The sequence below is a fragment of the Mycobacterium sp. genome (assembly GCF_032159565.1).
Lineage (GTDB): Bacteria > Actinomycetota > Actinomycetes > Mycobacteriales > Mycobacteriaceae > Mycobacterium.
In genome coordinates this window covers 1-44237 of the sequence record NZ_JAVHWR010000125.1, presented here as the reverse complement: position 1 = coordinate 44237, position 44237 = coordinate 1, and the positions used below count along the sequence as shown (strand labels likewise).

Annotated in this window: 50 protein-coding genes and 1 tRNA gene; 19 read left to right on the top strand and 32 right to left on the bottom strand. The window is 65.8% G+C overall.

What is annotated here, in order from left to right; all coding sequences use genetic code 11:
* The 3 genes from QOC76_RS15775 to QOC76_RS15765 all read right to left on the bottom strand — a co-directional run.
* Positions 1-343, bottom strand: a 343-nt coding sequence (locus tag QOC76_RS15775; protein WP_526357920.1) for an EamA family transporter, incomplete at its 3' end; no start/stop codon positions are given.
* Positions 340-1314, bottom strand: a complete 975-nt coding sequence (locus tag QOC76_RS15770) for a tripartite tricarboxylate transporter substrate binding protein (RefSeq protein WP_526357918.1) — start codon at positions 1312-1314, stop codon at positions 340-342. The genes QOC76_RS15775 and QOC76_RS15770, both read right to left, overlap by 4 nt.
* 94 nt (positions 1315-1408) lie before the next feature.
* A complete protein-coding gene (locus QOC76_RS15765; RefSeq protein ID WP_526357916.1) occupies positions 1409-2314 on the bottom strand; it encodes an SDR family oxidoreductase in 906 nt (301 codons plus the stop codon).
* A 324-nt stretch (positions 2315-2638) separates the two neighbouring features.
* Between QOC76_RS15765 and QOC76_RS15760 the strand changes: the two genes are divergently transcribed.
* Positions 2639-3367: a type 1 glutamine amidotransferase domain-containing protein gene (locus tag QOC76_RS15760; RefSeq protein ID WP_526357914.1), complete on the top strand. Its 729-nt coding sequence runs from the start codon at positions 2639-2641 to the stop codon at positions 3365-3367.
* A 50-nt stretch (positions 3368-3417) separates the two neighbouring features.
* On the opposite strand, the gene QOC76_RS15755 is transcribed toward QOC76_RS15760, so the two are convergent.
* The 4 genes from QOC76_RS15755 to QOC76_RS15740 form a co-directional block, all read right to left on the bottom strand.
* Positions 3418-5319: a helix-turn-helix transcriptional regulator gene (locus QOC76_RS15755; RefSeq protein ID WP_526357912.1), complete on the bottom strand. Its 1902-nt coding sequence runs from the start codon at positions 5317-5319 to the stop codon at positions 3418-3420.
* Positions 5320-5514: 195 nt separating this feature from the next.
* Positions 5515-6420, bottom strand: coding sequence for a hypothetical protein (locus QOC76_RS15750; protein ID WP_526357910.1), 906 nt, complete (start codon positions 6418-6420; stop codon positions 5515-5517).
* Between the two features lie 937 nt (positions 6421-7357).
* Complete coding sequence (locus tag QOC76_RS15745; protein WP_526357908.1) at positions 7358-7681, bottom strand: carbonic anhydrase; 324 nt, start codon at positions 7679-7681, stop codon at positions 7358-7360.
* Positions 7682-7741: 60 nt separating this feature from the next.
* Positions 7742-8005, bottom strand: coding sequence for a hypothetical protein (locus tag QOC76_RS15740; RefSeq protein WP_526357906.1), 264 nt, complete (start codon positions 8003-8005; stop codon positions 7742-7744).
* Positions 8006-8274: 269 nt separating this feature from the next.
* Between QOC76_RS15740 and QOC76_RS15735 the strand changes: the two genes are divergently transcribed.
* The gene (locus QOC76_RS15735) at positions 8275-9462 is read left to right on the top strand and encodes a fatty acid desaturase family protein (RefSeq protein ID WP_526357904.1); all 1188 of its coding nucleotides are present in this window, start codon (positions 8275-8277) and stop codon (positions 9460-9462) included.
* 174 nt (positions 9463-9636) lie between these two features.
* Here QOC76_RS15735 and QOC76_RS15730 read toward each other — a convergent pair whose 3' ends face one another.
* A complete protein-coding gene (locus QOC76_RS15730; RefSeq protein WP_526357902.1) occupies positions 9637-10443 on the bottom strand; it encodes an adenylate/guanylate cyclase domain-containing protein in 807 nt (268 codons plus the stop codon).
* Positions 10444-10936: 493 nt separating this feature from the next.
* Here QOC76_RS15730 and QOC76_RS15725 point away from each other — a divergent pair, with 493 nt between their 5' ends.
* Complete coding sequence (locus QOC76_RS15725; RefSeq protein WP_526357900.1) at positions 10937-12289, top strand: lipase family protein; 1353 nt, start codon at positions 10937-10939, stop codon at positions 12287-12289.
* A 367-nt stretch (positions 12290-12656) separates the two neighbouring features.
* On the opposite strand, the gene QOC76_RS15720 is transcribed toward QOC76_RS15725, so the two are convergent.
* The 3 genes from QOC76_RS15720 to QOC76_RS15710 all read right to left on the bottom strand — a co-directional run bounded on the left by QOC76_RS15720 (position 12657) and on the right by QOC76_RS15710 (position 13670).
* The gene (locus tag QOC76_RS15720; RefSeq protein ID WP_526357898.1) at positions 12657-12842 is read right to left on the bottom strand and encodes a hypothetical protein; all 186 of its coding nucleotides are present in this window, start codon (positions 12840-12842) and stop codon (positions 12657-12659) included.
* Positions 12843-13119: 277 nt separating this feature from the next.
* Positions 13120-13263: an Rv1893 family protein gene (locus tag QOC76_RS15715; RefSeq protein WP_526357926.1), complete on the bottom strand. Its 144-nt coding sequence runs from the start codon at positions 13261-13263 to the stop codon at positions 13120-13122.
* A gap of 324 nt (positions 13264-13587) precedes the next feature.
* Positions 13588-13670, bottom strand: a tRNA-Tyr gene (locus tag QOC76_RS15710).
* A gap of 174 nt (positions 13671-13844) precedes the next feature.
* Between QOC76_RS15710 and QOC76_RS15705 the strand changes: the two genes are divergently transcribed.
* Complete coding sequence (locus tag QOC76_RS15705) at positions 13845-14336, top strand: YajQ family cyclic di-GMP-binding protein (RefSeq protein ID WP_526357896.1); 492 nt, start codon at positions 13845-13847, stop codon at positions 14334-14336.
* Here the strand turns inward: QOC76_RS15705 and QOC76_RS15700 are convergent.
* The 3 genes from QOC76_RS15700 to QOC76_RS15690 are packed head-to-tail and all read right to left on the bottom strand — an operon-like array spanning position 14333 to position 17013.
* Positions 14333-14809: a lipoprotein LppJ family protein gene (locus QOC76_RS15700; RefSeq protein ID WP_526357894.1), complete on the bottom strand. Its 477-nt coding sequence runs from the start codon at positions 14807-14809 to the stop codon at positions 14333-14335. The two genes, QOC76_RS15705 and QOC76_RS15700, sit on opposite strands and share 4 nt — an antisense overlap.
* 58 nt (positions 14810-14867) lie before the next feature.
* Positions 14868-16694: an alpha/beta hydrolase gene (locus QOC76_RS15695; RefSeq protein ID WP_526357892.1), complete on the bottom strand. Its 1827-nt coding sequence runs from the start codon at positions 16692-16694 to the stop codon at positions 14868-14870.
* A gap of 7 nt (positions 16695-16701) precedes the next feature.
* Positions 16702-17013 (bottom strand): WXG100 family type VII secretion target, encoded by a 312-nt coding sequence (locus QOC76_RS15690; RefSeq protein WP_526357890.1) that lies wholly within the window; start codon positions 17011-17013, stop codon positions 16702-16704.
* A gap of 153 nt (positions 17014-17166) precedes the next feature.
* Between QOC76_RS15690 and QOC76_RS15685 the strand changes: the two genes are divergently transcribed.
* Positions 17167-18192, top strand: a complete 1026-nt coding sequence (locus QOC76_RS15685; protein WP_526357888.1) for an NAD(P)H-dependent glycerol-3-phosphate dehydrogenase — start codon at positions 17167-17169, stop codon at positions 18190-18192.
* Between the two features lies 1 nt (position 18193).
* Here the strand turns inward: QOC76_RS15685 and QOC76_RS15680 are convergent, their stop codons facing one another.
* The 4 genes from QOC76_RS15680 to grcC1 form a co-directional block, all read right to left on the bottom strand.
* Positions 18194-18727 (bottom strand): hypothetical protein, encoded by a 534-nt coding sequence (locus QOC76_RS15680; RefSeq protein ID WP_526357886.1) that lies wholly within the window; start codon positions 18725-18727, stop codon positions 18194-18196.
* Positions 18728-18767: 40 nt separating this feature from the next.
* Positions 18768-19241, bottom strand: a complete 474-nt coding sequence (locus tag QOC76_RS15675) for a hypothetical protein (protein WP_526357884.1) — start codon at positions 19239-19241, stop codon at positions 18768-18770.
* A 57-nt stretch (positions 19242-19298) separates the two neighbouring features.
* Positions 19299-20177 carry a zinc metalloprotease HtpX gene (htpX, locus tag QOC76_RS15670; RefSeq protein WP_526357882.1) on the bottom strand — a complete coding sequence of 293 codons (879 nt, stop codon included), beginning with the start codon at positions 20175-20177 and terminating at the stop codon, positions 19299-19301.
* An 83-nt stretch (positions 20178-20260) separates the two neighbouring features.
* Positions 20261-21268 (bottom strand): nonaprenyl/(2E,6E)-farnesyl/geranylgeranyl diphosphat synthase, encoded by a 1008-nt coding sequence (gene grcC1 / locus QOC76_RS15665; RefSeq protein WP_526357880.1) that lies wholly within the window; start codon positions 21266-21268, stop codon positions 20261-20263.
* 21 nt (positions 21269-21289) lie between these two features.
* On the opposite strand from grcC1, the gene menJ reads away from it, so the two are divergent.
* Together menJ and QOC76_RS15655 are read left to right on the top strand one after the other, a co-directional pair.
* Complete coding sequence (gene menJ, locus QOC76_RS15660) at positions 21290-22510, top strand: menaquinone reductase MenJ (RefSeq protein ID WP_526357878.1); 1221 nt, start codon at positions 21290-21292, stop codon at positions 22508-22510.
* A 130-nt stretch (positions 22511-22640) separates the two neighbouring features.
* Positions 22641-23054 carry a GAF domain-containing protein gene (locus QOC76_RS15655; RefSeq protein WP_526357924.1) on the top strand — a complete coding sequence of 138 codons (414 nt, stop codon included), beginning with the start codon at positions 22641-22643 and terminating at the stop codon, positions 23052-23054.
* A gap of 132 nt (positions 23055-23186) precedes the next feature.
* On the opposite strand, the gene QOC76_RS15650 is transcribed toward QOC76_RS15655, so the two are convergent.
* Both QOC76_RS15650 and QOC76_RS15645 read right to left on the bottom strand, forming a co-directional pair.
* Entirely contained in the window at positions 23187-24242 is a 1056-nt protein-coding gene (locus QOC76_RS15650; RefSeq protein ID WP_526357876.1) for an alpha/beta hydrolase, read from the bottom strand.
* A 9-nt stretch (positions 24243-24251) separates the two neighbouring features.
* Positions 24252-24944 (bottom strand): demethylmenaquinone methyltransferase, encoded by a 693-nt coding sequence (locus tag QOC76_RS15645; protein ID WP_526357874.1) that lies wholly within the window; start codon positions 24942-24944, stop codon positions 24252-24254.
* A gap of 70 nt (positions 24945-25014) precedes the next feature.
* Between QOC76_RS15645 and QOC76_RS15640 the strand changes: the two genes are divergently transcribed.
* Positions 25015-25839 (top strand): SDR family oxidoreductase, encoded by an 825-nt coding sequence (locus tag QOC76_RS15640; RefSeq protein WP_526357872.1) that lies wholly within the window; start codon positions 25015-25017, stop codon positions 25837-25839.
* Positions 25840-26052: 213 nt separating this feature from the next.
* On the top strand, positions 26053-26994 hold the full coding sequence (locus QOC76_RS15635; RefSeq protein ID WP_526357870.1) for an alpha/beta hydrolase: 942 nt from the start codon (positions 26053-26055) through the stop codon (positions 26992-26994).
* A gap of 4 nt (positions 26995-26998) precedes the next feature.
* Here QOC76_RS15635 and QOC76_RS15630 read toward each other — a convergent pair whose 3' ends face one another.
* Positions 26999-28126, bottom strand: coding sequence for a glycosyltransferase family 4 protein (locus QOC76_RS15630; RefSeq protein ID WP_526357868.1), 1128 nt, complete (start codon positions 28124-28126; stop codon positions 26999-27001).
* Between the two features lie 133 nt (positions 28127-28259).
* Between QOC76_RS15630 and QOC76_RS15625 the strand changes: the two genes are divergently transcribed.
* The gene (locus tag QOC76_RS15625) at positions 28260-28967 is read left to right on the top strand and encodes a DsbA family protein (RefSeq protein ID WP_526357866.1); all 708 of its coding nucleotides are present in this window, start codon (positions 28260-28262) and stop codon (positions 28965-28967) included.
* Here QOC76_RS15625 and QOC76_RS15620 read toward each other — a convergent pair.
* Genes QOC76_RS15620 through QOC76_RS15600 form a run of 5 tightly spaced genes read right to left on the bottom strand, consistent with a single transcriptional unit; the run spans position 28925 to position 33621 of the window.
* Positions 28925-29467 (bottom strand): DUF3592 domain-containing protein, encoded by a 543-nt coding sequence (locus QOC76_RS15620; RefSeq protein WP_526357864.1) that lies wholly within the window; start codon positions 29465-29467, stop codon positions 28925-28927. The two genes, QOC76_RS15625 and QOC76_RS15620, sit on opposite strands and share 43 nt — an antisense overlap.
* Positions 29464-31116, bottom strand: coding sequence for a 2-succinyl-5-enolpyruvyl-6-hydroxy-3-cyclohexene-1-carboxylic-acid synthase (gene menD, locus QOC76_RS15615; RefSeq protein WP_526357862.1), 1653 nt, complete (start codon positions 31114-31116; stop codon positions 29464-29466). The genes QOC76_RS15620 and menD overlap by 4 nt, the downstream gene beginning before the upstream one ends.
* A 9-nt stretch (positions 31117-31125) precedes the next feature.
* Complete coding sequence (locus tag QOC76_RS15610; RefSeq protein ID WP_526357860.1) at positions 31126-31902, bottom strand: alpha/beta fold hydrolase; 777 nt, start codon at positions 31900-31902, stop codon at positions 31126-31128.
* A complete protein-coding gene (locus QOC76_RS15605) occupies positions 31899-32642 on the bottom strand; it encodes a DJ-1/PfpI family protein (RefSeq protein WP_526357858.1) in 744 nt (247 codons plus the stop codon). The genes QOC76_RS15610 and QOC76_RS15605 overlap by 4 nt, the downstream gene beginning before the upstream one ends.
* A 10-nt stretch (positions 32643-32652) precedes the next feature.
* Positions 32653-33621 (bottom strand): GlxA family transcriptional regulator, encoded by a 969-nt coding sequence (locus QOC76_RS15600; RefSeq protein ID WP_526357856.1) that lies wholly within the window; start codon positions 33619-33621, stop codon positions 32653-32655.
* A gap of 120 nt (positions 33622-33741) precedes the next feature.
* Between QOC76_RS15600 and QOC76_RS15595 the strand changes: the two genes are divergently transcribed.
* The 3 genes from QOC76_RS15595 to QOC76_RS15585 are packed head-to-tail and all read left to right on the top strand — an operon-like array spanning position 33742 to position 35074.
* On the top strand, positions 33742-33966 hold the full coding sequence (locus QOC76_RS15595) for a hypothetical protein (RefSeq protein WP_526357854.1): 225 nt from the start codon (positions 33742-33744) through the stop codon (positions 33964-33966).
* Positions 33963-34823, top strand: coding sequence for an oxygenase MpaB family protein (locus tag QOC76_RS15590; protein ID WP_526357852.1), 861 nt, complete (start codon positions 33963-33965; stop codon positions 34821-34823). The genes QOC76_RS15595 and QOC76_RS15590 overlap by 4 nt, the downstream gene beginning before the upstream one ends.
* 35 nt (positions 34824-34858) lie before the next feature.
* On the top strand, positions 34859-35074 hold the full coding sequence (locus QOC76_RS15585; protein ID WP_526357850.1) for a hypothetical protein: 216 nt from the start codon (positions 34859-34861) through the stop codon (positions 35072-35074).
* Here QOC76_RS15585 and QOC76_RS15580 read toward each other — a convergent pair.
* Entirely contained in the window at positions 35045-36019 is a 975-nt protein-coding gene (locus tag QOC76_RS15580; RefSeq protein WP_526357848.1) for an o-succinylbenzoate synthase, read from the bottom strand. The two genes, QOC76_RS15585 and QOC76_RS15580, sit on opposite strands and share 30 nt — an antisense overlap.
* 222 nt (positions 36020-36241) lie before the next feature.
* Here QOC76_RS15580 and QOC76_RS15575 point away from each other — a divergent pair, with 222 nt between their 5' ends.
* A complete protein-coding gene (locus QOC76_RS15575) occupies positions 36242-36724 on the top strand; it encodes a TspO/MBR family protein (RefSeq protein ID WP_526357846.1) in 483 nt (160 codons plus the stop codon).
* Entirely contained in the window at positions 36724-37347 is a 624-nt protein-coding gene (locus tag QOC76_RS15570) for a heme-binding protein (protein WP_526357844.1), read from the top strand. The genes QOC76_RS15575 and QOC76_RS15570 overlap by 1 nt, the downstream gene beginning before the upstream one ends.
* 3 nt (positions 37348-37350) lie before the next feature.
* Here the strand turns inward: QOC76_RS15570 and QOC76_RS15565 are convergent, their stop codons facing one another.
* Both QOC76_RS15565 and QOC76_RS15560 read right to left on the bottom strand, forming a co-directional pair.
* Complete coding sequence (locus QOC76_RS15565) at positions 37351-37743, bottom strand: hypothetical protein (protein ID WP_526357842.1); 393 nt, start codon at positions 37741-37743, stop codon at positions 37351-37353.
* Between the two features lie 38 nt (positions 37744-37781).
* The gene (locus tag QOC76_RS15560) at positions 37782-38168 is read right to left on the bottom strand and encodes a hypothetical protein (RefSeq protein WP_526357840.1); all 387 of its coding nucleotides are present in this window, start codon (positions 38166-38168) and stop codon (positions 37782-37784) included.
* Positions 38169-38229: 61 nt separating this feature from the next.
* Between QOC76_RS15560 and QOC76_RS15555 the strand changes: the two genes are divergently transcribed.
* Complete coding sequence (locus QOC76_RS15555; RefSeq protein ID WP_526357838.1) at positions 38230-38853, top strand: PadR family transcriptional regulator; 624 nt, start codon at positions 38230-38232, stop codon at positions 38851-38853.
* Here QOC76_RS15555 and QOC76_RS15550 read toward each other — a convergent pair.
* Both QOC76_RS15550 and QOC76_RS15545 read right to left on the bottom strand, forming a co-directional pair.
* On the bottom strand, positions 38838-40268 hold the full coding sequence (locus QOC76_RS15550) for an amidohydrolase (protein ID WP_526357836.1): 1431 nt from the start codon (positions 40266-40268) through the stop codon (positions 38838-38840). The two genes, QOC76_RS15555 and QOC76_RS15550, sit on opposite strands and share 16 nt — an antisense overlap.
* A 282-nt stretch (positions 40269-40550) precedes the next feature.
* A complete protein-coding gene (locus QOC76_RS15545) occupies positions 40551-41327 on the bottom strand; it encodes a hypothetical protein (protein WP_526357834.1) in 777 nt (258 codons plus the stop codon).
* A 202-nt stretch (positions 41328-41529) separates the two neighbouring features.
* On the opposite strand from QOC76_RS15545, the gene QOC76_RS15540 reads away from it, so the two are divergent.
* The gene (locus QOC76_RS15540; RefSeq protein WP_526357832.1) at positions 41530-41997 is read left to right on the top strand and encodes a YciI family protein; all 468 of its coding nucleotides are present in this window, start codon (positions 41530-41532) and stop codon (positions 41995-41997) included.
* A gap of 7 nt (positions 41998-42004) precedes the next feature.
* On the opposite strand, the gene QOC76_RS15535 is transcribed toward QOC76_RS15540, so the two are convergent.
* The gene (locus tag QOC76_RS15535) at positions 42005-42250 is read right to left on the bottom strand and encodes a DUF3253 domain-containing protein (protein ID WP_526357830.1); all 246 of its coding nucleotides are present in this window, start codon (positions 42248-42250) and stop codon (positions 42005-42007) included.
* Between the two features lie 68 nt (positions 42251-42318).
* Here QOC76_RS15535 and fadD8 point away from each other — a divergent pair, with 68 nt between their 5' ends.
* Together fadD8 and QOC76_RS15525 are read left to right on the top strand one after the other, a co-directional pair.
* Positions 42319-43953 (top strand): fatty-acid--CoA ligase FadD8, encoded by a 1635-nt coding sequence (gene fadD8 / locus QOC76_RS15530; RefSeq protein WP_526357828.1) that lies wholly within the window; start codon positions 42319-42321, stop codon positions 43951-43953.
* A gap of 75 nt (positions 43954-44028) precedes the next feature.
* Positions 44029-44237: sigma factor (locus QOC76_RS15525; protein WP_526357922.1), on the top strand; the 209-nt coding region annotated here is incomplete at its 3' end.

The following is a 44237-nucleotide window of genomic DNA, read 5'->3' as shown; positions in this document are numbered from 1 at the left end:
TGTAGGTCAGAAGTGTCGCGTTGGCGAGTGGTATCTGTGTGATCGCGAAGAACAACGCATACCAGCACGCGGTACCCGTTGCCGCCCGCAGGATGTGAAGCCCCAGCTTGGTGGTCCGTTGTGACGACCAGCCGCCCCGCAACGCCACCGGGATCACGAAGATCAGGCAGATCAGGTTCTGGAAGAGCAGCAGGACTCCGGTCGAGGTGTACTGACCGGACACCTTGGCGAGTGTGCCCACCAGCGCGACGCAGAAGAACGCCGCGGTGGTTAGGGCTGCTCCCAGGACGAGGTTCTCGGGTCTGCGGCCCACGCCGATCCCGGACGTCTCCCCGTCACTCACTGGCCGGCTTCCTCGAGGGCGGCTTTGACGTCCGCCTGGGTCTTCGCCAAGAAGGTCTGAAACTCGTCACCGATCATGAAGGTGGTGGTGAACTGACTCCGCTCCGCGATCTGGTTCCACGTGGGTGACTTCACCATCTCGCCGAGCACCTTCTGCCAGTACGCAACAGCGAACTTCGGCATGTCCGGGGCACCGTAGAGACCTCGCCAGTTCGAGAGGGTGACATCGAGGCCCTGCTCGCGGGCGGTCGGAGCGTCAACACCGGGCAACCGTTTCTCGGCCAGCACACCAAGCGCCGCAAGGCCTCCCGACTTCACCAGGTTGATGAACTCGCTGACTCCGCCAATGGCCACGCCGATGTCGCCCTTGAGAAGCGCAGCGCTTTGGTCACCGCCTCCTTCATGCGTGACGTACCTGACAGATGACGGGTCTCCGCCTGCCGCAGACACCAGCAGGTCGAAGGGGGCCTCGTCGTCGTGGGCGGCGCCGACCGCGACGCGCGCGGGATCCGACTTGATTGCCGTCATGACGTCACTGAGGTTCTTGAACGGGGAACCGGGGCCGGTGACGACGACGAAATACTCCGTCATCAGACGGGCGATCATGGTGACGTCGTCGTACCCGTACTTTGACTTACCGCGAAGCTGGTTCATCATCATCGACAGGGACGTGACCGAAACCTGATCGTCAACGCCCTTGTACCGCTCAACCATGGTGGCCAGAAAGTCGGCGCCGCTGGCACCCGGCCGATTCTGCACCGGCAGCGGCACGTCGACGATCTTCTCCTTCTGCAAGGCTTCGACGACCGAGCGGATCGTGAGATCGAATCCACTCCCCGGATTGGCTCCGGCCGTCATCGTTACAGGGCCCGACGGATAGCCGTCTCCGTGGGAGGTTCGCCCGGAGTCCGCACAACCCGTCAGGATGAGCGAAGCAGCCAGCATGGCGCCGATCGCGGATTTGATCATCATGGGCTGTGCGCTCCTGGCTCGTATAGGTCGGCGACGTTCCCGGGCCTGCGATCCACGGCGATCGGGCGCGTCTGCACGTCACTCATGACATGCGTCAGGGAAGGGCAACCGGCATGGTCGCTTCCACCGACGGGTTGGTGACTTCGGGCTGGTGGAACTTGGCATTCATTCGGTTGGTCTCGCGCTCCAAGACGTTGTTGAGCATTCGGGGCGCGACGACATCCAGCGCTCGAAGCGCAAGTGCCTTGCGGGGTGCGATGCGGATCGGTCTGGTCTTGGCGGCGGTCACCATCCAGTCGGCGGCCTCCTCGGCGGTGAGCGCAGGCAAGCCATCGTAAGCGCGGGTGGGGGCGATCATCGGCGTCGCCACCAACGGGTAGTAGATGGTGGTGGAATGCACCCCGAGATGGCCCCACTCGGTTTCGATGACTCGGCCCACCGCGCTCAGTGCGGCCTTGGAGGCGTTGTAAGCGGCGAACATCGGCGACGACTCCGGCAGCACGCGCCAGGTGGCGATGTTGATGATGTGTCCGTCGCCGCGTTCGATCATTCCGGGGGCCAGGCCCCTGATGAGTCGCAGTGGTGCGTAGTAGTTCAGCTGCATGACGCGCTCGATGTCGTGCCAGCGTTCCAGCGACTCGGCCAGCGGCCTGCGGATGGATCTGGCGGCGTTGTTGATCAGAATGTCTACCGGGCCAACAAGATCGACCAACTCGTCGATCTGATCGAGGTCGGACAGGTCCACCGGTATGGCGGTTGCACTGCCGCCGCAGGCGACGATCCGCTCGACAACCTCCGTCAGAAGGGTCTCGCGACGTGCCACCGCGATGACCGTCGCGCCTTCGGCGGCGAGTTTCTGCGCGGCAACCGCCCCGATTCCCGAGGACGCACCGGTCAGCAAGATCCGCTTACCCCGCAGATTCATCGCCGTGCGGGCCGGCCATCGCGGTATTGGCCGCATTCCAGCCAGTCGTGCAGCCTTTTTGATGCTCGCGATCACAAACTGCGCTCCTGCTCCGGTCGGCACACGTAGGCGTCCGCTAATAATCTATGGTGCTTCCCCCACGCCCGGAGCAAATTTGCGTATTCGTCAGAAAGATTGTGATGAACAGCTCATGAGGTTGGTGTCGAGTTCGTCCGGAAGGCATCCGCGCGTTGACACCCGACGGCGGCTCCCTCGTGGTGTCACTCCTCGCGAAAAACCTACTGGGGGTCCCGAACACCGGTTCGGATCCAGGTGTGGCCGGGTCGGTTGAGGGTATGGCCGTAGTGGGGGAGCAGCCAGCCAGCCCGCTTGAGGCGCTACCTAGCAACGGAGGAACCCATGCCCAACATGCGACGGCTACACGGCCGAAGAATCGCCGTCCTGGCGGCCGACGGCTTCGAGAAGGTCGAGTTGACGATACCGATGCGTGCGTTGCAAATGACAGGCGCGCATGTGGATGTCATTTCCCTGCGGCACGGCCGGATACGGGGAGTGAACCTGCACATGCCTGCCACGCGGGTCGGTGTGGACAAGACGATCGGGGAGGCCGATCCGGCTGACTACGACGGTCTGCTGTTGCCGGGCGGATTCATCAACCCCGACCTGCTGCGGCAGTCCGCGGAGGCACGGCAGTTCGTGCGCGAATTCGCCAACAGTGACAAGCCCATTGCTACGCTGTGCCACGGTCCGTGGGTGCTGGCGTCGGCGGGGCTGCTCGACGGGCGGACTCTCACGTCATGGCCCGGCATCCGCGACGATCTGGTGAACTCCGGCGCCACCTGGCTCGACCGAGAGGTCGTCAAGGACGGAAACCTTGTCACCAGCCGCGGGCCCCAGGACATGACATCCTTCGTCCCCGCCATGATCGACCACTTCGCGGACACCGCGCCGGAGCCACGGGCCGCAGTACCGGGCCAGGTGTCGGATCCGCAGATGAGCTCGCCTGTCAGTTGGGCCGTCGCCGCCCTGCGATGGTCCCCCAAGCCGTCCATACCGGGCGCACTTGCGGGTCTGATGGCAGGTGCGCGGCTGTCACCGAAATCACCGCTGCGAAAAGTCTTGTCCTGAATCAGCCGGTGTCTGTGAAGTAGCGCCTCGGCAGACAGCGCGCCCAGCGTTCAATACTGCCGCCCGCGCGGCTGCTGGAACGCGTAGGTTGCCGCTTGGGTGCGGTTGTGGACGCCCAGCTTGCCCAGGATGGCGTGGACGTGGTTGTTGACGGTTCGTTGGCTGATGAACAGCGTGTTGGCGATGCCAGCATCGCTATGACCAAGGGCGAGCAGTTCGAGGATTTCGCGTTCACGTTGGGTCAAGCCGTAGGGATGGCAGCGGGTGTCTGCGCGGTGCGGCCGCACGCTCGCACCCCGCAGTCTCGCAAGGCGTTGGCGTGCTCGGTCTACGGCGGCGCGCGCACCCAATTGCCGGAAGGTACGCAGGGCGGACTCCACGGCGGGAATGTCACCGCCAAGTTGCGCGATCGCCGCGTCGTATGGACAGCCGCGACGGATCCAGCTGTCGCTGGCCGCCTTCCAATCGCCGGTGATTTCCAGGTCATACGGAGCGGCAGCGCCTGGGGCCGTCGCCGTCGCGGGTGAGCCGGCGAGGTGCGCCCAGCGGAGCAGGTGTCCGAGCCACGGGTCATGGTGTGCGCGAGACACCTCTAGACCTTTTTCAGCTTCGGCTCGGGCGGTCTGGTCGTCGCCCGCAAGCCAGGCGACTTCGGCACGCGCGGCCCACACCGCCCCGATACGGAAGAGATCATCTGCCTCTCCAGCGGCCAGAGCCTCATCCAGCAATGACATGACGGGCTGCTGATTACGGCGTGCCCGGACGAGTGCCAGCGAGATCAGTGGCCAAATCCGGTGCAGTGGGCTGAGATTCGGCCGGGTGAGGATGTCCTCGGCGGTCGCAATTGCGCGAGCCCACTCCCCGCGATACACGTCGACGCGCGCTCCAGCGCCTGCGACGAGCACCTCGAAGATGTCGAGACGCTTCTCTCGACAAAACCCGATCGACTCGCCAATGTAGCGCTCAGCGCGGTCAACATCGGCATGCACGGCCGCGGTCCAGCAGATGATCGCGCTACTCAGGCCACCGAGTTCTGCCATCCCCCTGCTACTCATCGCCTCGCGCCACTCCGTCTCAAGCTGATCCCAACCTCTGTCCGTACCACGCACGGTTCTGACGGCGGCATGCATGCGAGCCGGAAGTCTGATGCTTGTCTCGCCCAGGTGATCGGCCACGTCGCCCGCTCGCGCCGCGTACTCCGTGGCCGTCGGATCGCCGTAGCGGTATGCCGCCAGTTGGGCGAGGTTTACCAATGACCAAGCCAACTGCGTTGTGGCTCCTAGAGGTTCGAGGAGCCGAAGCGACATATGCGCGGCCTCAGCGGCCGCAGTGGTATCGCCCAACGTAGACAGCATGTTCGACAGCCAGCGCAGATCGTCACCTTCGGCGAGGTGATCACCGAGATGGCGGCGCAACGTGATTGCCTCACGCCAGGAAGCCGCTGCCGCACTCACGTTTCCAGACAAGTAGCACGAGAAAGCGTGCCGTTCGAGCCAGGGGACCTTGTACCGATCGGGTGTGGATCCGGCGTGGCGCAGCGAAAGCGCATAGAGTTCGGCGGCATCTGAGTGTGCACCCATTGCCGCGGCCCGCTTGGCCGCGGCTGGGCCGTAACGCACAACCGCGATGTCGTCACCGGCCTGTTCAGCGTGTAAGACCAGAGAAGCCAACGCATCCGGGTCAATCGGTGGTTCGGCAAGTGCGTCCAGCGCCAGCCGATGCGTGACCCTGCGATCGTAGTCAGGGATTTGTTCAAGCGTCGCCTGCCGGGCCAGCTCGTGTCGGAAACGCACACATTCACCGTCGGCGACCAGCACGCCGGCACGCACGCATTCGCCCAAACCAGCCGCTATGCCCGGGCGCAGCTTCTCCAAAAACTGCGGGTCGGCGAGCGGACCGCAAACCGCCGTCGCTTCCGCGGCTTCCCGGCCAGGCACTGATAGTCGCGCCAAGCGGCCCCTTACAGCTTCGGCCACGCCGCGGGGCAAGGTGCCTACCTTCGACGCATCCGTGCTGCACGCGAGGACTTCGGTTAGCAAGAAGGGGTTACCCCCGGTGATCCGGTGCAGCTGCTCGGCGTTGACACCGCTACCGGCGGCGAAGTACTACGACCACACGCCGCCGACTGCGACGCGGCAGTCATCGCGTCAGCGTCGTGGAGCTCCGGGCAGCGGAAGCGGGTTGGAGAAAGCGGCGCAGGGCCCTAACAAGTCGGGCTGGAACAGTTTCGCCGCGACGCAACCTCCGTCCACGCCGGGGTTCTGTGCGGTAACCGTGCTGGCGACGAGGTCGCGTATCTGCCCGTAGAGGTTGGTGGTCGCCGTGGTGGCCAAGCCGGCTGCGACGTCATACATCGTCATACCTGTTCCTGGTGCTGGCTGACTGCCGCGCGCCGTGTCGGGCCCGTCCTTGTTCAACGCCGAGTGGCACTCTGGAAAACCGGCCGGCGGCCCCGCCGGGGGACAACCGTCGAGCGGGAATTGCTTGGAGAACAGCATATTGAAGTATCCGGTGTGGAGATCGGCGGGGAAGTTACCGGGATTACACGTCGGGAAGATCGAGGGAGCCAGCCGGTCCGGCTGCCCCGCGGCGATGTTGTCCTCGACCCAATTGGAATGTGCGTAGAAATCTTGCTGCGCGTGCGCGAGGGCGCCGAAAGCGGCGCGGGCGGCCGGTCCGTTCGCCAATACGGTGGCGCCTGGGCCGACGGGCCGCGACCCATTCAGGATGACCGGCGAAAGAATGCTCCACGCCTGCTGCGCACGGGCACATATGTCGGCGGGATTCTTAGCGTTGTCGATATGACGCCACTGGTCGGTTGCGAACGAGTCACTTCCCATCGCGCCACTCCCCGGCGGGGGTCCGTTGAGTATCTGAAGGACCGCAACCTCGTTGACCTGATCGGGCGGCAGCGCACTGCGGGTGATGCTTGCGTGATTCTGGATGTAGAAGGCCTGCGCGCTCGGTGCGGCCCAGCAGCAGAAGGCGCCAATGAGGCAGGACACTGCGACTATGGCCCACGAGGCCGTTGTCGGTCGCCATGAAAAAGTCATCGGAACTCCTAGCCGGTGCCGACAGCTCGGCACGCTGTACAACTGCTACGGGTCCCCAACCGCCGGATTTATTCCCCCGAACGGATCAAGATAAACGCCTCGACGCACATTGTTATTGACCCGTGGCATGCCAGCGGTCGGCGCTCGCTCTGCTGCGGCGGGACTCTTGATCTGGGAGTGATCGACCCTGCGCGGCAGGTCGACGCCTGGGCTGTCACTCTCCTCGTTGTCGGGTTTTGCCCTGCCTGCGAACCGTCTTCGAAAGCATTGAATTCCCGGACGGCGGCAGCATCAAGTACCGCGAGTTGAAGGCGACCCAGGAGCGCCGTGCACCTCCTGCGCGCCGAGTGCGCCCCCCTGCACCGTTGGGCGCGACCCCGTCGTCCAGCCACCGCGCCACCACCGCAGAGTCGGCTCCGCCCCCGGACCGCTGGGCATCCGAGTCCGACCATCGCGCACTGCGTGAGAATCCCCGGCCAACATTCATACCGGGCCCGGGTTTTCGTGCTCGTAGTAGTATTCGCCCAGGCCGCCGTTGCGCACTGCAGAGCCGCGGTCATGCGCTCAGCAGTGGTGGCGGTGTCGATGTAGTAGTTGATCGACCACCGCTTGAGCTTAGAGATTGTCAACAACGGCCCAATCACTGACAACCGATGGATGCGCGCACGTGCTGCGCCACAACTCTTCCCGCGCCCTTGTGCAAAGGTGCCGTGCAGACATATGGATTGAGCGGATAGCTGGAAGACGGTTGAGAATGTCAGCGATGACTGTGGTTCCGGATGGTAGAGGCACGCGTGTGGGGGACTGCGAGAGGCGAGAATCGTAAGAAGACTAGGTAATTAATGAGTTAAGAACGTAGAGATGCTGCGCCGGAGCTAGCCCGTGTTGCACAGCAGCCCCCGAGGGTTGGGTGAGGGGTGCACGCGATTTCAGCCGGCTATTCGGTGCGTAGTGCTGTGGGCTCTAACACGATCTCTATGCGTCCTGTGTCGACGTCGTAAACCAGTCCGGAGGCTAGGAAGTCGCTGCCATGCAGCGACTCCATGATCACCTCGACGTCGGCGCGCATGGAGGCAATAGGGTCAGTGACCGCCTTCGACGGGAGCTGCTGGGTGGGGATTTCGAAGTACTCGGCGAGCAGGTCGGGATAGGGCGCCAAGTCGGTCATACCGCAATCGGTGTGATGCAGAATGACGAGGTTCCATGTGCCAGGGACGTGGGTTTCTGCGTTGGCTTGTCCGACCTTGCTCAGCATTGCCATCGTGCGCAGAGTTGCTGAGGTGATCCGGCCGCGGAGTTTGCCGCTTCGGGCCTCCGCGCCTCACATCTCGGCGCGGGAGCGCACCTCGCGCCTCAGATCGATGACCTGCTTCTCCAGGTCGATCACCCCCTTGACGCACATCGCGCTTAGAGCGATGAGCTTGACGATCGCGGACCAACTCTTGTTTTTGCCGGAGAAGGATTCGTCAAGCTGCTCGAACTTTTCGACGAGCTCCTTACCGACCACCGATTCGGGATCAAGAGCTATCCGTCTGATTCTGCTGAACGGCGAGAAATCCGGGATTTCTTCGAACTCGGGCTCCATGTTGCGAGCGTAGCCCGGTCGCTGGTACACCCGGAGTCGATCTCCCCACGACCTGGGCGAGCAGCAACTGGTTTTCGAAGCTCAGCGATGACGGGGCGGATATAACCGCCCTCCTCCGTACAGGTGCGGTTTTTGGCCGCTAATGTGGGTAGAGAGAATCAATCCGTAACTTTGCTCCTTCAGAACTTGGGAGTTGTTCTCGTCTTGTGCTGCTCGAGACAGCCGGCAAGTCGGGAACGCAAATCGCGGCTGAAAAGGTTTGACGGACGATGGCCATTACCGATGTCGCTGAATACGCTCATCTCAGCGTCGCAGACCTGGATGCACTCGCCGCCGACCTGGAGGCGATCCGCCGTGATGTTGAGGATTCGCTTGGCGCTAAAGACCGGGCCTATATCCGTCGCAGCATCGCTTTTCAGCGCGGCCTCGAGATTGCCTCGCGGCTCGTGATCGGCCTGAGCAAGGGCAAGGTCGGATGGGTGCTGGGAACCACAGCGCTGGCCGCTGCGAAGAGCATCGAGAACATGGAACTCGCTCATAACATCGGCCACGGCCAGTGGGACTGGATGAACGACCCGGAAATCCACTCGAGTACCTGGGAGTGGGACATGGTCGGCCCGTCGTCGCAGTGGCGCTACTCCCACAACTACCGCCACCACGTCTTCACCAATGTTGTCGGCATGGACGAGGATCTCGGGTACGGAGTCATGCGAGTCACACGCGACCAGACGTGGAAGCCAAGTCATCTGACACAGCCGCTGCGAAACCTGCTGATGGCGCTCACCTTCGAATGGGGCATCGGCCTGCACGACCTGTACTCCGAGAAGCTGCGCGCAACAACCGACGCGGACAAATCAACGCACACCAAAGCGTTCGCCCGCAAGATCGCCCGCCAGGCCGGCAAGGACTATGCGCTCTATCCGTTGCTCAGTGGGCGGCGGTGGCGGCGCACCGTCAAGGCCAATGTGACCGCCAACTTGCTGCGCAATGTTTGGGCCTACGTGGTGATCTGCTGCGGGCACTTCGCGGACGGCGCCGAGAAATTCACTCAGGCCGCGCTGAAGGACGAGGCGAAGCCAGAATGGTACTTGCGCCAAATGCTGGGTACGGCGAACTTCAACGCGGGGCCGGTAATGGCGTTCCTGAGCGGAAACCTCTGCTACCAGATCGAACATCACCTCTTCCCTGATCTTCCCAGTAACCATTACGCAGACATCGCTCGGCAGGTAAAAGCTGTGTGCGTCACCTACGATCTGCCCTACACCACTGGCCCGCTGGCCCGCCAATACCTGCTCACGCTGCGGACGATCATGAAGCTGGCTCTTCCGGATCGTTTTCTCACTGCCAATTCCGACGACGCACCTGAAACAGCGTCCGAGCACAAGTTCCGGCAGATCGAAAACGCGCGGCCCCCAAAGGGCGGCGTTGCGCCGAGCGTGCTGGAATCCCGGCTCTGATGCATGCGGCGATTTCACTGCGGATGGTGTCCGTCATCGTCGTGGCGCAGGCTGTGCTTATCGGAATGGTGTACTGGGGTCGCGCCGAGACGGGTGGCCGCCCAGCGTAAATCGGTGCGGTTAATGCCCTGACGCCATGGCCGGCTCTCGGTGATGCTACTGCCGGAGTCGCGGTCAGATGGGCAGCTTGACAGGGTATACCTTATGGCTGCCAACGAGGCCTTTGAGATCGACCTCGCGTGGGTTGCAGAGTTGGATGTCGAGCACCCCCTCAATTGCATCCCGAACCGAATCGCTGACGAGGATCTCGCCACCATTGGCGTGTCCCGCCACTCGCGCCGCCAGCGCAACGTTGCGGCCGAACAGATCGTCTCCGCGCCTGAGCAAGGTGCCCATGTGGATGCCGATTCGGACCCGGATGGCCCCCCAGTTGTCAGGCTTTTCGCGCAGAGCCCGTTGCACCTCGATACTGCAGAGGACGGCTTGACCAGGATCGCCAAAGGCGATCATGAATCCGTCGCCCTGATTTTTCACCACATGGCCGCCGTGGTCGTCGACGAGCTTGCATACGAGTTTGTTGTGCCGCTCAAGCACTTTGACCCATCCTCGATCACCCAGCGCCTCGTTCTGCTCGGTGGAACCCTCGATGTCGGAGAAGACGATCACGACGTGGCCGTCGGCGGTCAGTCTGGCGAGATCGGGACGCTCGACCTGGGCCCAGCCGGCAAGGTCCTCGATCGAGTTTCGGACGGTGGCGCCGATGCCCTTTTTCATCACCGAATCAGCCGTCTGCCAAGCCGTCCTGATCGCGAAAGGCGCGGGCCCGAGACGTCGTCGACGACGGGGGCTGTCTTGTCGGCTGCGTTGAAGTTCGCGTCGTGTTCCCTTCAGCTGGCGCCGCGCCACGATGAGCAAGACTCCTAGGGCCATGATCCCGGCGAGTTCGACGATGGCGACCGTCATCCAGATGGGCACACTCATTGTTCGATCACTGCTGCGAAGGCCCATATCATTGGCCGATTATGATGGCTGGACCGCGCGTGGTGCCTGCGGCCATGCGAAGTCTCGAATGCGGGCCGCTTGAGCAAACCCTGGCTAGCAATCCCAAGCCGACGTCGATGCCACTTCTAACGTGCGGTGGCAGGTGCAGGATTCAACCTGCGTAGGCGTAAGCCGACGGATCCATAGTCATCGCCGAGGTTTGCGCCGAGTTTCGGCTGACCGCGTTCATTCTGGTATCGAACTCTGCTAACCCCAAATTCTCGCTGTGCCGCAAGGTATCTCGCGCCCAGCTGGCAGGTAGCCGGAACTAAAGATTGACTTGCGGAGGTTTGCGAGAGATCAGCGTATAACCCTGGCTGCGGGTACGGCGCTGGGATAAGATCTGTCCCAGCTAACGTTGCTAGTCCGTGACAAGTTGACTAGCCCTGCTCCGACAGCAAGGTAGCGCGGGAGTTTAGGTAGCGTAGAGCCGATGGATTTGGGCAATGAGAGAGCTAGGGCCGCAGCCGAGTGGCCCGGCGTTGCATCACATGAGCATCTCGAGGCTGTCACACGCCCCTTAGTGCCTGGCGACGACCCGTTCTATCAGCCGCCGCCGGGCTTCGAAGACGCAGAACCCGGTACCGTCCTGCGCTCGCGCGACGTACAGCTGGCTTTCCTCGGGTTGATTCCGCAGCGCTTCCACGCTACCCAGCTGCTCTACCGGACGACCGACATGAACAACGAACCGTTGACCACCGTGACCACGGTGTTGGCGCCGGCCGAGCGCAGTCCGGAAAGGCCCTGTCCGATCGTGTCCTACCAGTGCGCGATCGACGCCATGGCCGACCGCTGCTTTCCCTCCTACGCGTTGCGCCGCCGCGCCAAGGCCGCCGGCGCGCTTGCACAATTCGAATTGCTGCTCGTCGCCGCCGTACTGGCCGAGGGCTGGGCGGTGTCGCTCCCCGACCACGGCGGCCCGCACGGCCTTTTTGGGGCTCCCGTGGAGCCTGGATACTGCGTACTCGACGGCCTGCGCGCCGCACTCAACTTCGCACCGCTCAAGCTCTCCAAGTCCGCACCCATCGGCCTGTGGGGATATTCGGGCGGCGGCCTGGCTACCGCGTGGGCCGCCGAGATGTACGCCGGATATGCACCAGAACTCAACATCGTCGGCGCCGTGCTGGGCTCACCGGTCGGTGATCTTGAAAACACCTATCACCGTCTCAACGGCAAGTTCTTCTCTGGACTGCCGACCATGGTGGTGGCCGCGCTGATGCACACCTACCCCGACTTCAAGAGGGTGATCGAGGAACGGGTGACGCCTGAAGGTCAGGCGATGTTCCACCAGCTGAAAACCATGACCACTGCCCATGCGGTGACGCGGCTGAGGAAAAAGGACATGGCGACGATGCTCGACCGCCCGCTCGACGAAATTCTGGCCATGCCCGAGGTTCAACACGTCTTCGACAACATCCGACTCGGCGTCGCGGCACCGACTATGCCGGTGCTCATTGTGCAGGCGGCCCATGACCGAATCATCTCGGTGGACGACATCGATGCACTCGCAGACAGCTATACCGCCGGAGGAACCGACGTCACGTATCACCGGGACAGGTTCTGCGAACACATCCTGCTGCATCCGATGTCGTCACCCATGACGCTGAGATGGTTGGGCGACCGCTTCGCGGGCCGACCTCCGCACCTGCACCGGAGACGGACCACCTGGCCCACTCTCTTCAACCCGTCCACCTACCGCGGCATGGCCCGCCTAGCCCGGATCAGCGCCAAAGTAATCACCGGACGACCTGTCGAGCGCCGCCCGCTCTCTCAGTTCGACAAGTAGGCCTTTCCCCTAGAATGTTCGACGAGACTGCAACATGGTCCTCGGGTGCCGATGAGCCGCTCCTTTCCGCCCAGCCCACGCCAGCACCGCGGTCAGGACCACCGCGTGCAAAGTCGGACGAGAGGACTTCATCGCTGCTCCTCACGGCCCAGGTAACAGCCTGATCACGCCAAGGGTCGACCCCTAGTGTCGTGGCGACTGGAATCATGAACTGAGTAACGACTAGCGTGCGGGCAGCTCGACAACCAGACCCGCGCCCCATGCGCGCTTCATCAGTCCCATCGCGTCTATGTGCATGGCGGCGTCGAACTCGGGACGGGACATCAGATCTCGTACGTAACACAGCACCTGCTCGGCGACGATTCCTCTACTCCGCCCACCCAGCCGATGAGTCGAGCACCCACGCCGACCGGATCAACGGTTGCATGGACGTGTGTTCCTGCACCTGTTCGAGCTCCACAGTCACCGCGCACGGGGGGTCGAGCCGCAACCGGAATCGCGACCGGACCTCGACCTTGCCGCGGTAGCGGACGATCTGTTTCGCTAACCGCACGTCTACCCATAGCGCGATTGGGACGGTGATGATTTGGCGCCAGTAGTCGTCAACACATTTCTCGACGCGGACCTGACCGCGCGTTCCCCGCCATTGCCGACGCGACCCCTCCCGGGCCGACTTCAAGAGGGCCGATGATGAGCTGATCGCCAACTAGCCGCGCCACCACCTCGCCAACCCTGTCTGGCGGCGCCGCCGCGAGCAGCACGCGGCGAGTGAACTGTCCGGGGGTTAACTCACCCACGGGCCTTTCCTGTCCGAGCGGGCTGACTGTCGGCTACTCGCGCCCAGGCCTATGATCTCCGGCGTCGTCGCGTTTGCCGTGGAACATTTCCTTGGCTTCATCGACGGAGTGAGTGGCGATGTCGATTGAGTTCTTGACGATGCGGCCGATCCCACCAGCAACATCGCCCCTGGCGATGTCAGTTCCGTCTTTTACGTTCTCCGACGACTTATCGACGGCTTCATCGCAATGTCCCTGACCGAAGCAAGCCGGTCCTTCTCATTTTCGCCCATGAGGGTCCCCTACTCTTTGATCGGTGTTCCCGCGCCGCGTCCGGCCAAACGTAGCTGGGGATGAGCGGCCTCGACCATCGCGGACACCGTCGGGCAATCCACGACTACCAGTGCACGGCTCCATGGCTGTTTCCGCGATTCGATCGACCGTTCACCGCCTCGATCAGCCGGCGCTCCCACTGTGATCCAGAGATGCGCCAGTGCGTCTTTCACACGCCAAGTGCTGAGGTGGCAGGTGCAGGATTCGAACCTGCGTAGGCGTAAGCCGACGGATTTACAGTCCGCTCCCATTGGCCGCTCGGGCAACCTGCCTGGTGCGAGTAGCCAGGGTACAACGAGGATGCACCCGGAACGAAAACGGCCGAGCCGGCACCGCGTCGAGATCGACGTTTTGGCGCATTCCACTCGCACTTTCCCTGCGAAATGTCGGTTTGGGCGCCGTGGGATAGTACATACGAGCAGCCGCAACGAGAGGGGATGCATGCCATGGCGGATTCGAGCTTCGACGTCGTCAGCAAGGTCGAGCACCAAGAAGTCGACAACGCACTGAACCAGGCCGCCAAGGAGCTGTCCACCCGCTTCGACTTCCGCGGCACCGACACCCGCATCGAATGGCAGGGTGAGGAAGCGATCACGATCACCTCGTCCACCGAGGATCGGGTCAAGGCCGCCGTCGACGTCTTCAAGGAAAAGCTGATCCGCCGTGACATCTCGATGAAGGCCTTCGACGCGGGCGAGCCGCAGGCCTCAGGTAAGACGTACAAGGTCAGCGGCAGCATCAAGCAGGGCATCGACAGCGAGAACGCGAAGAAGATCACCAAGCTGATCCGGGATGAGGGCCCCAAGGGCGTCAAGGCTCAGATCCAGGGCGACGAGGTTCGCGTCAGCTCCAAGAAGCGTGACGACCTTCAGGCCGTCATCGCCCTGTTGAAGAACGCCGACCTCGAGGTCGCGGTGCAGTTCGTCAACTACCGCTAGCTCAGCAGCTGGTCGGTGACGTTCAGGCTGGAACCGTCCCGGTGCTCGGACATGTTGCGGCACTCACCGAACACGTGCACGTAGCCGTCTTCGCGCGCGACCGGATTCTGGCCGATGACCGCGAACACCGTGTCGGTGTGGATGACGGTGCCGAACGGATTCTTGCCCGGCGGCGGACCGTCGTACCAGCCAACACCCTGCTGCACCATCGTCTGCGCGATCTGCTCGAAGTACTTCTTCGGGTCCGTGTCGTCCGGAATCCGGAAGCCCATCTCGAGCCTGCCGCGATACGGCGGCTTACCCTGGTCGTTGCAGGCCTCGAATCCGACGCCGCCGCTGACCTCCTGTAGCCCCGCGACCTTCACGATCGCCTTGCCCGGGTCGACCACCTGCTTGACGGTGTCCGCATCCGAAAACGTCTCCACCGCTGCCGGTGGTGGCGGCGTGGAGGACTCCTCGTGGTGGGGCCGCATCGTGCACCCTCCTAACACGACGGCGAGCCCGAGGATCGCCGCACAGGATCGAAAACGTCTAGAAGGCATGGTCTTTGGTCACCGACTCCGCTGGACGACCGGCTTCGGGATCGAGGTACGCAGGCGAACCCGGTATATCGAAGCCTACGGGCGGCAAATCGATCTTTCCGCCGAACGGCAGGTCGATCTCGGTCGGCAGGTCGACGTGCGGCTGATGACGGCCATCGGCGAGCAGCCCTTCGTCGCCGAGCTCGCCGCTTTCGCCGGTGGCGATGTACGTCATCGCGCGCAGCGACTCGCCGCCCATGTCGTAGTAGTGCGAGTGGTCGTTGGTGTCGAGCCCCTCGCGCCCGGCGACCTCGGCGTCGAACCGGATCGAACCGAACTGGTCGCCGGCGGGATCGAGTCCGAGGCCCGCGTCGAGCCCTACCGGATAGCCGAGGGTCCGGTTCAGGTAGTCGTGCAGATACTCCGGCGCGGTGCCGATGTATCCGACCGGATCCGTCGACGCGGAGCCGACGTAGACGTGTCCGCCGTCGAGGTGGAAGTCGGCGGCGCTTCTGGCCACATCCGTTCCAGGACAACCCAACAGGACCGCGTCGTTGGCCTGCATGCCGGAGTGCGCGAACGCGTCGGCCACCGTCGTCGACCCGTAGGAGTGCCCGATCACGGTCATGTGCTGTTGAGGATGGTGGTGGGTGGTCCAGAGCCCGTTGACGTCGGCTGCCAACAGGTCGCCGCCGGCTCGCGCCAGATCCGGATTGGCGACGCGCGTGTCGGTGAAGCCGTCCGGTGCGTCGTAGCCCATCCAGGAGATCACCGAGTGGGTGTTGTCCGGGTCGGCCGCATTGGCCTGGTCCCACAGGTTCATGGCGTCGTTGTGGCCGTCGCTGAGCCAGCCGCCGTTCACGCTGCTGCCCGTGCCGGGCACGATGACCGTGGTGTGCTCGGCGTAGTCCGGGTTACCGATCGCGATCGCGGCGCGGCCCTCGCCGGTGTCGGCGAGCGGCTCGTACTTCCACAACATGACGGGCCGCTGCCGCGATGGGTCGGGGTCGTCGCCGCGCTGGTGGTTCAAACCCTGCTGGACCTTCAGCGCGTTGTGGTAGCGGGTGACGTCGTTCGTCGAGAGACCGTAGAAGGCCGGGTCGGCCAGCACTCGCTCCGTCGACGCACCGTGCTCGGTGGCGGTGTCGGTGATCCGGTTCAGGTCGTCGGTGAGCACCTGCTGGTTGATCGTGTCGCGCGCCGCCGCGGGAATACCGTTCAGATTGCCCAACTCTGGGGGATGTTCCGCGATCAGCCGCTCACGGTCCTTCTGGCTCAACGACTTCCACCATTGGTCGACGTCCTCGGCGTTGGCATCCGGCGTCGGCAGCGTGATCGGTCGCGCCTCCTGCGGTACGTCGACGACGTCGTCGGCCTGGTCCATCGCCGCGGCCAGCTGCTGATCGACGGTATTCGCCTGTGCCAAAACCTGTTGCAGCGCCTGCTGCAACACCTCCGCGTTTCCCCAGTCGTTCGGTAGGGCCATTGACGGCAGGGCCGGGCGTACCGTGGCCGCGATCGGATCGACCACCATGGCGCAGTCGCGTGCCATGTTCAGCACCAATTGCAGATTGTCCTTGACGATCGCGACATTGACCGCCGCCGAGTCGGCCGAGCGCGCCGCCGCCAATGCCGCGTCGGCGTCTCTCATCAACGCCCGGCGCGTCTTCTCGAGCGCTTGCCTGGCCTCCTCGGAACCCGGGCCGGTCCACTCCGGGAACTTCGGCAGGCTGTCTGCGACATCGATCGACGTCTGTGCGCGCGTGCGGGCGGCGTCACTCACCGCGCGCACGGTGCCAGGGTCCCATCGCTGGACGTCCTCGACCGTCAACGACATGACCGGCCTACAGGCTGGTTGGGTCCAGCGAGGTCATCATGTCGCGGTTGTCGTCCTCGGTCTGGGCGTAGGCCGCCGCGACGCTCGCCAGAGCGTCGGCCTGCGAGGTCAGCACCTGATGCAGCTCTGTCGTCGTGGTCCGCCAGCGCTGTGCAGTGGAGTCGATCGATCGCGCCGACCGCCCGACCAGGCCGGGCTGCGCGCCGTCGGCGGTCGCCGGCGATGACCCGTGGCCGGCCCGCAGCCGGTCGGCGTCGCCACGGAGGCGCTCGGCGGCATGCGCCAACTCCTGCGGATCCACCTTGATTGGTTGAGGCACGGGGAGCCTTTCTGCCAGCCGGCAACCGACGCTACCAGCGCCGCAGAGGGGTCAAGCGCACCAATTTCGGCACGCAGCTAACTTCTGCGGTGCGGGCCACGCAGTTTCTCAACTGCCGGTGAAACGGCCTGCGTCGGCAATACGCTACAGACCATGGCACCTGCTCAACGCGAACCCAAAGTCGTCGTACTTGGTGGAGGCTCCTGGGGCACCACCGTCGCTTCCATCTGCGCTCGGCGTGGACCGACGCTGCAGTGGGTGCGCTCCGAGGAGACGGCCGCCGACATCAACGAGAACCATCGCAACACCAAGTATCTGGGCGACGAGGTCGAGCTGGCGCTGACGCTGCAGGCCACCACCGACTTCTCCGAGGCGGCCGAGTCTGCCGACGTCATCGTGATGGGGGTGCCGTCGCACGGCTTCCGCGGCGTGCTGACCGAACTCGCCAAGGAGCTGCGGCCGTGGGTGCCGGTGGTGTCGCTGGTGAAGGGCCTCGAGCAGGGCACGAACTACCGGATGAGCCAGATCGTCGACGAGGTGCTGCCCGGCCACCCCGCCGGCATCCTGGCCGGCCCGAACATCGCCCGCGAGGTCGCCGAGGGCTACGCCGCCGCCGCCGTGCTCGCGATGCCGGATCAGCATCTGGCGGCCAATCTCGCAAACCTGTTCCGCACCCAGCGATTTCGGACGTACACCACCGACGACGTCGTCGGGGTCGAGATGGCTGGCGCGCTGAAGAACGTATACGCCATCGCCGTCGGGATGGGCTACTCGCTGGGCATCGGCGAGAACACCCGCGCCATGGTGATCGCCCGTGCGCTACGGGAGATGTCGAAGCTGGGCGAGGCGATGGGCGGGCACCGCGACACCTTCGCGGGTCTTGCGGGCATGGGCGACCTGATCGTCACGTGCACGTCGCAGCGCAGCCGTAACCGCCATGTCGGCGAGCAGTTGGGCGCAGGCAAGACGATCGACGAGATCATCGATTCGATGAACCAGGTCGCCGAGGGCGTGAAGGCAGCGAGCGTGATCATGGAGTTCGCAGGCGAGTACGGGCTGTCAATGCCGATCGCGCGTGAGGTGGACGGCGTCGTCAACCACGGCGCCACCGTCGAGGACGCCTATCGCGGGTTGGCAGCCGAGAAGCCAGGGCACGAGGTGCACGGCTCGGGGTTCTGAGCTAGTTGAAGTAGGGGTTCGTTCCCTCGGGCCGGTCGACCAACGGATTGACCTCGCCCACAATCCAACTGGCCCCGGGGCTGACGACGAAGCCCGCCTGGTTCTGGCTGTCAACGCACGCCGTCGTGGTGCCGTCAGCGCCACAACTCAACGTCTGGAACGACAGTCGCGAACCGGCCGGAAGCGGTTTGATGTCCCCGGCCACCGCGAAAGGATTGCCGCCGGCGTTGGCGAAGCCGGGCACCTGGCCGATCCTGCCGCTGACCAGAGATGCGCCTTCCGGCGCGCCGGGAAGGGCACCGAAGCAGCCGTATCCGCCGTTTCGCTGGATCATGCACGTCAGCCCGTCGGGTGTGGTGAACCCGTACGCCTGATTGCTCAGCACCGCGTAGTCCGAGGGCTTCACCGCTGCCCAGGCATTGACGTTGGGTGGCGGTGGCGCCGGCGGCGGCTCAGTGGGGTCAGCCGCGGCGATCGCCGGACCACTGACCATGGCCGCTACCGCGACACCCACGAGGAACGTTCTGCTGCGCATCGGCACAGCTTAGATGGTGCAGAAGTGAACAGCAGAGCTTCTAACCGAAGGTGTAGCTGCCTCCGGGGCTGATCACGAAGCCCGACTGGTCAGCGGTGTTCAGGCAGCTCGTGACGACCCCGTCGGTGCCGCAGCTGACGGTGCGGAAGCTCAGCCGGGTGTTCGGCGGCAGCGGCTTGGCCCCATCCACCACGCCGTACAGCGGCCGGTCGGTGCTGGCAAAGCCCGGCGATCCCTTTGCCGCACCGGTAACCACGTTGGCGCCGCCCGGCGCCGCGGGGATGGGGCCGCTGCAGCCGTAGCCGCCGGACTGCTTGTCCAGCACACACGTCACGCCGTCCGGCGCGGAGAACGCGTACCAGGCGCCGTCCTGCACCGAATACTCCGATGGCTTGGCCGACGGGAAGGCGTTGATATCGGGCGTGGGTGGCGGATCGGCCGCAGCGATGCCGGGCATGCTCAAAAACGTCGCCCCCGCGGCCACCATCACGCCGACCAGAATTCTGTTCAGCACGTTCTACACCCTAAACGGTGGCTTGGGCGTGCGCAGCGCACGCCTTCACCGCCGGGCTCAGTACCGATCCGGCCCGCGGCCCGCCATCTCCTCGAGCCTGCGGATCCGGTCCTCGATCGGCGGGTGCGTGGAGAAAAGCTTGCCTATCCGCTCGCCCGCGCGGAACGGGCTGGCGATCATCAGGTGCGCCTGATCGGCCAGTTGCGGCTCGGGCGGCAGCGGCGCCTGCTGCACACCAGCGCTGATCTTGCGCAGCGCCGACGCCAGCGCCAGCGGGTCGCCGGTCAACTCGGCGCCGGACTGGTCAGCCTGGTACTCCCGCGACCGCGAGACGGCCAGCCGGATGATTGTCGCCGCGATCGGGCCGAGCAGCGAAACCAGCAGAATCGCAAAGGGATTCGTGCCGCCTTCGCGGTTCCCGCCGAACATGCTGGCGAAGAACGCGAGGTTGGCAAGCGCGGTGATCACCGACGCCATCGCGCCTGCCACACACGAGATCAGGATGTCGCGGTTGTACACGTGCGACAGCTCGTGGCCGAGCACCGCACGCAGTTCCCGCTCGTCGAGGATCTGCAGGATGCCGGTCGTGCAGCACACCGCCGCATTGCGCGGGTTGCGACCGGTGGCGAATGCGTTGGGGTTGGCGGTGTCGCTGATGTAGAGCCGCGGCATCGGCTGATGCGCGGTGGTCGCCAGCTCGCGGACGACCTTGTACATGAAGGGCGCCTGCACCTCGGTGACCGGCTGCGCGTGCATTGCCCGCAACGCCATTTTGTCGCTGTTGAAGTAGACGTAGACGTTCATGCCGATCGCGAACAGCACGGCCAGGAACATGATGTTCCTGCCGAACATTGCACCGACGGCCACGATCAGCCCCGAGAACAACGCCAGCAGAAAGAAAGTCTTGACCGTGTTGGCACCTGAATGCCAGCTCATCAGCGTCCTCCGGTGTCTATTCGCTCCTCGCGTGCGCTAGAAGTCTTCGCTTACCCAACGCTCGACCGGCATTCGCGGGTTCCTCAGCCGTGGCGATTGATCGTGTAGTCGACCAGCGAAGCCAACGCCTGCCTGCCGGGCCCTTCGGGGAGGTTCGCCAGTTCGTCGCGGGCCTGCTTGGCGTATCGGGCGACGGTCGCCTTGGCGTGAACGATGCCCGGTGACGTGCGCAGCAGATTCAGCGCCTCAGCCAGCTCGGCGTCGTCCTCGACCGGGCCGGCCAGCAGTTCGCGCAGCCGGTCGGCGTCCGGGCCCGTTTCACGCAGGGCATAGAGCACCGGCAGCGTATGCACACCTTCGCGCAGGTCGGTGCCGGGCACCTTGCCGGACTCGTCGGGGTCGCTGTCGATGTCGATGATGTCGTCGGAGATCTGGAACACCGTCCCGACGATTCCGCCCAGCCGGCTCAGCCGCTCGATCTGTTCCTCGCCGGCGCCGGAGAAGGTGCCGCCGAAGCGGCCGGACGCCGCGATCAGGCAGGCCGTCTTCTCGTACACCACCTTCAGGTAGTGCTCGACGGAGTCGACGTGGTCGGCGGCGCCGCGGGTCTCCCGCATCTGGCCGGTGACGAGCTGAGCGAAGGTCTCGGCGATGACCCGCACCGCGTCCGGACCGAGGCGCGAGACCAGCCGCGAGGCCGTCGCGAACAAATAGTCGCCCGCAAGGATCGCGATGTTGTTGCTCCACCTAGCGTTCGCGCTGGGAGCGCCGCGGCGCACCTGCGCCTCGTCCATCACATCGTCGTGGTAGAGCGTGGCCAGGTGCACCAGCTCGATCACGGCGCCTGCGACGGAGACCTGCCAGTTGTCGGGGTCGGGGCCCAGCTGAGCGGACAGCACGGTGAACAACGGGCGGAAGCGCTTACCGCCGGCCTGGAACAGATGCTGCACGGCCTCGGCCATCAGCTCGTCGGCTTTGCCCAGCTCAGTGGACATCAAGTCCTCGATGCGGGCGACGCCTTCGCGGACCTGCTGCGCAAAGGCGGGGTCGCCGAAGTCCACGCCTGCGACCACACTCGCCGGTGTCCTCACCCTCCCAACATACTGGGAAGCATGAACACCAGAGCTGACGTGGTCGTCGTCGGCGCAGGACCCGCGGGCTCGGCCGCGGCTGCGTGGGCGGCCCGCAACGGCCGCGACGTGCTGGTGATCGACTCCGCCCAGTTCCCCCGCGACAAGGCGTGCGGCGACGGCCTGACCCCGCGGGCGATCGCCGAGATGCAGCTGCTGGGCCTCGGGCCGTGGCTCGAGGGCCGCATTGCGCACCACGGGCTGCGGATGTCCGGCTTCGGTTCTGACGTCGAGATTCCATGGCCGGGGCCGTCGTTTCCGGCAACCAGCAGCGCTGTGCCCCGAACCGAGCTCGACGACCGCATTCGGATGGTCGCGGTCGACGAAGGTGCGAAAATGATGCTGGGCGTCAAAGCCGTGTCGTTTCAACGTGATTCAGTCGGGCGGGTGTCATCGGTGCTGCTGGATTCCGGCGCGGAGGTCGGCTGCGAGCATCTGATCGTGGCCGACGGTGCGCGCTCCACTCTGGGTCGCGCCCTCGGTCGGGAGTGGCACAAGGAGACGGTGTACGGCGTGGCGATTCGCGGATACATCGCGACGCCGCGCGCCGGCGAGCCGTGGATCACGTCGCATCTGGAATTGCGGTCGCCGGAGGGCGAGGTGCTGCCGGGCTATGGCTGGATCTTCCCGCTGGGCAACGGCGAGGTGAATATCGGCGTCGGTGCGCTGGCGACCTCGAAACGGCCCGCGGATGCGGCACTGCGGCCGTTGATGTCGTATTACGCGTCATTGAGACGTAAGGAATGGGGCTTTGAGGGTGAGCCGCGACTGGGTTTGTCCGCGCTGCTGCCGATGGGTGGTGCGGTGTCCGGGGTGGCCGGGCCGAACTGGATGCTGATCGGGGATGCCGCGGCCTGCGTCAACCCGCTTAACGGCGAGGGCATCGACTACGGGTTGGAGACGGGCAGGTTGGCCGCGGAGATGCTCGGATCGGGCGATCTGACGGCGGCGTGGCCGGCACTGCTGCAACAGCACTACGCACGTGGGTTCTCCGTCGCCCGTCGGCTGGCGCTGCTGCTGACGTTCCCGCGCTTCCTGCCGGCGACGGGTCCGATCGCGATGCGGTCCACTTTCTTGATGAACCTCGCGGTGCGGGTGATGGCCAACCTCGTCACCGACGAGGACGCGGACTGGGTCGCGCGGGTGTGGCGGGGTGCGGGCGCCGGGTCGCGGCGCCTCGACCGTCGGCCGCCGTTCTCGTAACTCCGCGAGCGTGCGTGTCTGTCTGCTCCGCGAGCGTGCGTGTCTGCTCCGCGACACGCCGCAGGAAAGCGGCGGAACGTGCACGCTCGTCGAAGATGAACGTGTGACCGTCGCCGTGTACCGAGCGCCGATGCGGTCGCGTCGCGGTGACGTCGACCCAGCGGAGGCGATCGAGCGGGCGCTGGCTCGCGGGCTCTGTGGATTCGGCGGCGCTGGCGAGGCGACAGCGGACGACCGTCTGGGCCGCCGCATCGCGCGATTCCGTGATGTCGTCGACGGTTCGTTGGTCTGGACCCGCGATCCCGACGGGCTGTACTGGCTTGGCCGCATCGACGGCGCGTACTTCTACGATGACGATTCGGCCGCTGCGGCAGTCGATTTGGTTCATGTGCGGCCGACGTGCTGGCTGGCAGAGCCGTTGCTCGAGCCTGCGGTGCCCGCGGCGGTCGTCGCCACATTTCGACGGGGCGGCCGCAACTTTCAGCAGACGCACGATCGCACCGTCGGCGTCGAAAGCCAGCGGCTTTGGGACGAGCTCAACTAGCCGCGAGCGTGCGCGGTTCGCCACAAACTTGCGGCGTGTCGTGTGCAAACACGCCCGCTCGCGGGGCTAGGCGGCTCGCGGGGCTAGGCGGCTCGCGGGGCTAGGCGGCTCGCGGGGCTAGGGGCTTGGCGATTAGGCGAGGGACTTCGCGAAGCCGCTGACATCGCGGATGGTAGCCGCGAAGACCTCGGGCAGAAAACCGCCCAGCAGCACGTCGCAGCCGTGGCCGGTGCCTACGACTATGCGGCCGACTGCGGGCACCCCCGCGCGGACCAGCCTGCGGTAGTAGAGCAGTCCCTCGTCGCGCAGGGGGTCGATCTCGTTGACCGAAATGATATGCGGCGGAAGGCCACTGAGCTCCTCGTCGGTCGCCCACCCCGCGTAGCAGGCCGCGTCGCGCGAGTGCTCACCGGTTGGGTCGTACACGGTGCCCGCGAGTCCCATGATCTCGCGGGTGAGGAAGTACCCGTCATACTCCTTCAGCGAAGGCAGCTCGTCTGGCTGCTCGTACCAGCGGCCGGAAAGAAACGGGCACTGGGCATAGGCGCCCGCGATCTCATTAAGCCAGCCCTCCCGTTTGGCCTTGTGCACAGTGGTGAGAGTCAAGTTGCCGCCGCCGGATTCACCGCAGGTGATGAGGTGGCTGATGCCGAGATCCGTGCGGTTGGCATACGCCCATCGGATGGCGGACGCACAGTCGTTGAGCCCAGCGGGATATGGGTGCGGGCCGAGCCGTCCGCCAGCGTTACGGAATTCCACGCCGACGACCACAAGCCCTGTGGCGGCCAGGTTTTCGCGTGCCCGCGTGTAGCTCGTATCGGTCACGCTGTTGATGGCCATGCCGCCACCGTGGAAATGCACGACGCCCGGCAGCTCGCCTCCGGCCGGAATGGGATGGGTGATGTACAACGCGATGTCGTTGCCCTCGACGCCGGTGATGGTCGTCGTCATGGTCGCGACGCCCGTGGCAATCGGCAGGTTTTGCGCCAACGCCTCGATCACGGCGCCCATCCGCTTTTCCGTCGCCGCGACGGTGGCCAGCCGGTCCTCCATCGGCGAATCGGGAGTCACCGGCGGTACGGGCATGTGGCCGTCGAGCCCGAAAGGCGCCAGCGCCTTGACCATTCGGGGATCGGCCCGCGGATCGGTGCCGATGGTGCAGTGGGGATCCGCCAGGCGGCCGTACATCCCGCGACCCTAGCGCGGGGGCTTCACGGCAGCGTGCAGCGCGACGATTCCGCCGGTGAGATTGCGCCAGCGCACCGTCGACCAGCCCGCGTCGGCGATCTGGCGCGCCAGTTGCGCCTGGTCGGGCCACGCCCGGATCGACTCGGCCAGATACACATAGGCATCCGGGTTCGACGACACCGTCCGCGCGATCCGTGGCAGCGCCTGCATCAGGTACTCCTTGTAAACCGTCGCGAACGGGCCGTTGGTCGGCGTCGAGAATTCACACACCACGAGGCGCCCGCCCGGCCGCGTCACCCGCGCCATCTCACGCAGGCCCGCGGTGTGGTCGACGACGTTGCGCAACCCGAAGCTGATCGTCACCGCGTCGAACACCCCGTCGGCGAACGGCAGCCGTGTCGCGTCACCCGCAACCTTCGGCACGGCACGACTCACCCCCGCGGCGAGCATCCCGACCGAGAAGTCCGCGGCCACACACCACGCCCCTGAGCGGGCCAGCTCCTCCGTCGACACCGCCGTGCCCGCCGCCAGGTCGAGCACGTTGTCGTCCGGTCCGATGCGCAGCGCAGACCTCGTCGCGCGCCGCCAGAACCGGTCCTGGCCGAGCGATAAGACGGTGTTGGTCAGGTCGTAGCGCCGCGCGACCGCGTCGAACATCGACGCCACTTCGCGCGGGTCTTTGTCCAGCGACGCCCTGTTCACGCCGGAAACGCTACCTGTGGAGTTGCGTAGAGCGGGAATGCCCAGCGCTGTCGTGGGCATTCTTCAAGACGTGGCTGAAAAAGTTTGGTTCATCACCGGCACATCGCGTGGCTTCGGCAGGGAATGGGCGATCGCGGCCCTGGAGCGCGGCGACAAGGTCGCTGCGACCGCACGCGATACCGCGACCCTGTCCGACCTGGCCCAGAGGTACGGCGACGCACTACTGCCGATCCAGTTGGACGTCAACGATCGCGACGCGGACTTCGCCGCGGTCAAACAGGCGCACGACCACTTCGGCAGGCTGGACATCGTCGTCAACAACGCCGGCTACGGGCACTTCGGCTTCATCGAGGAACTCACCGAGGCCGAGGCGCGCGCCCAGATCGAGACGAACCTGTTCGGCGCGCTGTGGGTCACCCAGGCCGCGCTGCCCTACCTGCGGGCACAAGGCAGCGGGCACATCATTCAGGTGTCCTCCATCGGCGGCATCACCGCCTTCCAGAACGTCGGCATCTACCACGCGTCGAAGTGGGCGCTCGAGGGGTTCTCCCAGGCGCTGGCGCAGGAGGTCTCCCCGTTCGGCGTTCATGTGACGCTGATCGAACCCGGCGGCTTCGACACCGACTGGGCGGGTCCATCGTCCAAGCGCTCGAACCCGCTGCCCGACTACAACGAGGTGCACGAGGCCGCCGACCGCGCGCGTGCGCAGCGTGTGTCGAAGCCGGGCGATCCCAAGGCGTCCGCGGCCGCGATCCTGAAGGTGGTCGACGCACCCGAGCCGCCGCTGCGCGTCTTCTTCGGCGAGGCCCCACTGCAGCTGGCCAAGAACGACTACGAGAACCGGCTCAAGACATGGGAGCAGTGGCAGCCGGTCTCGGTGCTTGCCCAAGGCTGACGACGGCGCAGTCGTGTGACGACTATGACAAACCCGTAATGATTCGCCCGTTTGCTAACGGGAACAGCGGGAACAGAAAGCCGTGCGAACTAACAGGGGGCGCGAAGAAGCTGCGTCCACTCCCGGCGGCCAGGCCATAGCGCTGGCGATACCACTTCATGACACGAACCGGCGGCCCGTTCGCGGTCCGTCGACGAAGGATGTGCAACGACGATGAAATTCCATAACTGGTTGGCCGGGGCGGTGGCGGCGCTCATGCTGCCTGCCCTGATCGCCATCGCCGGCGGGTCCGCCACCGCAGGGGCATTCTCGCGGCCGGGTCTTCCGGTTGAGACGCTGATGGTGCCGTCGGCCGCGATGGGCCGCGACATTCCGGTGAGGTTCCAGGGCGGCGGATCCAAGGCCGTCTACCTGCTCGACGGGCTGCGCGCCCGCGACGACAACAGCGGCTGGGACATCGAAACGCCGGCGTTCGAGACCTTCTACCAGTCGGGTGTGTCCGTCGTCATGCCCGTCGGCGGCATGTCGAGCTTCTACACCAACTGGCAGTCACCGGCAGTCGGCAACGGCCAGACTTACAACTACCAGTGGGAGACGTTTTTGACGTCCGAGCTGCCCGCCTACCTGGCGGCCAACAAGGGCATCTCGCAGAGCGGCAACGCGGTCGTCGGACTGTCGATGTCGGGCAATGCGGCGCTGATCCTGGCGGCCTACCATCCCAACCAGTTCCGCTACGCCGGCTCGCTGTCCGGTTTCCTGAACCCGTCCCAGGGGGTCTGGCCCACGCTGATCGGCTTCGCAATGCGCGACGCGGGCGGCTTCGACGCCACCGCGATGTGGGGTCCCGGCGGCGGACCTGCGTGGCAGCGCAACGACCCGACGCTGCAAGCCGGCAAGTTGGCGTCCAACGGCACTCGCCTGTGGGTCTACACGGGTAACGGCACCCCGACCGAGTTGGGCGGGGCAGACCTGCCCGCGACGTTCCTGGAAGGGCTGACCAAGGACAGCAACATCGCCTTCCAGAACGCTTACACGGCGGCAGGCGGACGCAACGCCAACTTCAACTTCCCGCCGAACGGCACACACAGCTGGGGATATTGGAACGCTCAGCTCACCGCCATGAAGCCGGACATTCAGCGCACGCTGGGCGCCTGACGTTCTATGCGGCCTTGACGCCGCGGGTGCCGAGCACAGCCTGGTAGTGGCCGATCAGCTCGTCGCAGATTGCCGGCCAGGTGCGGCCGAGCACGCTGCGGCGGGCTGCCAGGGAGTAGCGCTGACGCTCGGCGAGCAGGTGGTCAACCGACGTTGCGAGCCGGTCCTCGAACTCGGGTACCGGCAGCAGCAGTCCGGTGTGCATCGGCGCCACCAGGTCTCGCGGCCCACCCGCGTCGGGGGCTATGACGGGTAGGCCTGACGCCATCGCCTCCTGCACGGTCTGGCAGAAGGTCTCGTGCTCGCCAGGATGGACGAAGACGTCCATGCTGGCATAGGCGGTGGCGAGTTCCTCACCGTAGAGCGCGCCGGTGAAAACCGCGGTCGGCAAGGCGGCTTCGAGCTTGGCTCGGTCCACACCGTCGCCGACGATGACCAGCTGAAGGTCCTCGCGGCGGCCCAGCACGGCGAGGCGCTCGACGTGCTTCTCGGGAGCCAGCCGCCCGACGAAGCCGACGACCGGCCTACCGGCAGGCGACCACTTTCGGCGCAACTGCTCGTCACGTGCGGACGGTGCGTACCCGGCGATATCGACGCCACGGGCCCACTTGTGGACTCGAGGAATACGATGCGCGGCAAGGTTTTCCATTGCGGACGTCGACGGCGCCAGGGTGCGGTCGACACGGCTGTGCACCATCCGCGTCCATGCCCATGCTGCTTTCGCTGTGAAGCCTATACCGTAGCTCTCCGCGAAACCTGCTATGTCCGTTTGGAATATCGCAACGGTCGGCACGCCGAGATATCGCGCCGTATGCATACCGCCCCAGCCGAGCAGCGCAGGAGACGCCAGGTGGACGATGTCGGGGTCGAAACCCTTTAGCACGCTGACCATCCGGGGCCGGGGCACTCCCAGCGGGAGCGAGGTGATCTTCGGGAACATCCGCGAAGGCACCCGGTGTATCCGGACACCCTCGTGGACGCGGTCCGCGGGCGGATCGCGGCGCGGTGTGTCCGGGGCGATGACAAGGATCTCATGACCGTGCTGGCGGAGGTGCTCCATCACCCGAAGCACCGAGTTGGTGACGCCGTTGACATTCGGGAGGAACGATTCTGCGACGATCGCAACGCGCACATCAAGATAGTGGCATCGGCGGCTGTCTCCGGGGTTGCATCCGGGGATACGACACGCAAAGTTCTCGTGCCGATAGCCACGACCATCGCGGTCGGCGGGCGGGTAGTCTGCGCACCAAGGAAGGACGGTTGACATGCGAATTGGCCGTGCGGCCGTGGCGGCGACGGCGGCTCTGCTCATCGGCGCTGTCGGCTGCACCAACCAGATCGCCGGCACCGCGACTCCGGATCCGACGCAGCCGCCGCTGGCTCTGTCAGACGACGGATACGGCATCGTGGCGGGCTACCCTGACGCACCTGTGCAGATCGAGTTGTACACCGAACCGCAGTGCAATCACTGCGAAGAGTTGCAGTCCGCATACGGCGGGGACATCGAGCGCTCCATCAACCTCGGCGAGCTCGCGGTGACCTACCGCCCGCTGACTTTTCTGGACACCCCGAGCACCGATGAACATTCGGCGCGCGTCGCCAATGCGCTGTTTCTCGCGGTCGGAGCGCCCGAGGCGACCGACGAAGCGAACATGTCATCGGGACTGGAGTTCCAGCGGTTCGTCGAAGACCTATGGGCTCACCAGGAACCCGGCGGGCCTGGGCCCAGCGACCAGCAGATGGCGAAGATGGCGGAGGACTCGGGCCTACCTGCCGATGTCGCGGGCAGGGTAGGCGACGGTGAGGCCGCGGGCAATGTCAACATCGGTGAAATGGCGGCCTACAACTACGGCGCGCTGATCGGGATCGACCCGATAAGCACCGGTACGCCAACGGTTTACGATCTGGGCACCAAGCAGAAGGTCGACCTTCACGACAAAGACTGGCTGGCCAACTTGTTGTCCTCGGTCTGACGCGCCAGCCTGCGCTCGAAGAACGTCAACGCCGTCAGCGCCGCGCCCGCGACCAGCCAGCCGACCACCGCAATCGAGCCGGCCGGGATGATCGCCAGCGCCGCGTTGCGATCCTGCACCCGAACGAGGTCCGGGTTGTCCTTGTCGTACTCAACGTAAATTCGCATGCCCGTGTCCAATTCGGACGGATACAGCACACCGAGCTCGGGCCGGTAGGTGACGCGGTCGGGGGTGACGAACTCGACCGTCGAGCGCCGCGGTCCCGCGCTGAGCACCTCGGCCGCGGCCACGCCCATGTTGCCTTCGATCTGCCGGTCGTTGCGCCATGCGCCAAGCACCAACAGCAGTGACTGCAACGTCACCAGACACGCCACCAGCACCACGCCGATACGTATTCGACGGAAGGTCCGTTGGGTGTGAGTCTCGCCGGGCTCGCCGTACAGGTGCGGAATCACTTGCGGGAGAACGCGGCGCACCAAGCGTTTCACCCGTTCGATCACAGCGCCGCCTTGATCGATGCGTGCAGCGCCCGCAGCGACGACCGGTCGGCCTTCACCTCCAGTACCCGCATGCCGTCGAACGGTTCGTTGAGGGCGGCGGCAAGATCGCCGACCTCCATCTGGCGACTTTCCACGTGATACGCCCGGCACAGCGCGCCGACGTCCACGTCGTGCGGAGTGCCGAAGATGCGCGACGACACATCGGAGAACCGGGGGTCGCCCTGCTCGAGGAGCTCGAAAATGCCGCCGCCGTTGTCGTTGGACACCACGATCGTCAGATGAAGCGGCGTCGGCTCGGTCGGCCCGATCAACAGCCCCGAGCTGTCGTGCACGAAGGTCAGGTCACCCATCAGCGCGATCGTTCGCCCGCCGGTGCGGTCATGCGCCAGCGCAGCGCCGATCGTCGTGGACACCGTGCCGTCGATGCCGGCGACACCGCGGTTGGACCGCACCTGGAGGCCGTGCGCGTTCAAACCGACCAGCGCCGCGTCGCGAACCGGGTTCGACGCGCCCAGCACCAACTGGTCGCCCTCGCGCAACGAGCCCGCCACCGCGGCGGCGACGTGCAGCCCTGTCGTCAGCGGATGCGCGTTGAGCTGGCCGCGTACCGCCTCGGTGGCCTGCGCGTTGACCGCGGCGCAGCGCCGCAGCCAGGCCGGATTCGGCTCACCGGTGATCACGGCGCGGGTTCCCGTCGCCTGCGAGTTGCCCGAGACGTCGGGCCATCGGGGGCCGGTGGTCAGCGCGTACACCGGCACCGACGAGTCGGCGAGCAGTGCCGATACCGGCCGGTGCAGCGTCGGGCGGCCCAGCATGATCACCTGCTGCGGGCGAAGCAGGGGCAACGCCATCGGATGCAGCGGGTTGTCGGCGGGTGGGGCGGTCGGCTCGGCCACCGTCGGAAGGGCCGCCAGGTTCGGGTGCGCGCCCGCGCCGTGCCCGGCGATGACGACGGTGTCCGGTGTCAGGTCGATGTCGAGCGGCTGGTCGAACGCCACCGGCGGGGTGTAGGTCCACGGCTTGCCGCCCGGTCTTCCCTGCGGCGCGTAGGACGTCGACGGGTCCGAGTCGCGGTCGGGCACCAGCGGTTCGCGCAGCGGGATGTCGAACTGCACCGGGCCGGCGTTCGCGGTGCGAGAACCAGTGGCGGCCACCAACACTCGACATGTCGCCGATCGCCACTGCGCGTTGAACTTGTCCAGCTCACCCGGCGCCGCGCTCTTCAGATCCGGGGCGAGCCCGAGGCTGATGTTCTCCCGCATCTGGGTGCCGAAATAACCGAGCTGCTCCATCGTCTGGTTCGCGCCGGTGCCGAGCAGCTCGTACGGCCTGTTGGCCGAGAGCACGATCATCGGGACCCGCGCGTAGTTGGCCTCGACCACCGCGGGTCCGAGGTTGGCGACCGCGGTGCCCGACGTCATCGCCACGCAGACCGGAGCGCCTTCGGCCAGCGTCAGCCCGATCGCAAGGAATCCGGCGGTGCGCTCGTCGATGCGGACGTGCAGCCGGATCCGGCCCTCACGATCGGCGTCGTGCAGCGCGAACGCCAGCGGCGCGTTGCGCGAGCCGGGGCACAGCACGATGTCGCGCACGCCGCCGCGAATCAGTTCGTCGACGACGACACGGGCCTGTGCCGTCGATGGGTTCACCACTACAGCCTATTCGGCGAAGAATTTCAGCGCCGCCGCGCTCACTTCCTGCGGTTTCTCGAGGAACCCGAGGTGTCCGGCATCGGCAATCTCCAGGTAGCGGCCGTTGGGCAGCGCGTCGGCGACCTCCCGGCCCAGGTGCGGCGGCAGCGCGATGTCATCGCTGAACCCGATGACGAGCACCGGGGTCGTAATACTTCGGTAAGCCGGCAGCCGGTTGTCATGGGGTCCGACCTCGAGCTGAGCCCGCAGCCCGGGTGTCGGCTTCTGGGGCCACACGGTGAACATGTCGATCCAGTCGCGCACCGCATGGTCGTCGTTGAGCGTCTTCGGCGAGAAGCTCTCCAGTAGCCGCAGCTTCGCGTCGTAGGTGGCGGGCAGCTCGATGCCGGCGTCGGCCAGTTCGCGTTCGGCGATGCGGAAGAAGTCACGGGTGCGGTCGTGGCGGCCCCTGGTGGCCAGCAGCACGGCCGAACGGACCAGTTTCGGGCTGGCCAGCATGAGCTCCTGCGCGATGAACGAACCCATCGACAGCGCCACGATGCGCACGGGCGCGGCGTCCAGCTTCTCGATCAGCGCCGCGGTGTCGGCGACCATCTGCTCGATGCCGAAGTCGGACGCCTGCGCCGTCGCACCGATCCCCCGGTTGTCGAAGGTGATCGTCCGGTAGCCGGCTCGTTGGAAGGCCGGCACCTGATACAGATGCCAGGTGCGGCCTGCGCCGGCTCTACCGGCGATGAACAGGACCGGGTCCCCGGAGCCACTGTCGTCGTAGGCCAGATTCACCCAGCTGAGGCTACGCGAGCCCGTCGGTTGCGACGCTTCGCCCGGGCCCGGTCGATGGCGCTGTCCCACAACAGTCCCGTCGCGGCCTTCAGCTGCCTGGGCTTGATCAGATCCTTGGACATCAGCGCCGTGGCCGCTGCCTTGGTCGTCGCCGACGCCTTCGACATGTGGCCGGAGTCGAACGGCGGCTGCGGGTCGTACTCCATCGACAACTGAATGACCTTGGCACGGCCCTCGCCCCCGATCTGGCCCGCCAGCCACAGCCCCAGATCGATGCCGGCCGACACACCCGCACACGTGACTACATCGCCCTCGTGGACGATGCGCTCATCGCTGACAGCTTTGACGCCCAACGCCTTCAACGCCGAAAGCGCCGCCCAGTGCGAGGTGGCGCGCTTGCCCTCCAGCAAACCGGCGGCGGCGAGCAGTATCGAACCGGAGCACACCGACGCCGTCCACGTCGCGGTCTCATGTGTGCTTCGCAGCCAATCGAGCACCTTCTCGTCGCGGGCATGCTCCATCGTCGAGAATCCACCGGGCACGAGAACGACGTCGGGAGAGGGTGTTTCGTCGAACGAGTGCGTCGCCCCGACCACGAGCACGCCGGAGTCCGCTGTGATCGGGCCCGGCTGGTGCCACACGAAGCGCACTTCGGTGTCGGGCAGCATGCGCAGGCTCTCGTATGGTCCGATGAAGTCCAGCGCGGTGAAGCCGGGGTACAGCACGATGGCGATCTGCATGATTGCTCCTCTAGGCGAATGCTTTGCGGTACTGGTCGGGCGAAATGCCCATTCTTCGAACGAAATTGCGGCGCAGGGTCTCTGCGGTTCCGAAGCCGCAGCGTGCGGCGATGACGGTGACGGTGTCGTCGGTCTCCTCCAATTGCCGACGCGCCGCCTCGGTGCGGATGCGTTCGACGTATGCGCCCGGCGCCTCGCCCACCTCGCCGGTGAACACCCGGGTGAAATGCCGCGGGCTCATCGATGCGCGACGCGCCAAATCACAAATGCTGTGCGCGGCAGCGGGTTCGGCCTCGATAGACTCCTGAACCTCGCGGATCGGCGCCCGCTTCGCGCGGGGCATCCACACCGGCGCCGCGAACTGGCTCTGCCCGCCGGGCCGCCGCAGGTACAGCACGAGGTACCGCGCCACCGTCTGCGCCACCTCGGTGCCGTGGTCTTCCTCGACCAGTGCCAGCGCCAGGTCGATCCCGGCGGTGACCCCGGCCGCCGTCCACACCGTCGGCGAACTCCGTACGAAGATCGGATCGGGATCGACTGCTATGGAGGGGAATTCGCGGGCGAGATCATCCGCGAAGGCCCAGTGCGTGGTCGCCCGGCAGCCGTCCAGCAATCCCGCCTCCGCCGCCAGGAACGCACCGGTGCAGACGCTGACGACCCTGCGGGCGGTGCCGTACACCGCCTTCACCCAGTCGACGAGCGCGGCGTTCTTCCGTGCCTCGTCCAGGCCCCAACCACCGGGAAGCACGACGGTGTCGATGGGCCCGTCCGGGTCGGGAAGGGGTTGCGCGACGAGCACGAGCCCGGTGCCGGTGGCGACCTGCTGACCGTCGACGGACGCGATGGTCACGTCGTAACCGTCGTCGGCGCGGTTCTGGGCGGCCAGTTTCAGCGTTGCGCCGGTGAACACGTCGAACGGCCCGGCCACGTCCAGCGCCTGAACACCGGGATAGCCGAGGATCACCACCGATCGCGTCACGGTTCCAGTGTCGACCCGCGACATCGTTGTCGTCTACGCCCTGTACCCCACAGATCAGGACACGCCGTCGATTGTCGCCGAACGGCCAGACCAGCGCGGAATGATCATTAACATAGACGCGTGCTTGCCACGCTGCAGAAGTTTCTACGCCTGGAAATGACGATCGCCGAGTGGATCGGGACGGCCGTCCTCGCCGCGACTGCCTACCTGGTGATCGGCGTGATGTGGTCGGCCACCCATACCGCCCACCTCGGCGGACTGACCGGAACCGATCGCACGATGTCGATTCTCGGCTCGGTCGTCAGCTGGCCGGAGTTGCTGTTCTCAGATGTCTGCTTGGCATGACCGGCACCCGTATCGAGGTCACCAGGCGGACCGCGCGCTGGGATCCCGAGGCCGAGGTCTCTGTGAAGGAGGCCATGGACTTCTGGTCGTTCGCCGGCGCGGCGGCCAACGTGGTCATGCAATTGGCATCACCCGGTGTCGGATACGGCGTCGTGGAGAGCAAGGTCGACTCGGGCAGCATCCTCGTACATCCGTGGAAGAGGCTCCGTACGACGTCGCAGTACCTTGCGGTCGCGGTGTTCGGCTCCGATGAGGACCGTGCCGCGTTCCGTGCGGCGGTCGACGGAGTTCACCGCCAGGTGATCTCCACCGCCGAGAGCCCGGTGACGTACAGCGGATTCGACCGCGAGCTGCAAATGTGGGTGGCGGCATGCCTTTTCGTCGGTCTCGAGGACACCTACACGTTGCTGCGCGGCGAGATGACGGCCGACCAGGCCGAGCAGTTCTACCGCTCATCGTGGACGTTGGGCACGACCCTGCAGGTCACCGAGGATCAATGGCCGGCGACGCGTACCGAGTTCGACGCCTACTGGGACAACGCGTGCAAGCAGGTCGTCATCGACGCTCCCGTCCGCGAGTATCTGCTCGATCTGATCAACCTGCGGATGATCAACCCTGTTGTGGGGCTGCCCTTTCGGCCACTGCTGAAGTTCCTCACGAACGGCTTCCTCGCTCCAGTCTTCAGGGACGCGTTGGGTCTGCGCTGGAGTAAGGGCAAGCAGCGCCGCTTCGAATGGCTTTTCGTTCTCGTCGCTTTCGCGAATCGGTTTCTGCCGGTGTTCGTCCGCCAGGGCGGTAGCTTCATCGTTCTGGCCGACGTGCGCAGGCGGATCCGCGCACACACCAGCCTGGTGTGACGGTGGCCGCCCTGCGTCGGCTGTTGAGTCGGAAGGTGAGCATCGAGGCGATGCTCGAGTTCGCCATGTGGATCGCGATCCCCTACCTCGTCGTCGGTATCGTCTGGACGTTCCTCAACGCCGACGACGTTGCGCGGATCGAAGACCGGCTACACACACGCATGCCCGCGGGCGCCGAACTCGCGGCGTTCGGAGCGACGACCGCGCTGTGGCCGTTCCTGCTATTCGGCCACGAGGTCTGCGCGTCCTGATTCATAGCAGGCCGTGATTCGGTCGATCCACCACTGACGCCGATCGGGCGGTGCCGCCAACGCCTGCAGCCGAGCCAGATCGGGAGTGACGGTCGCGACGGGCAGATAGCCGTCGACGGGCGTCATCGGTTCGGCGACGTCGTCGACGAACAACCCGCCGGTGCCCAGCCCGCAGGCGTGCCGAAGCTCCGGCAATGCACCGGCGGCCAGCAGGCCCCGGCCGATGCCGACCGCCGAGTCGAGCGCGCTCGACACCACCACCGGGATGTCGATCTGCCGGGCGATGGCCAGCATCCTGGCGACGCCACCCAATGGCGCGACCTTCAGCACGGCGATGTCGGCGGCGCCGGACCGCACGACGTGTAAGGGGTCCTCGGCCTTGCGGATGCTCTCGTCGGCGGCGATCGGCACCTCGACGAGCCGACGCAGTTCGGCCAGTTCCGGCACCGTCGCGCAGGGCTGCTCGAGGTACTCCAGCGGCCCGTCAGCGGTCAACGCCGCGGCCGCGGCGGCTGCCTCGGCGACGCTCCAACCGCCGTTGGCGTCGACCCGAACCGTCGACACGTGCTCGCGGACGGCGTTGACGCGGGCCACGTCGTCGGCGAGCGTCTGGCCCGGCTCGGCGACCTTCACCTTGGCGGTGCGGGCGCCGGGGAACCGCGCCAGAACTTCGGGTACCCGGGCGGCGGGGACGGCCGGGACCGTCGCGTTGATCGGAATCCGGTCGCGGTGCGTCGGCGGCGGCGGTCTGTATGCAGCCTCGACAGCCGCGGCCAGCCAGGCCGCCGCTTCTGGCGGCTGGTACTCGGGGAAGGCACCGAACTCGCCCCAGCCCGCCGGCCCGTCGATCAGCGCCAGCTCGCGAACGGTGATGCCTCGGAACTTCACCCGCATCGGCAGCGCGACGACATGCATGCGATCGACGATCTCCGTTACTGACGGCACAGGGTCAATGATTCCTGACGTCATGGCCCGGTCATTTTTCGGTAATGACTTCGGGGATTAGAAAGCATCGCCATCGGATACATTTAAGTTACTTAACTACCGCAGAACCCTGAGGTGCGCCATGAATGTCTCCCTTCCCTCTTACGCCGTCGCAGGCATCGCCGGCGACAACAACCCGTTGGGTTCGCGCACACCAGCGCGTAGCGGAGGGCGTCGATAGTGATGGCAACTCGTACTTTGGCTTCGACTGCTTTGGCGGTCACCGCGACCGGTGTGCTGGGCGGCCTGGCGAGCCGCCCGGCACAGTCGACGTGGTACCGGGCGCTCAAGAAGCCGCCGTATCAGCCTCCGAGGCAGGCCTTTCCGATTGTCTGGCCCATCCTGTATGCAGACATCGCGGCCGTGTCGGCGTCGACACTCGACGACCTCGACGACCGCGGGCAATCCGGCGAGCGACGCGCATACCTCGCCGCGCTGGCCGCCAACCTGGTGCTCAACGGCAGTTGGTCATGGCTGTTCTTCACCAAGCGTCGGCTCGGCACGTCGGCAATCGTCGCCGGAATATTGACGGTCAGCAGTGCCGACCTGACCCGCCGCGCGGCCTCCGTTCGCGGTACCCGCGCAGCACCGCTTGCGCTCTATCCGCTGTGGTGCGCGTTCGCGAGCGTTCTGTCCACCCATATCTGGAAGCTCAATCGACACTGATGAAGATCACCAGGCTGCCCGGCCAGATTGCGGAATCCGTCCTGTCGATCCTCGGCATTCGAATCGGCACCGAAGAGCCGCACTACATCAGCGCACCGCTCACCGACCATGTCGAGTTGCGCAAGTACGGTCCCCGCATCGCGGCCGAAACGACGGTCGCCGCAGACGAGGCCCACGCCCGCAACATCGGGTTCCGGCGCCTGGCCAACTACATCTTCGGCGGCAACCACCGCGATCAAGAGATCTCCATGACCGCACCGGTCGCCCAGCAGTCCGGCGGCGACGGCATCGCGATGACGGCTCCTGTCGGCCAATCACGGACGTCCGAGCACCGTTGGACGATCCGATTCTTCATGCCGTCCAAGTGGACGATGGACACGCTTCCGGCGCCCGACGACGACAACGTCGCGTTGGTGACCGTGCCGGGAGAGACGGTGGCGGTGCTGCGGTTCAGCGGCGACCGCAGCGCTCCCGCCGTCACGGCTAAGACCGAGAAACTGGCGAAGATCCTGCGCGACAAAGGAATCGAGTCGACGGGCGAACCCGTTGCGTGGTTCTACGATCCTCCGTGGACGCTTCCGTTCCGGCGCCGCAACGAGATCGCCATGCCTGTGAAGAGCTGAAGGTCAGGCGGATTCGATACAGGACTGCAGCTTCATCGCCTTCCACGGCCGCCGGCCGCCGACGATCCGGAGACCGCGCCGCACTGCCGTCACGGGACCGATGCGGTCGAGAAGCATCGCCGCCAACGTCGCGGCCGGCACCTTCACGACGGCATCGGGCCGGTCGCCCGGCCGACGTGCGCGCATCTCGACGGCGCCGTCGCGCACGCGGACGACATACGGGCGCGCATCTGGAACCTGCAAGGCGATGCAGATGTCGGTGCGGGGGTCCATATCTGCTCGCGCGTATACCGGCGCTACCTCGGCGGCCTCGCGCAGGTAGAGGAGCATGTCGCGCTCGCTGATGTCCCAGGGCGCGCCGATGGACCGGGCGATGTCGTCTCCGTGCAAGATCAATTCACCGAGCCAGTTGATCTGAACGACGGGCCCGGAAATTATTGCACCGCAGTGGAACTCACCGGCAAAGTCGTCGCGAAGGCCGTCGAACCAAGCATCCTCATCGGCTCCAACGCTTCGAGCTGGTCGACCAGTTCGGATATCGGCGCCATCTGCGCCTCCATCTCGTCCTGGTTGAGTCGATCGAGCTCACGCGGATTCTTGGCGCGGCGAAAATCACCGGTCTCGATGAACGATCGGTACCGCAGCGCAACGCAGAGCACATGCGCGACGACCTGTTGAACCGTCCAGGCCAAACCCGGCCGAGTGGCATGTGGATCTGCAGAGCGGGCGAGTCGATAGAACCGCTGGCGCATCACCTCGATGCGGTCCCTCAACTCGTCACGATCGGTATCGACGATGGCGCCGTTGTCGGTGTCGTTCATGCCGGCCTCCATACTCTAGTCTGGAGCGATAAGTTACTCCACATTGGAGTATTGTCAACAGATGACTTCCAAGCCGACCACCACATCGTTCGCGCTGCTGGGCCTGCTCGGCATCAAATCGTGGACCGCGTACGAAATGGTCGCCCAGATCAAACGCGGGATGTATCTTTTCTGGCCGCGATCGGAGGCTCATCTTTACGCGGAGCTCAAGCGTCTCGTCGAGCGGGGACACGCCACCGCCGAGGTCGTCGAGGGTGCACGGCGACAGCGCACGCAATACACGATCACGCCCGAAGGACGGGCAGCACTCGGCGAGTGGTTCGGCACCGAGCCCAGCGCACCCATCGTCGAGGTCGAGGGCTTTCTCCGGATGTTCCTCGGGGACCAGACGTCGAAGGACAGCCTTCGCGAGTCGCTGGAAGTCACCGCTCGGCAAGCGCGAGAGGTCTACACGGCGGGCTACGCGGTCACCCGAGAAATTCTCGAGACCGGTGGTCCGTTCCCCCACCGGCTTCACCTCGTCGAACCATTGGCGCTGTTCATGGACGACTTCTACCGCCTGCTGGTCAAATGGTGCGAACGGACCATCGCCGAGATCGACGAATGGCCAGATACCCGGGATGTCGGACTGACGCAGGAAACGCGCAAGCGGTTGGAGCGGATGCTCGCTCAGCCCGACCCGTAGACCTGTCGGCCCGCCAGGTACGTCGCACGGACCTCCAGATCGGCGATCTTTTCCACAGGCACTGCGCGCGGATCTGCCGACAGCACAACGAAATCCGCGTACTTGCCGACCTCCAGCGAGCCGATCGCGTCGTCGCTGAACAGCTGCCATGCCGCGTCGATCGTCTGAGCCCGGATGGCCTGCTCGACGGTGAGCAGCTGCTCGGGCCCGAGCACCCGGCCACTCGGTGCGGTCCTCGTCGCCGCGACGCTGATGTTGCGCAGCGGCTCCTCGGGCGTGACGGGCGGGTCGTTGTGCAGCGAGATGCGCATGCCGGTGGCGACCGCGGAACCGCATGGCATCCAACGTGATCCGTGTTCGGCCCCGAACAGGCCGTCGACGATGATGTCGCCCCAATAGTGGATTTGATCGACGAAAATGCTGCAGGTGACACCGAGATCGGCTGCGCGCTGCAGTTGTTCGTCGCTGATCGCGCCGACGTGCTCGAGCCGCAGCCGGTGGTCGGCGCGCGGATGTTTCTTCAACGCCTCCTCGTAGACGTCGAGGATGGTGTCGACACCCTTGTCCCCCTGCACGTGACACGCCATCTGCCATCCCAGCGGGAAGTAGGCCTCGACGATCTCGGTGAGCTGCTCGCGGGTGTAGTTCGCATGCCCGCAGGAGCCCGGCACCACACCGATCGTGCGGGTGGCGGCGGTGTCCAGATACGGGAAGGACAGGTCGATGTTGCCGATCCACGGCGAGCCGTCGACCCAGATCTTGATGCCGACCTGACGCACCGTGTCGTCGCCGTTGTCCACCATCTCGTCGGTGGCCATCTTCGCGGTCGACATCTCGTAGGTGCGCAACCGGACCGTCAGTTGGTCGCGCAACTGGTCGAGCATCGGCCGGAACATCGGGTCGAAGGCCATCTCCGAACACGTCGTCAGGCCGGCCCGGTTGAGCCGCGCGCACTCGGCGAGCAGCATCGCCGGGTAGTCGCTCGGCTGGATGGCGCCGGTCAGCAGCGGGAACACCGCACCGGTTTCCTCCGCGGTGCCGTCCAACTCGCCGGAGGCGTCGTGGCCGTATTGGGCGCCCTTGGGGTCGGGAGTGTCGCGGGTCAGCCCGGTCCGATCCGCCGCCGCTGTGTTGAAGAACGCCTTGTGGCCTGAGTTGTGAATGACGACCAGCGGGCTGTCGGGCGCGATGCCGTTGAGCCAGTCGAGCGTCGGCTCGGGAAGACCGGCCTGCAGTAGCGGGTCCCAGCCGTTGAGATAGGCGCCTTCGGCGCCGCGCTTGGCCACCTCCGCCTTGACCGCAGCAACGACGGCGTCGGCGTCGGCAATCGTCACCGGCCGGATGTCGACCAGCCGGTCCGACAACGCGATGGCCTCCATCAGCGGGTGTCCGTGCGCTTCGATCAGTCCGGGCAATACGCAGCCGTCGCCGATGTCGAGCACCTCGGTGTCGGGTCCGATGAGCGGGTCGATGTCGGCCCTGCTGCCGACGGCCGTTATCCGGCCACCCGCAACAGCCAGCGCCTGTGCGGTGGGTTGTGAGTCGTCGACCGTCAGCACGGTTCCGTGGATGACTAGCTCAGCGTTGGGCACGGGGCAATCTTCCTCGAAGGGTCCGCCGAGAACGCATACCGACGCGCCCAGCCCAGGCCGCGGAGGCCTGGGCTGGGGTTGGGAGAGATTTCCGTTATCGGCGGGTCAGCCACCGAGCGCGGTGGCCTGAGCCTCCATCGACGCGGCGCTCGCCTCGAGAGAGGCCGCCTGGTTCTCCAGATCGGCCCTCGCCGGGGTACCCGGGAGCTGCAACGTCGCGTTGATACGGATCTGCTGGGCCTGCTGACGCAGGCTGGCGGCTTGGGCCTTGAGGCCGGCGGCCTGCTTGGCGTTCGCGGCCTTTGTCGCGGCCGCATCGTCGTCAGCCTTCTTCTTTGCGGCGGCTTCCTCGTCGGCCTTCTTCTGTGCGTCGGCCTTGGCCCGCGCATCGGCTTTGGCCTGCTCGTCGCCGTTGTTCTGAGCTGGTGTCTGCTGCTGCACCGGAGCCTGCTGCTGAGCCGGAGCCTGCTGCTGCACCGGAGCCTGCTGCGCGGGCACCTGCGCAACGGGCGCCTGCGCAACCGGCGCACGGCCGGGGATCGTGATGACGCGGGGCGACGGGTTGTTCACGACGACCGGCGCACTCGGCGTCGAGGTGCCAAGGGACGGGATGTTGATCTCCGACGGGATGTTGAAGACGGTGCTGGGCGCGCTCTGCGCGCTGGTGTTCTCCACACCGGCGTTGTGCTTCATGCCGAGCACGACCGCGAAGGCGCCGATACCGACGGCGAGCAGGGCCAGCGCTCCTGCGGCCATCTTCATGCCGGAACCGGAATTCTGCGGGGCGACCGGCATCGGGGCGTACTGCGGCTGCGGAACCTGCGCGTAGTAGGTATTTGGCTGGCCGTAGTAGCTGTTCTGGGGGCCGTAGTAGCTGTTCATGATCTCTCCTGTAGGCGGTGGTGCTTCCCGGTTTGGGCTGCTCTCACGGGTAGGAGCGATGGATCGACGGCAGTCGCACACTTTTCTGGAAACTTTTTGGAGATTTTTTCGACAGCCCTGTCGAATCCGCCCGGTTGTCGTTCGACGTGTCAACGAGGGCACGATGGACGCGCCCCTTCCACCACTAAGAAGGAGACAGAAGATGTCGCGCTACATGCTGATCATGCGGTCCACCCCCGAGGCCGAGGTGGCGATGGCGGAGCAGAACATCGACTTCGACCAAATCATCGAAGCGATGGGCCGCTTCAACGAGGAGCTCATCAAGGCCGGCGTGATGCTGGCCGGTGAGGGCCTGACCGGACCCGAGGAGGGCTTCGTCGTCGACTTCAACGCCGATCCGCCGGTCGTCACCGACGGCCCGTACACCGAGGCCAAGGAGCTGTTCAACGGGTTCTGGATCCTCGACGTGTCGTCAAAGGAAGAGGCCAAGCAGTGGGCGCAGAAGGTGCCGCTGGGCAAGGGCGTCAAGCTCGAGGTGCGCCGGGTGTCCGAGACCGAGGAGTTTCCGGCGGATAACCCGTGGATCGAGAAGGAGATCCAGTGGAGGGCCGAACTGGCCGAGAAGATCGCGGCGCAGGCGCGCGCGGACGCCGACAATTTCGGCAGCTGATGCATACCTACCTGGCGCGGATCCTGATGGGTCCGCGCCAGGTTGCGTCGGGGTCGACGACGTCGCCGCCCTGGGTGATCTCCACGTCGCCTGTCCTGGCAAGGTCTCGTGCGACGTCGCGGGCCTGCTCCATCAGATCGCGCCAGTCATCACCGCCGACGGCGCGAGCGGCATCCGACGGGCAGATGCTCTTCACCGGGCCTCGTTCACGGGTCAGGTCGAGGATCGCGATCCGCAGCCGCTGCTCACTCATGGCTTCGAGTCAAGACGAATCCCACGGCCCTTGCCACCATTTCTATAACACGTTCTAGTCTGTCTTGTATGACTCAGGCTGATGCCTCCTCACGCGAGCGTTCGTCGGGCGACCTGCTGCGCCATCCACTGCACTCCGGCCACCTCACGGTGGGTGCCCTCAAGCGGAACAGGGACAAGCCCGTGCTGTTCCTCGGCGACACCACCCTGACCGGTGGTGAACTCGCCGACCGCATCAGCCAGTACATTCAGGCGTTCGAGGCGCTCGGTGCCGGCAACGGCGTCGCAACAGGTCTGCTGTCGCTCAACCGGCCAGAGGTGCTGATGATCCTCGGCGCCGGCCAGACCCAGGGCTACCGGCGCACGGCGCTACACCCGCTCGGCTCACTGGACGACCACGCATACGTGTTGAACGACGCGGGTGTCACGTCGCTGATCATCGACCCGAACCCGATGTTCGTGGAGCGCGCGCAGGGGCTGTTGGAGAAGGTGCCGGGCCTCAAGCAGGTCCTGACGATCGGACCGGTGCCCGACGCGCTCTCCGACGTGGCCGTCGACCTGACCGCCGAAGCCGCGAAGTACTCTCCGAAACCGGTGGTCGCCGCCGACCTGCCGCCCGACCACATCGGCGGCATGGCGTACACCGGCGGTACCACCGGCAAACCCAAGGGTGTGATCGGCACGGTGGCGTCGATCACCACGATGACGACGATCCAGCTCGCCGAGTGGGAATGGCCCGAGCGGCCGAACTTCCTGATGTGCACGCCGCTGTCGCATGCGGGTGCGGCGTTCTTCGTGCCGACCATCATCAAAGGCGGCCAGCTCTTCGTGCTGACCAAGTTCGACCCGGCCGAGGTGCTCAGGACCATCGAGGAGCAGAGGATCACGGCGACGATGCTGGTGCCGTCGATGATCTACGCGCTGATGGACCACCCGGACTCGCACACGCGTGACCTGTCGTCGCTGGAGACGGTGTACTACGGCGCGTCGGCGATGAACCCCGTGCGGTTGCGCGAGGCGATCGACCGGTTCGGTCCCATCTTCGCCCAGTACTACGGACAGTCCGAGGCCCCGATGGTGATCACCTATCTGCCCAAGGGTGATCACGACGAGAAGAGGCTGACGTCGTGCGGGCGGCCGACGGTGTTCGCCCGCACCGCACTGCTCGACGAGAACGGAAACCCGGTGCCGCAGGGCGAAGTCGGCGAGATCTGCGTCAGTGGACCGCTGGTCTCCGGCGGCTACTGGAACAAGCCCGAGGCGACGGCCGAGACATTCCGGGACGGCTGGATGCACACCGGCGATCTGGCCCGCGAGGACTCCGACGGGTTCTGGTACATCGTCGACCGCACCAAGGACATGATCGTCACGGGCGGCTTCAACGTCTTCCCGCGCGAGGTGGAAGACGTTGTGGCCGAACACCCTTCGGTCGCCCAGGTCTGCGTCATCGGCACACCGGACGAGAAGTGGGGCGAGGCGGTGACCGCGGTGATCGTGCTGCGGCCCGACGCGGCGAGCGACGACGAAGCGGTCGCGAAGCTGACGGCCGAGATTCAGGCCGCGGTCAAGGACCGCAAGGGTTCGGTGCAATCGCCAAAACAGGTGATCGTCGTCGACTCGGTGCCGGTAACGGCGCTCGGCAAGCCGGACAAGAAGGCGGTGCGCGCGCAGTTCTGGGAGGGCGCGGGCCGCGCCGTCGGCTGAGTCGTTCTGCGAGCAGGGCACCATAGGCGTGTGCCGACGACCGATCTACGCCACACCGTCGACGCCGTCTGGCGGATGGAGGCCGCCAAGATCGTCGCGACGCTGACCCGGACCGTCGGGGACGTCGGGCTGGCCGAGGACCTGGCGCAGGAGGCCCTCGTCGACGCGCTGACGCAATGGCCGACCAGCGGCGTGCCCCCCAACGCCGGGGCAAGGCTGACCACGGTCGCCAAGCGCCAGGCGATCGACCACAGGCGCCGGCAGGACAACCACGACACGAAGTA

Coding starts and splice junctions, on each gene's coding strand:
- QOC76_RS15535 (WP_526357830.1), bottom strand. CDS start 42,250: ATGAGTGAGCAGCGGCTGCGGATCGCGATCCTCGACCTGACCCGTGAA.
- QOC76_RS15625 (WP_526357866.1), top strand. CDS start 28,260: ATGCGAATTGGCCGTGCGGCCGTGGCGGCGACGGCGGCTCTGCTCATC.
- QOC76_RS15705 (WP_526357896.1), top strand. CDS start 13,845: ATGGCGGATTCGAGCTTCGACGTCGTCAGCAAGGTCGAGCACCAAGAA.
- QOC76_RS15740 (WP_526357906.1), bottom strand. CDS start 8,005: ATGGAGCCCGAGTTCGAAGAAATCCCGGATTTCTCGCCGTTCAGCAGA.
- QOC76_RS15570 (WP_526357844.1), top strand. CDS start 36,724: ATGAAGATCACCAGGCTGCCCGGCCAGATTGCGGAATCCGTCCTGTCG.
- htpX (WP_526357882.1), bottom strand. CDS start 20,177: ATGAGCTGGCATTCAGGTGCCAACACGGTCAAGACTTTCTTTCTGCTG.
- QOC76_RS15650 (WP_526357876.1), bottom strand. CDS start 24,242: ATGTACGGCCGCCTGGCGGATCCCCACTGCACCATCGGCACCGATCCG.
- QOC76_RS15700 (WP_526357894.1), bottom strand. CDS start 14,809: ATGCGGCCCCACCACGAGGAGTCCTCCACGCCGCCACCACCGGCAGCG.
- QOC76_RS15540 (WP_526357832.1), top strand. CDS start 41,530: ATGTCGCGCTACATGCTGATCATGCGGTCCACCCCCGAGGCCGAGGTG.
- QOC76_RS15655 (WP_526357924.1), top strand. CDS start 22,641: ATGCGGTCGCGTCGCGGTGACGTCGACCCAGCGGAGGCGATCGAGCGG.
- QOC76_RS15745 (WP_526357908.1), bottom strand. CDS start 7,681: ATGGCAATGCTGAGCAAGGTCGGACAAGCCAACGCAGAAACCCACGTC.
- QOC76_RS15545 (WP_526357834.1), bottom strand. CDS start 41,327: ATGAACAGCTACTACGGCCCCCAGAACAGCTACTACGGCCAGCCAAAT.
- QOC76_RS15735 (WP_526357904.1), top strand. CDS start 8,275: ATGGCCATTACCGATGTCGCTGAATACGCTCATCTCAGCGTCGCAGAC.
- QOC76_RS15590 (WP_526357852.1), top strand. CDS start 33,963: ATGACCGGCACCCGTATCGAGGTCACCAGGCGGACCGCGCGCTGGGAT.
- QOC76_RS15605 (WP_526357858.1), bottom strand. CDS start 32,642: ATGCAGATCGCCATCGTGCTGTACCCCGGCTTCACCGCGCTGGACTTC.
- QOC76_RS15725 (WP_526357900.1), top strand. CDS start 10,937: ATGGATTTGGGCAATGAGAGAGCTAGGGCCGCAGCCGAGTGGCCCGGC.
- QOC76_RS15555 (WP_526357838.1), top strand. CDS start 38,230: ATGACTTCCAAGCCGACCACCACATCGTTCGCGCTGCTGGGCCTGCTC.
- QOC76_RS15770 (WP_526357918.1), bottom strand. CDS start 1,314: ATGATGATCAAATCCGCGATCGGCGCCATGCTGGCTGCTTCGCTCATC.
- fadD8 (WP_526357828.1), top strand. CDS start 42,319: ATGACTCAGGCTGATGCCTCCTCACGCGAGCGTTCGTCGGGCGACCTG.
- QOC76_RS15680 (WP_526357886.1), bottom strand. CDS start 18,727: ATGCGCAGCAGAACGTTCCTCGTGGGTGTCGCGGTAGCGGCCATGGTC.
- QOC76_RS15575 (WP_526357846.1), top strand. CDS start 36,242: ATGGCAACTCGTACTTTGGCTTCGACTGCTTTGGCGGTCACCGCGACC.
- QOC76_RS15695 (WP_526357892.1), bottom strand. CDS start 16,694: ATGTCGTTGACGGTCGAGGACGTCCAGCGATGGGACCCTGGCACCGTG.
- QOC76_RS15750 (WP_526357910.1), bottom strand. CDS start 6,420: ATGACTTTTTCATGGCGACCGACAACGGCCTCGTGGGCCATAGTCGCA.
- menJ (WP_526357878.1), top strand. CDS start 21,290: ATGAACACCAGAGCTGACGTGGTCGTCGTCGGCGCAGGACCCGCGGGC.
- QOC76_RS15635 (WP_526357870.1), top strand. CDS start 26,053: ATGAAATTCCATAACTGGTTGGCCGGGGCGGTGGCGGCGCTCATGCTG.
- QOC76_RS15760 (WP_526357914.1), top strand. CDS start 2,639: ATGCCCAACATGCGACGGCTACACGGCCGAAGAATCGCCGTCCTGGCG.
- QOC76_RS15685 (WP_526357888.1), top strand. CDS start 17,167: ATGGCACCTGCTCAACGCGAACCCAAAGTCGTCGTACTTGGTGGAGGC.
- QOC76_RS15560 (WP_526357840.1), bottom strand. CDS start 38,168: ATGAACGACACCGACAACGGCGCCATCGTCGATACCGATCGTGACGAG.
- QOC76_RS15730 (WP_526357902.1), bottom strand. CDS start 10,443: ATGAGTGTGCCCATCTGGATGACGGTCGCCATCGTCGAACTCGCCGGG.